Here is a 57,025-nt window from a genome sequence, read left to right on the forward strand (position 1 = left end):
GGCCGACGAGACGATCGTGATGGTCACCGACAGCAGCGAAGCATCGCTGCGGTGGGCGGGCAATTCGATGACCACCAATGGCGTTTCGACTTCGCGCCGATGGACGGTTGTGGCGATCGTGCACGACCGGGACACCAGCCGGGTCGGGACCATGACCTCGACCAGCGTGGACGTCGACGATATCGAGGCGATGGTTCGGGCAGCCGAGACGGCGGCCGCGGACGCCCGCCCTGCCGAGGACGCGATGCCGCTGATTGTCGGTGACGCCGAAGCCAACTGGGGAAACCCTGCAGCGCACACGGACATCGAGGTTTTCGCGGAAGTGGCGCGGGCTTTGGAAGCCGGTTTCGATGGCTCGGACAAACTCTATGGATTCGCTCACCACCAGCTTGACTCGCTGTGGTTGGCCACTTCGACGGGGATTCGCCGCCACCATGTGCAACCAACTGGGTCGGTGGAAGTCAATGGCAAACGTGATTTCGGTAGTCATGTGGGCAGCGCGTGGGTCGGGGCAGCCACGCGCGACTTCCGCGACGTACGTGTCGATGATTTATTGGCCCAGTTGGCTACTCGACTGGACTGGTCGGCTCACACCGTGGACCTGCCCGCGGGCAAGTACGAGACGCTGCTCCCGCCGTCGGCGGTTGCAGACTTGCTGATCTATCTGGCGTGGACCATGGAGGGGCGGGGCGCGCAGGAAGGGCACACGGCACTGTCGCGGCCTGGCGGGACGCGGGTGGGTGAGCGGCTCACCGATGTGCCGTTGACCTTGTGCTCCGACCCGGCGGCGCCGGAGTTGGAATTCACGCCCTTCGTTGCGACGGCGGCGTCGACCGACGCGGTGTCGGTGTTCGACAATGGGATGCCGATCGAGCGGGTGGACTGGATTCGTGACGGCGTGATCAATGCCTTGGCTTATCCGCGTGCCGCCGCAGCGGAATTCGACGCGCCCGTGGCGGTCCCCGGCGACAACTTGGTGTTGACGGGCGGTTCGGATGCGTCACTGGAAGACATGGTCACGCATACCGAGCGCGGGCTGGTTTTGACGACCCTGTGGTACATCCGTGAGGTCGATCCGGCGACGCTGCTGCTGACCGGTCTCACCCGGGACGGTGTTTATCTTGTCGAAGACGGACGAATCAGTGCTGCGGTCAACAACTTCCGCTTCAACGAGAGTCCGCTCGATTTGTTACGACGAGTCACCGAGGCGGGCGTGACCACTCGAACATTACCGCGGGAGTGGAAAGACTGGTTCACGCGCACGGCCATGCCACCGTTGCGAATTCCCGACTTCCACATGTCGTCGGTGAGCCAGGCAACCTAGTTCACGCAGCGACGATCTCGATGCCTACGGTGCCCGATTTGCCGCGCCGAAGAATGCTGCCCTGCACGGTCAGCCAGCCCAGGATGCCGTATTTCTTGCGGAGCAGGTCGCGTACGCGGTCGGTGCCCTGCCCGTCCAAAATCGTCGCCGAGCCGTCGATGGCCTCGCCGGACGGTGTGCCGCGCATATCGCACGCGGCGACCGTCACCTTCGGGTTTCGCTTGATTCGCTTGACCTTCCAGGAATCTGTTGGCGTCCAGACGTACAGGCGTTCACCGTCGCGGGCACCCCACAGCGGTGTGCCGACGGGCGTGCCGTCCTTTTTGAAGGTGGTCAGCAGGACGTACTTGGCGTCACCGGCCGCGCCGAAGGGGTTCGTCATGGACGCCACCCTAGTGGCCCGTCCGGAAGCGCACATGTAGTGCGTGGATGTCCTCGACGAGTTCGGGCACCGGGCCGAACACCGCGGCAGACGGAACGACCTCGTTGATGGCCAGGGCCCGCACCGGTGCGGCGGGCACTCCCAGGGCGGTGAGCCATTCGGTGAGTTGCGTCGCCGAGGCAACGTAGACGATGCGCCCTAGCCGCACCCAGCCGTGTGCGGCCGCGCACATCGGGCAATGCTCGCCGGAGGTGTAGACCGTGCAGTCGAGACGTTCCTCGGGCGTGAGATTCTCCGCGGCCCAGCGGGCCAGGGCGAATTCGGGATGGCGGGTGTGGTCGCCGCCGCCTACCCGATTGCGGTCTTCGGCTAGCACCTCGCCGTCGGCCGAGACGAGCACGGACCCGAAGGGCTCGTCGCCGGCGTTAAGAGCTTCCTCGGCCAGTTCGATGCAGCGGCGCAGGTGTCGGAGGTCGTTGGCGTCAACCATGATCACTGCGGAAGCGCGTCGCCGGGAAAGCTGCGGGTGCCGACCAACTCGTAGGTGAATATCCCCGCCTGCACGCCCGGATCACCGTCCATGATCTGCCGGGCCTCGTCGATATCAGCGTCAAGGATGCCCACCCCTGACCAGATCTCGTGGTCGCGGATCGGGCAGACAATGACCAACTTGCCCTCCTCGCGCAGCGCGAAATTGCGCCGACCATGCTCCCAGATGATCTTTTGTGCCTCCGGATCCATGATTGCGGCCGTTTTCTTCAGCAAGACGACGGTGTACGGCCGCGTCTTGCCCATCATTTCCCGCATGAACTCGTCGGTGATGGTCATCATTCAGGCATAGCACAAAACGGGCACGGTGCTACTCGAGCTCGCCCTCGGTTTCCAGGTACACCTGCCGCAGTGCATTGAGGAGGTCCGGATCCGGTTCCTGCCACATGTCCCGCTCGACCGCCTCGAGCAACCGCTCGGCGATGCCGTGCAGTGCCCACGGATTGGACTGGTTCATGAATGCGCGGTTCTGTTCATCCAGAACATAACTCTCGGTGAGCTTCTCATACATCCAGTCGGCCACCACGTTGGTTGTGGCGTCGTAACCGAACAGGTAGTCGACTGTCGCGGCCATTTCGAACGCGCCCTTGTAGCCGTGTCGGCGCATGGCTTCGAGCCAGCGCGGATTGACCACCCGAGACCGAAACACTCGCGCGGTTTCCTCGGAAAGCGTTCGGGTGCGCACGGATTCGGGCCGGGTGCTGTCGCCGATATAGGCCTCGGGGTCGTTGCCGGTGAGCGCGCGCACGGTCGCGACCATGCCACCGTGGTACTGAAAGTAGTCGTCGGAGTCGGCGATGTCGTGTTCGCGGGTGTCGGTGTTCTTGGCGGCCACCGCAATTCGGCGGTAGGCGGTGCGCATGTCGTCGGCTGCCGGTGCGCCGTCGAGTCCGCGGCCGTACGCGTAACCGCCCCACGTGGTGTAAACCTGCGCGAGATCGTCGTCGCTGCGCCAACTCTTCGAATCGATCAACTGCAGCAACCCGGCGCCGTAGGTGCCCGGCTTGGAGCCGAAGATGCGGGTAGTGGCGCGGCGCTCGTCGCCGTGGGCGTCCAGATCTGCCTGGGCGTGGGCGCGGATGTAGTTGCGCTCGGCAGGCTCGTCCAGCGCCGCCACCAACCGGACCGCGTCGTCCAGCATCGCCAAGACATGTGGAAAGGCATCCCGGAAGAAGCCGCTGATCCGCACCGTCACGTCGATCCGCGGCCTGCCGAGTTCGTCGAGATCGATCACTTCCAGCGACACCACACGGCGACTGGCCTCGTCCCATGCCGGTCGAACCCCAAGCAGGGCAAGCACTTCAGCGATATCGTCACCCGAGGTGCGCATCGCGGAGGTCCCCCACACGGACAACCCGACCGACCGCGGGTACTCGCCGTGATCGGTGCAGTACCGCTGCAGCAGCGAGTCGGCCATTGCTTGGCCGGTTTCCCATGCCAGTCGCGACGGAATGGCCTTGGGGTCGACGGAGTAGAAGTTGCGGCCGGTCGGTAGGACGTTGACCAGCCCGCGCAGCGGCGACCCGCTGGGGCCGGCTGGAATGTAGCCGCCGTCGAGAGCATGCAGCACCCGCTGAATCTCCAGGCTGGTCCGGCGCAGTCTCGGCACGACCTCGGTCGCCGCAAATTTCAGCACTTCCGCGACGTGCGGGTCGCCGACCGGTATGGCTTGCGGATCCCAGTCCGCAGCAGCGAGTTTGGCGACAAGCTCACGCGCGCGAGCTTCGATTTCGTCGACGCGCTCGCGGGCGGCGTCGTCGGCCAGGCCCAGCGCGTCCCGCAGCCCCGGCAATGCTGATGCGCCGCCCCAGATTTGGCGGGCACGAAGCATGGCCAGCACGAGGTCGATCTCGGCCTCGCCCTCCGGTGCTGCCCCGAGGATATGCAGGCCGTCGCGGATCTGCACATCCTTGATTTCGCACAGCCAGCCGTCGACGTGCAGCAGCACGTCGTCGAAGCTGTCCTCGTCGGGCTGCTCGGTGAGGCCGAGGTCGTGGTCCATCTTCGCCGCGCGCAGCAGGGTCCAGATCTGTTGGCGGATGGCGGGTAGCTTGGCTGGGTCGAGCGCGGCGATATTTTGGTGCTCGTCGAGGAGCTGTTCCAATCGGGCGATGTCGCCGTAGCTTTCGGCGCGGGCCATCGGCGGGATCAGGTGGTCGACCAGTGTGGCGTGTGCCCGCCGCTTGGCCTGGCTGCCCTCCCCCGGGTCGTTGACCAGGAACGGGTAGATCAGCGGCAGATCACCCAGCGCCGCATCGGTCGCGCACGCCGCGGACATGCCGACGGTCTTTCCGGGCAGCCATTCCAGGTTGCCGTGCTTGCCCAGGTGAATCATCGCGTCGGCGCCGAACTCGTCGGCCAGCCAGCGGTAGGCGGCCAGGTAGTGGTGACTCGGCGGCAGATCCGGATCGTGGTAGATCGCCACCGGGTTCTCCCCGAAACCGCGCGGCGGCTGCACCATGATCGCGAGGTTGCCGAACTGCAAAGCGGCAATGACGATTTCACCGTCGCGGTCGCGGGAGCGGTCGACGAACAACTCGCCCGGCGGCGGACCCCAATGCTCGACGATTGCGTCTTTGAGCTCGGCGGGCAGCGTGTCGAACCACGCGCGGTACCTGGCGGCGGAGACCCGAATCGGATTGGCTTCCAACTGGTCCGACGTGAGCCAATCGGGGTCCTGGCCGCCCGCGGCGATGAGTGCGTGGATCAGTGCGTCGCCGTCGCCGGCGTCGAGGCCTGGAATCGGTTCCGCACCGAAGTCGTAACCTGCCAAACGCATTTCCTCCAGCAGGCGGATCGCGCTGCGGGGCGTGTCGAGGCCCACCGCATTACCGATCCGGGCATGCTTGGTGGGATAGGCCGACAGCATCAACGCGACCTTCTTGTCTGCGGCCGGGATGTGGCGCAGCCGAGCGTGTTTGACGGCGATGCCTGCCACGCGCGCAGCGCGCTCGGCGTCGGGCTCGTACCGGGACAGGCCGTCCGCGTCGAATTCCTTGAACGAGAACGGGACAGTGATGATGCGCCCGTCGAACTCGGGCACCGCGACTTGGGTGGCGACGTCGAGGGGCGACAACCCGTCGTCGTTGCCGACCCAGGTGGCGCGCCCGCTGGTTAGGCACAGGGCCTGCAGGATCGGCACGTCGAGTTCGGCCAGCGCACCGATGTCCCAGGCGCCGTCATCGCCCCCGGCTGACGCGGTGGCCGGGGTGGTGCCACCGGCCGCCAGCACGGTCACGACCAGCGCATCGGCTGCTCGCAAGGCCTCGAACAGGTCCGGCGGGGCGGCCCGCAGGGATGCACAGAAGATCGGCAGCGCCCGGGCGCCGGCGGCCTCGATGGCCTGACACAACGTCTCGACGTAGGCGGTGTTTCCGGCCAAGTGCTGGGCACGGTAGTAGAGGACGGCCACCGTCGGGCCTGTCGCCGGCGAGGTTCGCGGCAGCGGCCCCCAGATGGGTGTCCGTGCCGGTGGTGCGAACCCGTGGCCGGTCAGCAGGATCGTGTCGGAAAGGAAGTTGTGCAATTCGCGCAGGTTTTCGGGGCCACCCTCGGCCAGGTAGTTGTGCGCGTCGGCCGCGACGCCGACCGGAACTGACGAGCACTCCATCAGCTCGGCGTCGGGAGCAAGTTCACCACCGACGGCCACCAGCGGAACGCCGCTAGCGCGCAGCGCGTCCAGACCTTCTTCCCACGCGCGTCGTCCGCCGAGGATCCGGACGACCACGATGTCGGCGTCGCGAAGCAGGTCCGGCAGTTCATCGGGAATGAGCCGCGACGGGTTGGCCCAGCGGTAGTCCGCGCCGCTGGCGCGCGCGCTGAGCAGGTCGGTGTCCGACGTCGACAGCAACAGAATCACGCCGCAAACCCTATCTTGGGAGTTATGTCCAGAAACCGGCCGGACGCCTGCCCCTCGACGCTGCAGTTGCATGACGCAGCCGACGGGCCGCTGGCGCGCATCCGCCTGCCCGGCGGCCGGCTCAGCCCCGCACAACTGGAAGCCCTCGCCCTGGCCGCCGCCGACGTGGCGAGCGGCTCGCTCGAGTTGACCAGCCGCGGCAACGTGCAGTTGCGCGCGGTGACCGATGCCGACGAGCTGCGAACGCGGCTCAGCGACGTCGGCTTGCTGCCGTCGAGCACCCATGAGCGAGTACGCAACATCGTCGCCTCGCCGCTCTCGGGCCGGGTCGGCGGAGTCGGCGACATCGAGTCGCTCATCGGCGGCCTCGATGCTGCGCTGCAGGCCGAACCCGTCCTCGCAGACCTGCCGGGCCGGGTGCTGTTTTCGCTGGACGACGGGCGCGGTGACGTGAGCGGGCTCGGCGCCGACATCGGGCTGCACGCGGTCGCGCCCGACGATTTCGCCTTGGTGCTCGCGGGCGTGGACTCCGGGGCGCGGGTTTCGCGTGCGGATGCTGTTGACGTGATGGCACATGCGGCAAAGGAATTCGTTGCACTGCGGGACACCGAATGGCGTCTGCGCGAGATCGAAAATGGCGCGCAAAGCGTTTTGGCGGCGTTGTGTCGTGAGCCCACGGATACGCCGATCGAATTCAGTCCGGCTATGCCGCCTGTCGGCTGGATCGATCAGGATGATGGCGGTGTAACTCTCGGTGCCGCAGTCAAATTCGGCTCGCTGGATGCGCGTACCGCCCAGTTTCTGGCGGCAGTCGAGCGACCGGTCGTCTTCACGCCTTGGCGCACTGTCGTGCTGAGCGATCTCGACGAATGGACGGCCGAACAAGTGGTCCGGGTGCTCGCTCCGATGGGTCTGATCTTCGACGCCGACTCACCGTGGCTGACGGTGTCTGCATGTGCCGGCCGGCCGGGGTGCGCCAAGGCGCTCGCCGACGTGCGCGCCGATGCGACCGCCGCCGTGGAGAACGGCGAACTGCCGGTGATCGGGCGTCAGCACTGGGCTGGCTGTGAGCGCCGCTGCGGCAGGCCGGGCGGGGAGGCCGTGGATGTGGTTTCCACCGGGGATGGGTATCGGATCACTTGATACCTGTGCACTGAGCGTCCATTGTTGGCCGTTGCCACGCGTGATCACGCGCGTGCCGCGCCATTCCTGGACACACAGTGCACGCGCCCGAGAAATCTCGGCGAGCACTGAGCCCTTATCGTGAACCCATGCTCGACTACCTGCGCGACGGTGCCGAAATCTATCGGCAGTCGTTCGCGACGATCCGCGCCGAGGCCGATCTGGCCGGATTGCCCGCCGATGTCGAGCGTGTCGCCGTACGGATGATCCACGCCTGCGGTGACGTGGGGATCGCTGCCGACGTCGCCTACACCCCTGGTGCGGTCGCTGCGGCTCGAGCGGCCCTGCATAGCGGCGCGCCGATTCTCTGTGATGCCCAGATGGTGGCCTCCGGGATTACCCGCAAGCGGCTGCCCTGCGACAACGACGTCGTGTGCCTGTTGAGTGATGCGCGCACGCCGGTCATCGCCGAGCAACTCGGCACCACTCGCTCCGCCGCCGCGGTCGAGTTGTGGCGGGACCGCCTCGGCGGCGCTGTCGTCGCGATCGGTAATGCGCCCACAGCGCTGTTTCACCTGCTGGACATGATTGCGCACGGCGCGCCTCGTCCAGCCGCGATTGTCGGTGGACCGGTCGGCTTCATCGGCGCCGCGGAATCGAAGGAAGCAGTCATCGCCACCGACCTCGACTACGTGCTGTTGCGCGGTCGACGGGGCGGCAGCGCGATCACCGCCGCAGCCGTCAATGCTATTGCGAGCGAACAAGAGTGAGCGAGCCGATGAGCACAGCGAGCGATCAAGAGTGAGCAGCCACGGCAAGCTCTGGGGCATCGGGCTGGGTCCCGGTGATCCGGAACTGGTGACGGTGAAGGCCGCGCGGATCATCGGCGAGGCGGACGTGGTGGCCTTTCACAGTGCCCGCCACGGTCGCAGCATTTCCCGGTCCATCGCCGCGCCGTACATGCGGCCGGGCCAGATCGAGGAGCACCTCGTCTATCCGGTGACGACCGAAACCACCGACCACCCTGGCGGATACGACGGCGCGATCGAGGAGTTCTACGTCGAATCCGCGGCGAAGCTCGCGCGACACCTCGAAGCTGGTCACAGCGTCGCCCTGCTGGCCGCCGGGGACCCGCTCTTCTACAGCTCCTACATGCACATGCACAAGCGGCTGGCCGACCGGTTCGACACCGAGGTGATCCCCGGCGTGACCTCCGTCAGCGCGGCCAGCGCGGCGCTGGGTGTGCCGCTGGTCGAAGGTGAGCAGGTACTGACGGTGCTGCCCGCAACGATGGGCGAAGAGGAGTTGGCCCGGCGGTTGGGTAAGACCGACGCTGCGGCCATCATGAAGCTCGGGCGCAGCTACCCCTCGGTCGTCAACGCCTTGAAGCGCGCCGGACGGCTCGACGACGCCCACTACGTCGAACGGGCCAGCACCTCGCGGCAGCGGGTATTGCCAGCCACCGACGCGGCCGCCGAGGACGTGCCGTACTTCTCGATCGTGCTGGTTCCCGGACTCGCGCGCGTTCCTGTGCAGCAGCGAGGCGAGGTGGTGGTCGTCGGTCTCGGACCCGGTGATGAAGCTTGGACCACTCCGGAGGTTCGCACTGCGCTCGCCGCTGCCACCGACCTGGTGGGTTACGGGCCGTACCTCGACCGGGTCGCTGTCCGCCCCGGCCAGCGCCGGCATGCCAGCGACAACCGCGTGGAGGCCGAACGAGCCGCGCACGCATTGAGTTTGGCGCAGAGTGGGGCGCGCGTCGCGGTGGTGTCTTCGGGTGACCCCGGTGTGTTCGCAATGGCCGCCGCCGTGTTGGAGGTTGCGGCACAAGCAGAATGGCGCGACGTGCCGGTGCGGGTACTGCCGGGCATGACCGCCGCCAACGCCGTGGCCAGTCGGGTCGGCGCACCGCTCGGGCACGACTACGCGGTTATCTCGCTGTCGGATCGGTTGAAGCCGTGGGATGTTGTCGCCGAGCGGCTTTCGGCGGCGGCTGCAGCTGATATGGCGATCGCCATTTACAACCCGGCATCGCGGAGCAGAACCTGGCAAGTCGGCGCCATGCGCGACATCCTGCTCGAGCACCGCGCGCCAGACACGCCCGTGGTGCTCGGCCGGGATGTGGGCGGGCCGACCGAGCGGGTCCGGGTCAGCACCCTCGGCGAATTCGATCCAGCCGAGGTGGACATGCGCACGCTGTTGATCATCGGCTCGTCACAAACCCAGGTGATCGAGAACAACGGCAGCCCAGCTGTTTTCACGCCCCGGCGATATCCTGAATAGTCCGTTCCATCATGTGCACCCAAGTGCGCACGAAGGCTTCGTCGGTAACGTCGGTGGCACTGAGCAGGTGCAGGCTTTGCAGTAGCCGGTTCGACAGCAGGGCGCCCAGCCCGACCGTCGACACCTCGAGCGAGCGTTCGGCCGGAACGCCCTGGGTCTCGAGCCAGGTGGCGAAGCCCGCGAAGGTCGAGCGGATGAGCTGGTCCACCGCATCGTTGACGAGCTCCGGGTGGGTGCGCGCCTCGGTCGCGAGGACGCGCAGTAGATCCTGTTCGCGGGTCATCTCCCGCAAGGCGTAGCGCGCGAGCAGCGTCAGCTCGACGCGCAGATCACCGAGCCCCGTGAGCAATTCGCGGATGTCCCGCAGCGCCGCGAGGCGGTCGAGGTGGCGCGCGATGCCGGCCCGTAGTAGGGCGTCCTTGGTGCGGAAATGGTGGTAGATCCCACCGGCGCCCGGCGTCAGCCCAGCGGCGGCCTCGATCTGGGTGATGCTGGTGCCGCGAAAGCCCTTCTCGCTGAACAGCTGCATGGCCGCATCGAGAATGCGATCGCGGGTAGGGCTTGACGTCACCACGTGACTAAGTGAACACTTAGGTCAAGTAAGCGTCAAGGTATGCCGCCCGATTATCTGGGGGTCCGCATGGACGAGCACGTAATGCACAAGGGCCGGGTGCGGCGGGCAGCGCCGTTGGTGGGGCTGGCCGGAAGGACCGCGGGCGAGGCGGTGGTGGCATCGCTGGGCAGGCGCGTCCGTGGCCAGCGCGGTTCGACGGCGGAATTCCATGAACGAACCGCGCAACGCTACGCCGAGCGACTCGGCCGCTCCAAGGGCGTGCTGATGAAGGCCGGTCAGATTCTCTCTTTCACGTCGATCGCGCCCATGCTCGGCGAGGAAAATGCGACGATCTGGCAGAGCGCACTGGCCCGGTTGCAGGATGATGCGCCGCCGATGCCGGCTGAGCTTGCTGTCGAGGTGGTCACCCGGGAGCTGGGTCAGCCGCCGGAGAAGGCGTTCAAGACATTCGACCCGGTTCCGATGGCCGCCGCGTCCATCGGTCAAGTGCACGCGGCCACCACGGCCGACGGCGAAGACGTGGTGGTCAAAGTTCAGTACCCAGGAGTGGACGAGGCCATTCGTGCGGACCTGCGCAATACCGAATTGCTGGTGACCTTCTTCGAATTAATGCGTGGCGTTCTACCCGACATGAACCGAATCGATGCCCGCGCGGCGGCCGCAGAGGTGACCGCGCGCATCGGTGAGGAGATCGACTACGTCGTCGAGGCGCGCAACCAGCAGGCGTTCGCCGACGCTTACCGCGGTCACCCGGCCATCAGGATTCCCGACGTCATGCCGGAGCTGTCCACGTCGCGGGTTCTGACGATGACGCGTGCTGATGGCCTGCGCTACGCCGACGCGGTGCACGCGTCGCAGGAACTGCACGACGCGTGGGGTGAGGTGATCCAGCGGTTCGCGCTGGGCAGCATTCGTCGCTTCGGGATGTTTCACGCCGACCCCCACCCCGGCAACTACCTGTTCCACGACGACGGCACCGTGACCTTCCTCGACTTCGGTTGCGTGAAGTCGTTCACGCGTGCGCAGGTGCTCCGGATCAAGCGCCTGCTCAACGTGGTTGTCGCGGGTGATGCCGATGCGGCCATGGAGGCGTTCTTCGACATCGGCATCTTCGATCCAGCCGCTCCGCCGGACCGGGGTGCGGCGCTGCGCTGGTATCGCAACTCGCTGGAGCCGCTCGTCGCGCCGCAGCCCTACACCTACACCCCGGAGTTCGCGGCGCGCGTGGTGCGCGACGAGATGTCGCCACTCGGACCGTTCGGGGAGGTAGTGCGCAGCGCTGCCATCGATCCGGCGTATGTGATGCTCACCCGCATCAACCTCGGCGTCACCTCTGTGCTCGGCGGCCTGCGCTCGACCGGCCCGTGGGAGGCCATGCGCAAGGAATGGGACGCCGGCGGTCGACCGGCGACTCCGCTCGGCGTGGCGGAGGCCGACTTTCTGGCGTCTCGCGGGATTGCGCAATGACTGCCGCGACGACGGCGCCCGTACGGTGGAACGACGACATTTCCGCCTTCGAAATCACTGGCCACGCCGAGGCGTCGCACATTCTGCGCGGCACCGGCTGGAGCAGCGACCCGCGTCGCAATCCGCTTATCTCGCACGACTTTGCGGCGCTGTCCCCCGCCACGGTGCTGTTCATGGACCCACCCGACCACACCCGGCTGCGTCGGCTGATCAGCCCCGCGTTTACGCCGCGCGCCATCGAGGCGTTGCGTCCGCGGGTGCGGGCCATCGTTGCAGCCGCGCTCGACGGCCTCGATGCCGAGCCGGACTTACTGGCCGAGTTCGCCTATCTGGTTCCCCTTGCGGTGATTGCCGAGTTGCTCGATGTCGGTGCGGACGGCGCGGAACTGTTGCAAGCCGAAACACCAGCGCTGGCCAGGCTTCTCGAGATCGACGTCAGCGCTGCCGAGGTCGCGGCGGCGGCCGAGGCGGGTCTGGAGGTGACGTTGTTTCTGACGCCGCTGATTGCGCAGCGCCGTCAGCATCCGGGTGACGACTTCATCAGCGCGCTGCTGCGTGAGCCCGAGATAACCCTCGATGAGGTGCTGGCCACCACCATGCTGCTGCTCGCAGCCGGACACGAAACAACGGCGAATGTGATCGCCAACGGCGCGCTGGCACTGCTGCAATCCCCCGATCAGGTGCCGCAGCTCATCGCCGACCCGATCCGTGGCATCGAGGAGATCCTGCGCCTCTGCGGCCCTGTGAAATTGGTTGGGCGCACGGCCATCGGAGCGCACGAGGTGGGCGGCCAACTGATAGATGACGGCCAAGCTGCGCTGATACGAATCCCGGACACCAACCGCGACCCGCGGGTATATCAGCGACCCGGAGCCTTCGAACTTGCCCGCAAGCCCGCTCCCAACTTGGCTTTCGGCGCTGGCGCCCATTACTGTCTCGGTGCGGCGCTGGCCAGACTCGAAGCCGCGGAGGCGCTTTCGGCATTATTCACCCGATACCGCCATATGCGCTTGCTGAGCGAGCCTCGTTGGCGTGAATCCACCACATTTGCCGCCCTGCTCGAACTACCCGTGGAGTTGGCATGAAGATATTTGTCACTGGCGCAACCGGTGCGCTTGGCGGTCACGTAGTGCCGGCGTTGATAGCCGCGGGGCATGAAGTCACCGCGGTGGCCCGGTCCGCCGAAAAGGCCGGTCGACTCGCCGCCGCGGGAGCATTCCCGTGCGAGGTGTCGCTGTTCGATGCCGACGCACTCGCCACGGCTTTTGCCGGCCACGACGCGGTACTCAACGTGGCGACCGCGATTCCGTCGACTTGGCGGTTTGCATTCGCTCGCTCGTGGCGGGACAACGCTCGGATCCGCACCGAAGGCTCGACCGCGGTCGTGGGCGCCGCCATCGCGGCGGGCGTGCCTCGGCTCGTGCAGGAGTCGATCGCGATGACGTATCCCGACCGCGGGGATCAATGGATCGACGAATCCGTGCCGCCCGACATCTTTCCGATCGTCACCTCCTCTCCCGTCGCCGAGGGAAATGTGCAGCGCTTCAACGCGTCTGACGGTACTGGCGTGGTGTTGCGGTTCGGGTTGTTTTATGGGCCGGGCTCGGTGCAGTCGCGCCAGATGCTGGCGTTGGCTCGGCTGCACTTCGGCGTGCTGCTCGGCCGAGCCGACGGGTACTTTTCCTCGATCCATCTCGAGGATGCCGCATCGGCCGTGATCGCCGCGCTCGACGCCCCGGCCGGTGTCTACAACGTGGTCGACGATGAGCCACTGACCAAGCGCGACTATGCGGATGCCATTTCGGCTGCGGTGGGCAAGCGGGCGTGGGTGCGGGCACCGGGTCGACTGTCGCTGCTCGCTGGCGCGAACATGTCGTCGGTCAATCGCTCACTGCGCGTGTCGAATCGCCGCTTCCGCGATGCGACAGGGTGGGCGCCGCGGTACCGAAGTGTCCGGGAGGGCTGGGCTGCCACTAGGTCGTCTCAACAAGCCCGCTGAGCGCCCGTGGCAACGGCCCTGTGTGCAGGACGCCGAGGCGTTGGGTGGCGCGGGTGAGCGCAACGTAGAGTTCGGCCGCGCCGCGTGGACCCTCGGCGAGAATCCGTTCGGGCTCGACCACCAGCACCGCGTCGAATTCCAGGCCCTTGGTGTGCGAGGCAGGCACCGCACCCGGCACTTCGGGCGGCCCAATTACCACGCTGGTGCCTTCCCGCGCTGATTCGACTTTCATGAATTTCTCTACGGCAGTGGGCATTTCCGTATCGGTGACGTGCTTGGACCATGGTTGCACGCCGCAGGAACGCACGGACTCGGGTGGTTCGACACCCGGCGCGAACTCCGCTAGCAGTGCGGCGGCGACACTCATGATTTCGGCCGGAGTCCGGTAGTTCATCGACAACGATCGGTAGATCCAGCGGCCGGGAACGTAGGGTTCCAAGATCGCGTCCCACGCTGTCGCGCCCGCTGCTGATCGGCGCTGCGCGAGATCGCCCACCACTGTGAAGGATCGGCTTGGGCAGCGCCGCATCAGCACCCGCCAGTCCATTTCGGAAAGTTCCTGCGCCTCGTCGACCACGACGTGCCGGTAGGTCCAGTCGCGGTCCGCGGCGGCGCGTTCGGCGAGTTCACGGGTGTCGCGTTCGACGAAGCGTTCCGCCAGGTCCTCGGCATCCAACAGCTCGTCGGCGAAAAGTCGCAGGCCGTCGTCTTCCATGTGGTCCTTGCGACTGACCAGGCTGTCCAGGACGGCCGACGCGTACTCGGTCGCGGCCTGACGTTCGCGCGCAGCGGCATCGTCGACGCGCTTGTCTGTGCCGAGCAGGTCAACAAGTTCGTCGAGTAGCGGCACGTCCGAAATCGTCCACGCCGCACTGTTCTCGCGGAACAGTGCCCCATCGGCGCCGGCTAAGCGTAACCGCCCGGGCGACGAAAAAGGTTCGGCCAACACCGTTTCGGGCGTCAAGATCGGCCACAGTGTGTCCAGCGCGGCGGTGAACGCGTCATCGCCAGCAAGCTCTTCAAGCAGACTTGCCCGCATTTCCTCCCATGCCTCGCGGTCCTGCCGGTTCAGCCAGCCACGGCCGATCCGGCCGATCGCGCGATCGGTGAGGACGTAGGTGACGATCTCGCGAAACACCGACCGAGCCTCGTTGTGCGGCAGTCCACTGGCGCGTGCCTCATCCCTTGCCCACTCCGCAATGTCGGCGTCGATTCGTAATGCCACACCTGCGAGCGTGATTGGAATCGGCTGGTCGGGAAGACGTTGGTAGTCAGCCACGGCAGCGGCCAATACGTCCAAGATCTGCAGTGAACCCTTGAGCCCAGCGACTTCGGGGGCGTCCTCGGCCGTCACATGGAGCCCCGGCAGAAAGTCGCCCGGAGTCATGAACACGACATTGGTCTCGCCGAGTGACGGCAACACATGACTGATGTGGTTGATGAACGCCGGATTCGGCCCGACGACGAGCACTCCGTGCCGCTCCATTTGCTCGCGGTGGGTGTAGAGCAGGTACGCAACACGATGCAGCGCCACCACGGTCTTGCCGGTCCCGGGCCCACCCTCGATCACGAGTACCCCGGAATGATCGAGCCGGATGATTTCGTCCTGTTCGGCCTGAATTGTCGCGACGATGTCGCGCATCCCCTCCCCGCGCGGCGCGTTGATCGCGGCGAGCAGCGCTGAATCACCGCGCTCGTCGCTCTCGAAACCGTCCGGACGACCGAGGATCTCGTCGGTGAAGTCGACCACTTCACGCCCGCGGGTGTGAAACTGACGGCGCCGATGCATATTCTCCGGCCTGACGGCGGTGGCGACATAGAACGGCCGCGCGGCCGGCGCCCGCCAGTCGAGCAGCAACGGTTCGAACTCGCGCTCCTCGTCGAACAGGCCGATCCGGCCGATGTACAGCCGCTCCCCCGACACAGCGTCCAAACGTCCGAAACACAGGCAATTGTCAGCGACGTCGAGTCGCCTCGCCTCTTTGGTCAGCGTGCGCACCTCGACGTCGCGGGCCACAAGCGTCTCGCCATCTCGCACGCCGTCGGTCCGTCGCAACGCCTCGCCGTACCGACTCTTCACTCGCGCACGCTCCGCGTCGAGTTGCTCGTAAAGCTTGGCGACGTAACTCTGCTCGGACCGCAATTCGGTTCGGTACACCTGAGTCGACACACACCCTCATTTCCGCAGGATCTCGGACTAGAGCAGCGATTGTGCGCCATGACCCGGGTCTTGCGGCAAGCCCCCGGTCGCGATATATGTTGAAGTGGGAGGAAAGAAGTGCGCTAGCGTTCGAGCGCCAGGCCCCGCAACCATGACGCCGCGTCGGCGGCACTTTCTGCGACCGGAACATGCTCTGGTACCGGCGGTCGACGAATCATCACGACCGGCAGTCGAAGTTCGCGGGCGGCAACGAGTTTCGCTTCCGTCAGAGCTCCCCCACTGTTCTTGCTCACCACTGCATCGACGCGATGCGCCTGCATCAACTCGAGTTCGCCGTCAACCGTGAAAGGGCCACGACTCGAAAGCAATTCGTGCTGAGGGGGCAGCGGGCCATCGGGGGCGTCGATCGACCGGATCAGGAACCAGACGTTGTCCACAGCGGCGAAATTGCCGACGCCCTGTCTGCCGATTGTCAGCAGCACCCGCCGAAATCGACGAACAGCCGCCGCGGCCTCCGCAAGCGAGTCGACCTCGATCCAGTCGTCGCCTTCACCTGGTCGCCATTGTGGACGGCGTAGCAACAGCAGTGGTCGATCACCGGCCGCGGCAATGATATTCGCCGTAATCCGCTCTGCAAACGGATGTGTGGCATCGACAACCGCGTCGATTGAGTTGACGCGCAACCAGTCTCGCAAGCCTTCGGTCCCACCGAAGCCGCCGACCCGAACTGCGCCGAGCGGCAGGACCGGATCACGGACACGACCGGCGAGCGAGGACACGATGTCGAATCCTCGCTCGCCGGAGAGGATCTCGGCTAGCTCACGGCCTTCGCGGGTGCCGCCGAGAATGAGAACCTTCAGGGCTGACCGGTGAAGAAGGCGGTGCCTGCGTCGATCAGTGGCTGCCCACCGGCCACCAACAAGCCGATCACGGCACCGACGGCGGCACCCTCCGGAACAGCCAAGAACAGCGGGATACCGATCAGGGCACCAATGATCGCACCGATGCCGGCACCGGGTGCGGCCCGCTGCAGTTCGTTGATGAAGCGCTGCTGCGAACTCAGCGGTTGGTCGACGTTTTTGATCACCCCGCTCGGGATAAGGGTCAGGGTGTGTCCGTCGGTGGAAATGGACGACATCGTTGCCACCGACTTACCGTCGACACCCTTGGCCACGTTGTGAAACTCGAAAGTCGTCGGAAAGCTCTCGATAACCCGGCCGGAGCCATCAGAAACGGTGATCGCTTTGCCATCGGGCGTCAGCGCGAATGCACCGTTGGTGAGAGTTGTCGCGACGGCCCCCGTCTTCGTGAGCGCGGCACGGTAGTCGACGGCGTGATCGGCTCCGCGCACTGCAGGATCGGCCACCGCTGGCGCCGCATTTGCCGTCCCAGCGGTAACCGCGACAGCTGCGATTGCCATGACAGCTGTAGCGGTCAGTCGTTTCACGTTCACCCAAGCGTCCTTCCGGATATTTAGCGCTGCGAGCAAGATCACAGCAAGGTCTCGAAGACGATAGCGGATGATTACGACGATCCCGCCGTCAACGCGGCTTATCCGCAACCCACTGCGTCACCGGCAACTGCGGGCGCCACGCGGTGAAACCCCCGAGCGCCTCCACCCGCGAAACTTGCAGCTTCCGCAGCGTCCCGCCGTACTCATTCGCCCACGCGATGACCTGCGACTCCGTCTCGATGGTCACCGCGTTGATCACCAACCGGCCGCCTGGGCGGAGTCTGGTCCAGCACGCGTCGAACAGGCCCGGTTGTGTCACTCCGCCGCCGAGGAAGATCACGTCGGGAACTGGTAGGTCATCGAAAGCCGCTGGCGCCGAGCCGTGGATTTCAACTCCGGGCACGCCAAGGGCGAGGGCGTTGCGCCGGATCCGGTCAGCCCGCTCGGCAGTCCGCTCGAAGATGATCGCGCGACAGCGTGGATGCGTTCGGCACCATTCGATTCCGATGCTTCCGGTCCCCCCGCCTACGTCCCAGAGCAGTTCACCCGGTGCCGGAGCCAGCGCTGTCAGTGTCAGCGCGCGGACCTCCTGTTTGGTCAATTGGCCGTCGGTTTCGAAGGCGGCGTCGACAAGACCTGGGATTCGCGTGCGGCGCGGCCTGGTGTCGCCACGACAGATCACCGCAACGATGTTGAGCGGATCACCCGGCGCGTGCGGCCAAGCCGCTGCCTCGCCGTCGAAACGGCGTTCCAACGGGCCGCCGAGCTGCTCGAGCACATGCAGCGTCGAGCCACCGAAGCCGTTGTCTGCCAGTAGTTTCGCGACCGCGGTCGGCGTGCTGGCGTCATTGCTGAGCACCAGTAACCGGGCGCCGTCAACCACGTCGGGTAGCAACGTCTGCGCCGGCCGATTGACCAGAGATACGACAGGGGTATCCGCGAGCGGCCAGCCAAGTCTCGCGCAGGCGAGCGAGGCCGACGACGGTTGCGGCAGCACGCGTAACCGATCGATGCCGAGCAGACGAGCCAGCGTCACACCAATGCCGTGAAACATCGGGTCGCCGCTCGCGAGCACGCACACCCGCTTGTCGGCGAGATCGTCGAACAACCCCGGCAACGCGGGTAGCAGCGGCGAGGGCCACCGCACCCGTTCGGCGCTGCAAGCAGGGATCAAATCCAGCTGACGGCCGGAACCGATCAGCACGTCGGCGTCTGCGATCGCCGCCCGGGTTGCGTCGGTGAGACCGGACCAGCCATCCGCCCCGATGCCGACGACGTGGATGGGTATCACCGCGGCAGCCTCCGCCAAATCGGCTGGGGCAGTAGACGCATACCGAAAAACACGGGCCGAAGCAGATTCGGCACCCACACCGGACCAGACCGGCGCCGCAGCCCGTTTACTACGGCGTCGGCAACTTGGTTGGGAGTGCTCGAAAACGGCGCCGGCTTCATGCCGTCGGTCATGGTGCCGATGACGAACCCGGGCCGGACGAGTAGCAGATGAACGCCGGTGCCATGCAACGAATCTGCAAGCCCACACGCGAAGCCGTCGAGACCGGCCTTGGCGGAGCCATAGACATAGTTCGCGCGTCGAACCCGCACTCCAGCAACGGAACTGAACACGACGATGTGGCCGTCACCCTGAGTGCGCATGAGGGTCGCCAAATCCGTAAGCACGGAGACCTGTGCGACATAGTCGGTCTGGATCACCTGCAGCGCATGCGCCGACTCCCGCTCCGCCCGCTGCTGGTCGCCCAGTATCCCGAACACCAACACCGCGATTCCGATCGGTCCGTGGTCACGCACCACCGATGCCAGTACGGTGGCGTGCGAATGGACGTCGTCGGCGTCGAATTCGATCGCGTGGACTGCGGCAGCGCCCGCGGCGTGGAGTCTGTCGCGCTGTGGTTGCAGGTCGGAACTGTTGCGGGCGGCCAGCACGACCGTTCGTCCTGCAGCGACGCGCTCGGCCACGGCTTGGCCGATCTCACTGCGGCCGCCGAGGATCAGGACGGTTCCGGGCGCCAACTGCTTGGTTCGCGTTGCCACGGTGATCAGTGTGCTGGACTACCTTCGACGTATGTCGAGTGACCCCCAACCAATCGTTCTCAGCCAGGCTGCACTCGAGTTCGTCACCGACCGGCATTTGGCCACGCTGACCACCCTGCGACAGGACGGCACGCCGCATGTGGTGGCGGTCGGTTTTACCTGGGACGCCGAGAGATGCCGGGTGCGCATCATCACCGACGGTGCCTCGCACAAGGCGCGCAATGTAGAGCGGCACGGTTACGCCGCGGTCAGTCAAGTGGATGGCGTCCGGTGGATCACGCTGGAAGGACCGGCGCGCGTACTTCGCGACCGCGACTCGGTGCATGACGCCGTGCAGCGCTACGCCGCGCGGTATCGGCAGCCACGTCACAATCCGACGCGTGTAGTCATCGAGATCGACGTGCAGCGGGTGATGTGTTCGAGTGTGTTGCGTTAGGTCCGCTTTCCGCTTGGACGACTAAGAGCCATTACCAAAGGTTATGTAAAGTCATACCCATGGTTCATCAATCTCCACCGCCCTACGGTGGTCAATTCCCGCCGCCGCCTGGATTTTCGCAACCGCCTCCGGCGAACTGGACTCCTCCCCCGAACTATCGAAACGGGTTCGGCATTACCGCGCTCGTCCTTGCAATTATTGGTCTCGTCTTTGGGCTCGTTCCGTTGACAGGATTCATTGCGCTAATTCTGGGCCTACTCGCAATTCTCTTCGGGGTGCTTGGGTTTGGCAGAGTGAGGCGGGGGATCGCGAGTAATCGCGTAATGAGCGGCTTCGGTATCGGAATTGGCGCGGTCGCAACCGCACTCGGTGTATGGGGCATGACAATCTTCTTCAACGCGGTAGATGACATCAGTCACGCGTTTGACGATGTGGGGTCGCCCGCAGCGTCGTTAGCACCATCGGTGGAGGCGGAAGAACATGGACCCGGCAGCCGCGAACGGCCACTTCACATAGGAGATGCTGCGACACTGCCTGACTGGACCGTAGTCGTAAACAGCGTCAACCGCGACGCCCAGCGCGAGGTTCTAAGCGAGAACCAGTTCAATGATCCACCGAGCTCCGGCTCCGCCTATGTCATGGCGAATGTGACAACGACGTACAAGGGGCCCAAGACTGGAAACGTTCAATGGGATCTAGATTTCAAGGTTCTCGGATCGGCTGGCAACACGTTCGACAGTTCCAATCACGGGTGCGGGGTCGTACCAGACGCGCTCGGCAGCAATGGAGAGCTATACCCGGGTGCTAGTGCGACGGGAAACATTTGCGTCGAAGTGCCACAAGCGCAACTCGACCGCGCACTTTGGGTGATCTCGAAGTCGCTCTCCTTGCACAAGACCGCGGTTTTCGTCACAGTTGGTTAGCGCGGCTAGATCCGCTTTCCAGCCACGCCTTCTGCCGCGTCGGTGAGGCGCGGGACAGCCAGGCATCTTCGATGATCTCGGCGAGCTCTTGCCGGGACAGTTCACCGATGCGACTGGCGCGCAGCAGGACTGATGGATGCCCGTTGAAATGCGGCGTCGTGAAAAACGGCGACGAGGGGTCCTGCACCAGCGCCTGCTTGTCCGACTCCGACGGCACCCAGAAGATGATCACGTCTGTGTAGCGCTCCCCTGTCTCCGGGTCGAATGCGTCCGGGCGCGGAGTGCGGAAGAAGACGAACGACTTTCGACCGACCTGGTAGATAGGATTGCCGCTCGGACCCGTCTCTACGGTCACGTGTGGCATCGCCAGGGCTAGCTCGTGGACGTCTTCGACGCGCGCCTTCCTGCGACCCATCTCTACAGCACCGTCAATCCGTGCGGCTGGTTGTTGAGCACCTCGCAACCGCCTTCGGTGACAACGACGATGTCCTCGATGCGGGCGCCCCACTCGTCGCGAAAGTAGATGCCCGGCTCGATTGAGAACGCCATCCCCGGCAAGAGCGAAAGACCGTTGCCGGCAACGATGTACGGCTCTTCGTGTACGGAGATTCCGATGCCATGACCGGTGCGGTGCACGAACGCCGGCCCCATCCCGGCGGCGGCGATGACATCGCGGGCGGCGGCGTCGATCTGCTCGGCGGTCACTCCCGGCGCCACCGCGGCGACGGCCGCCGCTTGGGCCTGCTCGAGCACCGCGAACTTCTCGGCGACTTCGGGAGCAGGATCGCCCATGCTGTAGGTCCGGGTGCTGTCCGAGTTGTATCCCGGCGGCACCGGCCCCCCAATGTCGATGACCACAATGTCGCCGGATTCGATGACCCGGTCGGACACTTCGTGATGCGGATCTGCTCCGTGCGGGCCCGAGCCGACGATGACGAAGGCGGCCTCGCTATGGCCCTCGTCGATGATCGCGCGGGCGATGTCGGCACCCACCTCCCGCTCGGTGCGGCCCGGGCGGAGCCACTCCCCCATTCGGGCGTGCACGCGGTCGATTGCCGCTCCGGCCCGACGCAATGCCTCGATTTCGCTGGCGTCCTTGATCATCCGGAGCTCGCGCAGGATGGGCGTGGCCAGCGCCGGCAGAGCGCCGAAGACGGCGGCGAGCGGAAGCAAGTGCAGTGCGGGCATCGCATCGGCAACCGCCGTGCGCGGCGACGGCTTGAGTACCGAGGCGGCGAGTTGATAGGGATCGGCCCCGTCGACCCAATCGAGAACCGGTAAGCCGAGTTCGGCGATCGCCGAGTCGTTGTGCGAGGCCAATTCCAGCTTCGGAATCACCATGCTGGCCCGGCTGCCGTCGCTCGGTACCACCAGGCAGGTCAGCCGTTCGAAGGAACTTGCGGCCGAACCGACCAGATACTGCAGGTCCGGTCCGGGCGTGACCACGAGCCCATCGAATCCGGCATCGGCGGTCAGTTGCGCGGCCCGATCCAAGCGCTGCCGGTACACCTGCGCGGGGAAGCGTGTCGCCGTCGTCATACGCCCTAGGCTATCGGCTATGACTGGACCTCTTCTGCTGCTCGACGGTGCCAGCCTGTGGTTCCGCGCCTTCCACGCGATTCCTGCCTCGATCACCGCCGAGGACGGGCGCTCGGTGAATGCGTTGCGCGGGTTCACCGACATGGTGGCCGCGCTGATCAACCGGCACTCGCCGGCGCGGCTGGTCGTCTGCCTGGACCTCGACTGGCGTCCGCAATTCCGGGTCGACGCGGTGCCGTCGTACAAGACGCACCGACTGGCACCCGATGGCGCCGATGAGAATGTCGAAGAGGTGCCGGACCTGTTGACGCCGCAGGTCGACATGATCCTCGAGGTACTCGAGGCGGCCGGTATTGCGACTGCAGGTGCGGAAGGCTTGGAGGCCGACGACGTGCTCGGCACGCTAGCGACCCGCGAGCGGACCGACGACGTCGTGGTGGTCTCGGGTGACCGGGATCTGTTGCAACTGGTGGAGGATCGTGAGGTGGCGGTTCGGGTGTACTACGTCGGCCGCGGTCTGGCGAAGGCCGAATTGTTCGGACCTGCCGAAGTAGCCGCCAAATACGGTGTGCCCGAAGCGAATGCCGGTGCCGCCTACGCCGACCTGGCCACCTTGCGTGGCGATGCCTCCGACGGGCTGCCCGGTGTGAAAGGCATCGGGGAAAAATCGGCGTCGTCGTTGATCATGCAGTTCGGCTCCATCGAGGCTCTGCGTGCGGCGGTGCGCGATCCCGAATCCGATATGGCGCAGGGGGTTCGAGCGAAACTCGCGGCGGCCGAGGACTATTTGGAGGTTGCCACGACAGTCGTTCGAGTGGTGCGCGACGCCGATGTGCACTTCTCGCGACCGGACGTGCTGCCTACCGAGCCGGCTGACCCGCAGCGGTTGCAGGAATTGGCCGTCGAGTTGAATGCCGAGAGTCCGGTCAAGCGGTTGGTGGAGGCGATGAAGGGCCGCTGAACGGTACGTCCAGTCGAGGAATATGGTCCCCGACTGGGCGTTGAGTTTCAGCGAGGACAGGTGTTCCACGTTGCAGCCGGACTACGCGAAGCTACGGCTTTCGATGTAGAGAGGAAAGAACATCTCCGCGAGCAAGAGACACGCAAAGAACCATTGGACTGGTGTTTCGAGTCGAAATGTGCCCACCGAATATACAACGGGTCGTCCGCTGCTGGCACACGCTCGCGCGTCACGGTATACCCATAGAGCCACGGAGAACACGACAGCTGACAGCACCGCCGCGATCGATAGAGCGCCTTGGGTATTTGCGGCTGGAACCGAGAATGGCATTGAATCGTCCTGCGGGTGTGTAGCAGTGTAGTAGTGCTAAAGCCGACGTCACAGTTCGTCCTACGATGCAGTTAGGAACGCAAGAATGACGAATAGGATGAACAGAACGGAGATATACCCGAGTATCAGACCTGTCAGGGCCATACCTCGGCCTTGTTCACCTGTGCGGCGGATCTGCGAGCAAGCAATATGCCCGATCGGTATCGCTATGACTGGAAATACGAAGCCGAGCACCAGAGCTGCAATCGCCAGTGAATTCGTGCGCGGATTTATTGGCTGGTATCCGACGGCGCGATCAGCGGTGATGGCCAGTCCGTCTGGCGTGTAACCGACAACAGGATAAATAGGGCGGCCGTCGGCCGTGTAGGCGATTGGCGCTGCGGGAGGATTCGAAGTACTCGACCGAGTGGCGGCGCGGATGATTACCACGACTGTACCGAGAACGAAAACAAGGATTCCCAGGGACCACAACGCGGTGATCTTAAAAGCAAAGCCAGCAACAAGGAGGAGGAATCCGAATATAGGCCCTGCGAAGAAAGGCCAAAGCGCAGCCTGCGCCGGACCATCGCTTTCTGAATATGGTGATGTCGAGCCGCGTGGTTGCGCAAATTGTGGACGTCGCCCATCATCGAAATGCCGCTCGGTTCCACTGGGATGAATCATTCGTAGCTGCTCAACTTTCGCCCTTTTGTCCGCCGCGTAGATTCGCCACGCGAGCGAGCTAGGCGGATCACTAGTCGGATGCTAGACGAATTCTGAAGCCAGCAGTGTCGGTCAATTGAATGAATCGCGACGCTGTTTGGAAATACGGTGTGGAAATTGGATCAGCGACCGCTGGCTACTCTGACTTCGTGCTATCAAGACAATCCCGCTTCGACGGAATTGTTGAATGCTGACTAACCTGGGCGGCCGACCTCATAGGTCCCATTGTCGTCGGTGAACGTGACCGTCACGTCCTTGTGCTCGCCGTCGATGGTGACGGTGCAGGTGAATTGCGCGTCCTTCTTCACCTCGACGCCGCTCGGGCAGCTCACGCCCGAAAGATTCTGCACGCCATAGGATTCAGTGAGCACCTTCTTCACGCCGTCCTGTGCGGCGTTCTGGTCCAGCAGCGTCTTGTGGGTAAAGAACAGGACCAAGGCCACAACGACCGCGGCGACAACCACCAGCGCGACGGCTCCACCAATGAGCGGCAGCTTCGACTTCTTCTTCGGCGCGCCGATAGGCTGCTCACCCGGCGGCTGACCCCAGGGCTGTTCCGGTTGACCCCACTGTTGACCGGGCTGGTTCCACTGGCCAGGCTCGGCCGGCCACTGCTGGCCCGGTTGTTGGGCGTACTGCTGTCCGGGCTGGCCGTATTGCGGAGCCGGCTGACCGTATGGCGACGACCACTGCTGCTGTTGGCCTTGCTGTGGGTGCTCGGGTTGCGGTTGCCACTGTTGCTGCGGTTGCGGCGACCACTGCGGCTGCTGCCAGCCCTGTTCCTGTGGGCGTGCCCACTGGTCCTTCGGCTCGTTGGGGCCGTTAGGGCTGCTCATTGCTCGCCTCCTCTGTGATTTCCGCTAACACGTTAGCCCGCCGTGCCGCGCTCACGCCGCGTCCACGGCGACGACACCCCGGCGGACCGCCCGGACCGCCTTGGCGGCCGCCTCGCGGACCTGCGGATCATCGGCCGTGGTGCGCAACTGGTCGAGCAGGTCGATCACCTGCCGGCACCAGCGCACGAAGTCGCCCGCGGGCAGCGGCTTGCCCGCGTCACCTGCGGCAAGCAGGGCCTCGACGAGCGCCTCGCCCTTCGCCCACTTGTAAACCGCCGATACGAAACCGAGATCGGGCTCACGCATCGGCGGCAACTTGTGTCGGGCCTCGTCCGCACGCAACTCAGCGAACAACCGCATCGTCTCGGTGATGGCGTGCCGTATCGGCCCGGTCGGGCCCGTGACGCCGACGTAGCCGTCCGACTCACGCCGCGATTCGTAGACGACTGTGGAGGCCACCGCGGCGAGTTCGGCGGGGCTCAGGCCGCTCCATGCCCGGTGTCGCAGGCACTCGGCGATCAGCAGGTCGCTTTCGGCGTAGATCCGGCTCAGGGCGGCGCCATCCTCGGTGACTGCGCCGTTGACGATGTATCCGCGCTCGGACAGCAACGCCGATATCCGGTCGAATGTGCGGGCCAGCGAATTCGTTGTGGTGGAAACCTTTTGCCGCATCGACTCGGTTTCGCGGACGAGTCGCGCATAGCGCTCGCCCACCCGGGCGAGTTCCTCGCGGTTCGGCCAACTGTGGCAGGGGTGGCTCCGCAACGCGCGTCGCAACTTGGCCAGCTCGGCATCCTCGCCTGCGTGTGATTTGCCGCGTTTGGTGCGACGCGGCGCAGAGATGCCGGTGCTGCGCAACGCCGACGCCAGGTCACGACGCCCGCGGGCGGTGCGGTGATCGATGTGCTTGGCCAGCCGCATTCGACCTAGCGCCTCGGCGGGTGCGGAAAAATCGGCCGCGGACAGTCGACCGGCCCATTTGTCCTCTGTCACCACGAGTGGCCGTGGGTCCGCGCCACCGTCGGACTCCAGCACGACGGCCAATCCGGCTCGCCGGCCGCTCGGCACCGCGATGACATCTCCGCGGCGCAGCGCAGCCAGCGATTGCAAGGCGGCGGCGCGCCTGTCGTCACGTCCGCGGCGTTCCAATTGCCTCTCCCGGGCTTTGATTCGCTCACGCAACTGCGCGTATTCGAGGTACTCGCCGCCCTCGCCACCGAGGCTCTCGCGTAACTGCACTAACGCCGTCTCGTTGCGCTCGATCCCGCGAACCAGCCCAACCACCGACCGGTCGGCCTGGAACTGCGCGAACGAGCGCTCCAGCAGGTTGCGCGCTTCGGTCGTACCCATCCGGTCGATGAGGTTGATCGTCATGTTGTAACCCGGCCGGAACGAGCTACGCAGCGGATACGTGCGCGTGGACGCGAGCCCGGCGACCTCGGTCGCGTCGAGGTCCGGATGCCACAGCACCACCGCATGACCCTCGACATCGATGCCGCGTCGCCCGGCCCGCCCGGTCAGCTGGGTGTACTCCCCCGGCGTCAAATCGGCGTGCGCCTCGCCGTTGAACTTCACCAACCGCTCGAGCACCACCGTGCGGGCGGGCATATTGATGCCCAAGGCGAGTGTCTCGGTAGCGAATACGGCGCGGACGAGCCCACGGACGAACAACTCCTCGACGGTGTGCCGAAACGCCGGCAGCATCCCTGCGTGGTGGGCGGCCAGTCCTCGTTCGAGCGCTTCACGCCACTCCCAGTACCCGAGCACCTCGAGGTCGGCCCGCGGTAGCTCGCCGGTGTGTCTGTCGATGATCGCGTCGATCTCGCCGACTTCGTCGTCGGTGGTAAGCCGCAGCGTCGAACGCAGGCACTGCGCCAGCGCCGAATCACATCCGGCGCGGCTGAAGATGAAGGTAATCGCCGGCAGCAGGCCTTCATCGTCCAGCCGCCTGATCACCTCCGGCCTGGGCAGCGGCCGAAAGTCCGGGCGACCGCGCTGGCCCCTGCCCCGCGGTTGCCACTGCCGGTCCAGTGCCAACGCCTCCCGCTGGCGCAGGTGGCGCAGCAAGTCCTGATCGACGATCACGTTCTTGCTGCCTGGCTTGTGCGCCCTGGTGTCGAAGAGGTCGAACAACCTGCGGCCCACCATGATGTGCTGCCACAGCGGCACGGGACGGTTTTCGTCAACCACCACCGTCGTGTCGCCGCGCACGGTTCGCATCCAGGCACCGAACTCCTCGGCGTTGCTGACCGTCGCGGACAGGCTTACCAGCCGGACCGCTTCGGGCAGGTGCAGAATCACTTCCTCCCAAACGGCGCCGCGGAACCGGTCGGCCAGAAAATGCACCTCATCCATCACCACGTGCGAGAGTCCGCGCAGCGCATCGGAATCGGCGTAGAGCATGTTGCGCAGCACCTCGGTGGTCATGACGACCACCGGCGCGTCGGGGTTGATGCTCTGGTCGCCGGTGAGCAACCCGACGGAATCGCGGCCATACCGTTGCACAAGGTCGGCGAACTTCTGGTTGCTCAGCGCCTTGATCGGCGTCGTGTAGAAGCATTTGCCCTCCGACGCGAGCGCTAGATGCACCGCGAACTCGCCGACCACCGTCTTACCGGCACCCGTTGGGGCGCAGACCAGCACGCTGTGTCCGGATTCGAGCGCAACACACGCCTCTGCCTGGAAAGGGTCGAGAGCGAACGCCAACCCGGCGCTGAAGGCGCTGAGTTGGGTGCCGAAATGGGCCTGGGCTGTCACGTCACAGCGTGTCGGAGAAGTCGGTGGCACGCGTGAGCGGTTCCGGCGTGGGGATGGTCGATGCCGTAGGAATGACCGATGGACGGTCGTCGGGCAGCGCCTGCTTGGCGGCGGCAAGCCGGCGCGCCTTGCGCTTGTCGTTGATTCGGGCGATCTGGATGGCGACCTCGAGCAGCACGGTCAACGCCAACGCCAACGCGAGCATGGAGAACGGATCTTGGCCGGGCGTCGCGATGGCCGCGAAGACGAACAGCGTGAAGATGAGGCCGCGCCGCCACGACTTGAGCCTGCGGTAGGGCACGACACCGACCAGGTTCAGCGCGACGATCAGCAGCGGTATCTCGAAGCTGACCCCGAAGATCACCAGCAGGTTGATGATGAAGCCGAAGTATTGGGCGCCGCTCAGCGCGGTGATTTGGACGTTGTCACCGACGGTCAGCAGGAAGTGCAGCGCCTTGGAGACGACCATGTAGGCGAGGACGGCCCCGGCCACGAAGAGGCCCGCGCCGCACGTGACGAACGAGACGGCGTAGCGGCGCTCCTTGGCATACAGGCCCGGCGTGATGAACGCCCAGGTCTGGTACAGCCACACCGGGCAGGCGAGCACGATGCCAGCGGTCAGGCCGACCTTGAATCGCAGCATGAACTGCTCGAACGGACCCGTGGCCAGCAGCCGGCACTCGCCCGTGCTGCTCAGATTTGCCCGCGCCTGCGCCGGTAGCGAGCAGTACGGCCCGCGAAGCAGGTCGCCGAGGCTTTCGATTCCGAAGATCTGGTGCGAGTACCAGAAGAAGCCGACGGCCGTCGTGACGCAGACGGCGGCGAGCGAGATGAGCAACCGCTTGCGCAGCTCGTAGAGGTGCTCGACCAGCGACATGGTGCCGTCCGGGTTGGTCCGGCGACGGCTGTGCCGCGGGTCGAAGGGGATGCGCACTGGGTCTCCTACAGCCGGATCAGCATTCTCACGCGTCAAGCCGGGATGCCGTACGCATCCCGTGCGTGAAATTTCACCGCCCGCGGTGAAATTTCACGCACGGGGGGTTGCAGCGGACCGTCAGGCCGACTTCTGCTGCTCGGTGTTTACGGTGGGGGCCGGCTGCGGACTTGACTCCGGTAGCTGCGCTTGCGCCGCTGGTTCGGCGGGCTTCTGCGACTTGCCGTCGTTCTGCATCTCCTTGATTTCACTCTTGAAGATGCGCAGCGACTGACCGAGGCCACGAGCCGCGTCGGGCAGCCGCTTGGAGCCGAAAAGAACCACCAGCACCACCAAGACGATCGCCCAGTGCCACCAGCTCATCGCGCCCATAGTTTCCTCCCGAATCGAGATACGTTCGATGCTACCGAACGAATTGGCGATCGCGGTTCCGACCGCAATTCGGCCAGCAGTTCTCGTCCCGTCCAAGTGCGCCGTTCGCCCGATTCCGCCTGCCGAATCAGCTCGATCAACCGCGCGTTGACCGGCGTGGGTACCCCGACGCGCTCGCCGAGCCGGACGATTTCGCCGCTGAGCCAATCGATTTCCGTGCGCCGACCGGCGTCGAGATCGTCGGCCATCGAGGAGCGGGCGAGCGGATCGATGGCGATGACCTGGCCGAATACCCGGGTGAACACGAAATCGGGGACAGTAAGCAGCCGCGGCATGAGCGCGGGCGGCACCGGAGTAAGCCGCGCCGGTTGGATGCCCGCGCGGTCGAGCACGGCGAATGCCTCGCGCTGGGCCAACGACACACAACACCGATAGTCGCGCTGACTCAACTCCTCACGCAGCGGCAATCCGGAAAGCGCGTTCACCGCATTGTTGAGATTGAGGATCAGCTTGGCCCACTGCACCGGCAACAATTCCGTTTGCCGGACCAACTGCAGACCCGCAGCGTCGAAAACCGGGGCCAGAGCGTCGAGTCGCGGGTGGTCGGAAATTTCGATGTCCCCGTCGCTGCCCTGGTGGAACCGTCCGTCGCCGTGGTGAACGACGTTGTACATCACCATTCCGGCCAACACCGTCGCGGTGGGTAAGTGTGTGCGCAGCACGTCGGCGTTGCCTATCCCGTTCTGCAGGCTGATCACCACCGTGCCGGGTTGCACGAGTTCGGCCAGCGTTTTTCCGGCGGCTTCGGTGGCCGCGGACTTGACCGTCACGAACACGAAGTCGGCGGTCGCGGCCGCGGTGGGTGCGGTATCGACATCGAAACGCTCGGGTGGCACGTCGACGCGGGTGCCGTGCAGATCGGACAGATGCAGACCGTGGGCGCGCAGTTCGGTCGCGATCCGCTCCCTCGCGATGAAGCTCACCTCGGCGGCGTCGGTCGCGGCGAGCCGCCCGCCGACGTAGCAGCCGATGCTGCCTGCTCCGAAGATGCAGATGCGTATTTTGTCGGTCATTGCGCCTGGTCGATTTCCTGGTAGGCGGCGAGCGCGGCGTCGGCGCGTTCGCGGACGGCGGCGACGAGTTCCGGCGGGTCCAAGGCCGTCACCGCCGACCCGAATCCGAGAATCATCCGGGCCATCCAGTCCAGCGTGGCGAACCGCATGGTCGCTTCCACCGCGCCCGAATCGTCGATGCCGATCTGCTCCATCGGGTATTGATCGAGCACCCAGGTGCTCGATGAATCGATCCGCAGGCGGGCGATCGGTAGCGTGGAATCCTCGCTGAACAATTCGGAGGCAGGATCGTCGGCGGCGACAGTGCTCGGGGGCCGCGCCGGTTCGTCGAGCGCCGTGGCGGCCTCGATTCGATCGAACCGAAACAGCCGCACCGCCTCGGCCTGCCGGCACCACGCCTGAAGGTAGCTGTGGTTGTCCAACAACACGATTCGGATGGGATCAACAATTCGCTCGGTGACCGCATCGCGGCTCGCTGAGTAGTAGACGAGACGCACCGCGCGTGATTGAGTTACTGCCGAACGCACCTGCGCTGCAGCGGGATCCTCGATCGTCGCGGCGGGTGCGGGCACCGGCATGGTGCCGTTCTGCTTCTCGGCTGCCGCCCCCGCGGCCGCTTCGATCTTGGCGATGGCCCGCTGCGCGGCACTCGGATCGACCATGCCGGGCATCTCGACTATCGAACGCAGCGCTACCAACAACGCCGTCGCTTCCGTCGAGGTGAGCCGGACCGGCCGGTCGATGCCCGCGGAGAATGTGACTTCGATGCTCTCTTCGGAAAACGACAGGTCGATAAGGTCACCCGGCCCATAGCCGGGCAGTCCGCACATCCACAGCTGATTCAGGTCGCTCATCAACTGCTTGGTGGTGACGCCGAGGTCCGCGGCCGCCTCCGCCGCGCTGATTCCGGGGTGCGCCAGGAAGTACGGCACCATGTTGAGCAGCCGGCTCAACCGGCTCGACAGCCGCGCGCTCACTGTGGTCCCCCGCCGATCATCACCGCGGCTCCGCTGCCAATTGTCACCGCAGCTCCGTCGCCAATTGTCGCCGCGGTTCCGTCGCCGATCATCACTGCCGAACCTCGCTGGTCAATGCCGCGCGCAAGCGTCCGAGGACGGCCGCACGCAGATCGGCGGGCTCGAGCACGAGCGCATCCGGGCTGTGGCTCGCTATCAGCCGCGTGATCCAGTCGCGGGACCGAACGGGAACCTCGACGACGGCGCCATCGCGGCCCGCGATCCTTCGGGCGCCGGTCGATGTACCGAGGCGGCGGATCTCGTGGGCCTTACCCTCGGCAATCCACAGCGTCGCCGTGCCGGTCACTGCCGAGGAGCCGACCACCCGGTCGACGGTCTCGCGCAGATCCAGGCCTTCCGGCCTGCGCACCGCGTTGACCGGCCCGAATGCGGTGACGTCGGGCGCGATCCTGGATAGGCGGAAGGTCCGCACGGCGTCGCGATCGCGGTCATGCCCGACCAGGTACCAGCGGCCTCGATAGGTCACCACACCCCACGGCTCGACCGTGCGCCGACGGTACGGCTCGGTCGGGGTGCCGCGGTGGTCGAAATGCACCGCCTGACCGGCGTCGATGGCCGCGAGCAGTTTGCCCAGCGCCGGCTCGGAACCACGGGTGCGCGCGCCGACAGCGGTCACTGCGGCACCGGGCTCGACTTGGACCCCGGCCGCACGCAGTTTCAGCAGCGCGTTGTGCGACGCCGTGGTCAGCTCGGGCGACTCCCACAGTTGCACCGCGACCGCTACCGCGGCCGCCTCAGCGCTGCTGAGTTCGATGTCCGGCAACTCGTAGGCGTCGCGGTTGATCCGGTAACCCTCGATGGTCGAATAGCGCGACGGCGGGCCCGTTTCCAGCGGAATGCCGAGATCGCGCAGCTCGTTCTTGTCCCGCTCGAACATCCGGCTGAAAGCCTCGTCGCTCGCGCAATCCTCGTAACCGGCGACGCTGCGCCGGATGCGGTCCGCGGTGAGGAACTGCCGCGTCGACAGCAATGCGATGACCAGATTCATCAATCGCTCGACCTTCGCAACAGCCACGCGACCAGCCTAGTTCGCCGGATGGCGAACACTCGCGCGACGCTCGCGCGGGTCTCACATCGATGAGATCAACCGCTCCACGCGCTCGTCGACCGACCGGAACGGGTCCTTGCACAAAACCGTGCGCTGGGCTTGGTCGTTGAGCTTGAGGTGCACCCAGTCGACGGTGAAGTCGCGGCCCGCCTCCTGAGCGGCCGCGATGAAGTCACCGCGCAACTTCGCGCGGGTGGTCTGCGGCGGCGTACGCACCGCCTCGTCCACCATCTCGTCCTCGGTGACGCGCTTGGCCAGCCCCTTGCGCTGCAACAGATCGAAGACTCCGCGGCCGCGTTTGATGTCGTGGTAGGCCAGATCGAGCTGGGAAATCTTGGGATCCGACAGATCCATGTTGTAGCGATCCTGATAGCGCTGGAACAGCTTGCGCTTGATGACCCAGTCGATTTCAGTGTCGACCTTGGCGAAGTCCTGCCCCTCGACCGCGTCGAGCATGCGGCCCCAGAGATCAACGACCTGCAGTACCTGCGGATCCGGTTCGCGGTTGCGTAGGTGCTCGACCGCGCGGCTGTAGTACTCGCGCTGGATGTCGAGCGCACTGGCCTGGCGGCCACCGGCCAGCCGTACCGGCCGGCGGCCGGTGAAGTCGTGACTGACCTCGCGGATCGCCCGAATGGGGTTGTCCAACGCGAAATCGCGGAACGACATGCCCGCTTCGATCATCTCCAGCACCAGCGACGCGGTACCCACCTTCAGCATGGTGGTGGTCTCGGACATGTTCGAGTCGCCGACGATGACGTGGAGGCGGCGGTACTTTTCGGCGTCCGCGTGTGGTTCGTCGCGGGTGTTGATGATCGGCCGGGAGCGGGTGGTCGCCGAGGACACGCCTTCCCAAATATGTTCGGCGCGTTGGGACAGGCAGAACGTGGCCGCCTTCGGAGTTTGCAGAACCTTGCCGGCGCCGCAGATCAACTGGCGGGTGACCAGGAACGGCAGCAGCACGTCGGAGATGCGGGAGAACTCGCCGGCACGCACCACGAGGAAGTTCTCGTGGCAGCCATACGAATTGCCGGCCGAGTCGGTGTTGTTCTTGAACAGGTAGATGTCCCCGCCGATGCCCTCCTCGGCGAGGCGTTGCTCGGCGTCGACGAGCAGTTCTTCGAGGACCCGCTCGCCCGCGCGGTCATGGGCCACCAATTGCAGCAGGCTGTCACATTCGGCCGTTGCATACTCCGGGTGCGAACCGACGTCGAGGTAGAGCCGAGCACCGTTGCGGAGGAAGACGTTCGAGGACCGGCCCCACGACACGACACGACGAAACAGGTACCGCGCGACCTCGTCCGGGCTCAGTCGCCGATGCCCGTGAAAGGTGCACGTGACCCCGAACTCGGTCTCGATGCCCATGATTCGTCGCTGCACACCATCGACAGTACAACCAGCGCACGGCCCAGCGGTGGAACTGCATACGCTGTCGCATATGACCTTTTTCCGTGGTGTCCAAAACACCGGTTCCGCAGTGCGTTCGTTCGACGAACGCCTCGTCGCCGCCAGCGCCGGGCTGCGCCCCACCGGGCTCGACGGCACAATGCTCGCGCTCAGCAAGGCGGCCAATCACAGCCTGCTCTGGACGGCTGTCACAGGCGGGCTGGTGGTCGCCGGGGGCCGTGCGCGTCGGGCCGGGATCCGCGGGATCTTCGCGGTGGCGGGCGCCAGTGCAGTGGCCAACGGACTGGCCAAGCCGCTGTTTCCGCGGCGCCGGCCGCCGGCGGAGGCCGTGCCGCAGCTTCGCCGGCTCTTCCGTCCGCCGGTGTCGTCGTCGTTCCCCTCGGGTCATGCGGCGTCCGCCGCGGCATTCGCCACCGGGGTCGCCGTCGAATCACCCGCGCTGGGACTGGCGGTGGCGCCGTTGGCCCTCGCGGTCGGCTATTCGCGCGTTCACGTCGGCGTGCACTGGCCCAGCGACGTGGTGGCGGGCTTCGCGCTCGGCTCGCTGGTGGCGGTGTCGACCCGTCGCTGGTGGGCGGTGCGGGCCGAGGAGCCGGCGTCTGTGGGACCTGCAGTCGAGGCGCCCGCGTTGATCAACGGTGACGGGCTGCTCCTCGTCCGCAATCCGGGCTCGGGCAGCGCCGACGGCATCGATGCCGTGCGCAAGCGATTGCCGCAGGCGCGAGAACTAGAACTCGACATGGACAAAGACCTGCGCGAACAGATCAATGCCGCCGTGGACGAGCATCGGCCCGCAGCGCTCGGTGTGTATGGCGGAGACGGCACTGTCCTGGTCGTCGCCGATGTCGCCGTCGACCGGCATCTGCCGTTGGCGGCCTTCCCCGGCGGCACCCTCAATCACTTCGCCCGCGATGTCGGTGCAGCCGAGATCGAAGCGACCTGCGCCGCGGTCGAGTCGGGATCGGCCGTGTTCGTCGACTTGGCCGAAGTGACTGTCGACGGCGATAAGCCGCGCACTTTCGTCAACACGGCAAGTCTCGGCGGATACCCGGACTCGGTTCGGTTGCGGGAGAAGTGGGAACCGAGATTCGGCAAGTGGCCGGCGGCCGCGTTGGCGATGCTGCGTGTTCTCGCCGCCGCCGAGCCGTTGCATGTGCATCTCGACGGCCGCAAGTCACTGATCTGGATGCTGTTCGTCGGCAACGGCCGCTACACCCCCACCGATCAGGTGCCGATGTCACGTCCAGACCTCAACCGCGGCACCATCGACGTGCGTTATCTGCGCGCCGACATGCGGTTCTCACGGTTGCGACTCACCACCGCCGGATTGACCGGAATGCTCGGCAGCTCACCCACCTACGTGCATCGATCGGTGTCGAGTTTCGACGCACAGGTCGACGGCCAGAAGGTGCGGATCGCGACCGACGGTGAGGTGACGGGCAACGGCCGGTCCTTCCGGTTCGCCAGCCGGCCGCACGCCGTGCGCCTGTATCGCGGGTAGTGGTCAGGACTTCGACTGCGGCAGCAGCGTTTCCAGGGTGGCGCCGGTGAGCCGGCGAAACGCCCGCCGCGGCCGGGTTTCGTCCAGTACCGCCACCTCGAGCGCCGACACCCCGATTACGCGCTTTTCCTTGTCGCCGTTACCCGCTGCCTCGGCTGCGCCGTCCTGCAGCGCCTGCACCGCAACACCGACCGCGGCCGAGAGTTCTAGCCCGGGGCTGTAGGAGCGGCGCAGTGCTGTGGTGATGGGCTCGGTGGTACCACCCATGACGACGAACTCGCGTTCGTCCCCGATCGAGCCGTCATAGGTAATCCGGTACAGCTGGCTGGGTTTTGGCTGATCCGGGTAACCGACCTCCGCCACGCAGATCTCCACCTCGTAGGGCTTGAGCTGGTCGGTGAAGATAGTTCCCAGGGTCTGTGCATAGGCATTGGCCAGCGTGCGGCCGGTGACATCGCGGCGGTCATAGGAGAACCCGCGGGTGTCGGCGTGCACGATGCCGGCCCGGCGCAGATTTTCGAACTCGTTGTACTTACCCACCGCCGCAAAGCCGACCCGGTCGTAGAGCTCGCTGACCTTGTGCAACGCCGTCGACGGGTTCTCCGCGACGAACAGCACGCCCTTCTCGTAGGTCAGCACGACGACGCTGCGGCCGCGGGCGATACCTTTTCGCGCGAACTCCGAACGGTCGCGCATGAGCTGCTCGGGAGCAGCGTAAAACGGCATCGTCATTGCAGCGCTTCCCCTTCTTCCGAACGCTCGGCAACCACGGCACGACCGATTTCCGCAAGCACCTCTGCGGCAACCATTTCCGCCCCGTCGGCCGTGATCACCGCCGCGGTCGGGTACACCCGGCGAACGGGGTCGGGCCCGCCGGTGGCCGAGTCGTCATCGGAAGCGTCATACAGCGCTTGGACGGCGACCCGCAAGGCCTCCTGCGAGTCCATGTCGCGGCGATACAGCTTCTTCATCGACGACTTGGCGAACATCGAGCCCGAACCCACGGCGTGGTACCCGGACCGTTCCTCAGTGCGTCCGCCGACCAAGTCGTAGGACATGATGCGTCCGGCCCGCTGCGGATCGGTGATCGAGGTGTCATAACCCACGAGCAACGGCACCGCGGCCAGTCCCTGCATAGCCGCCGGCAGGTTGCCGCGGACCATCGAGGACAACCGACTCGCCTTGCCGTCGAAGGTCAACGGCACACCCTCGATTTTTTCGTAGTGCTCGAGTTCCACCGCAAACAGGCGAACCAGCTCGATGGCGATGCCCGCCGTGCCCGCGATACCAGCGGCCGAATACTCGTCGGTGACGTAGACCTTCTCCACGTCCCGGCTGGCGATCAGGTTGCCCTGTGTCGCGCGCCGGTCACCGGCGAGCAGCACGCCACCGTCGAACGAGACCGCGACGATGGTAGTACCGTGCGGTGCGAGATCGGTTGCAGCAGAGGAGTTCTGCCAATCGATACGGTTGATGGGAAGCAACTCCGGGGCGTTGCGACGTAGGTGATCGCTGAATGAGGACAGGCTGGAGGCGAACGGTAAGCGTGCATCAGCAGCGGCTGACCCGAACACCGAGCGATCTGACGTCACTGGCCGCCCTTCTGTACGTACGCGCGCACGAAGTCCTCGGCGTTTTCCTCCAGCACGTCGTCGATCTCGTCGAGCAAGTCGTCGGTGTCTTCAGCGAGCTTTTCGCGACGCTCCTGTCCAGCGGAGCCATCACCAATGGGGCCCTCGTCCTCGTCCCCGCCACCAGTCCGTTTGGTCTGCTCTTGCGCCATGGCCGCCGACCTCCTTCTGCCGCTGTGTGTACTGAACTCCAACACTACCGAGCAGCGGTGACAAGTGTGTGCAGGCCGCGCGACAAACGCGGCGTCACGTTGTCAGCTGGTCCACCAGATCGGCCGCCGACGAAGCCGAGTCGAGCAGTTTGCCGACATGCGCCTTGCTGCCCCTAAGGGGCTCCAGCGTCGGAATGCGCACCAGCGAATCGCCGCCCAGATCGAAGATCACCGAATCCCAGCTGGCCGCGGCGATGTCGGCACCGAACCGGCGCAGGCACTCCCCGCGGAAGTACGCACGCGTGTTGATCGGCGGTGTTGTCATGGCGTCGAGCACCTGTTGCTCGCTGACCAGGCGCTTCATCGAGCCGCGGGCGACCAGCCGGTTATAGATGCCCTTGTCGAGGCGGACATCGGAATACTGCAGGTCCAGCATGTGCAGCTTCGGCGCGGCCCAACCCAGGCCCTCGCGTGTGCGGTAGCCCTCCAGCAACCGCAACTTGGCGGGCCAGTCCAACAGGTTCGCGCACTCCATCGGGTCGCGCTCGAGCAGGTCCAGAACCATCGCCCAGTTGTCGAGGATGTCGCGGGCGCGCTCGTCCTCACTACCCTGCCGATCGAGGAAGTTCGCCACCCGCTCGTGGTACTCGCGCTGAATCGCCAGGCCGGTCAGTTCCCGGCCGTCGGCGAGCGCGACGGTGGCCCGCAGCGTCGGGTCGTGGCTGATGGTGTGCACCGCCGTCACCGGCCGGGCCAATTGCAGGTCGGACAGGTCAACGCCGGCCTCGATCAGATCCAGCACCAGCGCGGTCGCACCCACCTTGAGGTAGGTGGCCATCTCGGCCAGGTTCGCGTCGCCGATGATTACGTGCAGGCGCCGATACTTGTCGGCGTCGGCGTGCGGTTCGTCGCGGGTGTTGATGATGCCGCGCTTGAGGGTGGTTTCAAGGCCGACCTCGACCTCGATGTAGTCGGCGCGCTGCGACAACTGGAACCCGGGCTCGTCACCGGACTGCCCGATCCCTACGCGGCCCGACCCGCAGAACACCTGACGGGACACGAAGAACGGGGTAAGCCCCACGATGATCGACGTGAACGGCGTGTCCCGGCGCATGAGGTAGTTCTCGTGCGTGCCGTAGGAGGCGCCCTTGCCGTCGACGTTGTTCTTGTACAGCTGCAGCCGCGGCGCTCCCGGCACACTCGAGGCGTGCCGGGCGGCCGCCTCCATCACGCGCTCCCCCGCCTTGTCCCAGATCACGGCGTCCAGCGGATCGGTGACCTCCGGGGCCGAATACTCCGGGTGCGCGTGGTCGACGTACAGCCGGGCGCCGTTGGTGAGGATCATGTTGGCCGCGCCCACCTCGTCGGCGTCGATCACGGGTGCCGGGCCGGTCAGCCGGCCCAGATCGAACCCGCGGGCGTCGCGCAGCGGCGACTCCACCTCGTAGTCCCAGCGCGTCCGCTTCGCGCGCGGCACTCCCTCGGCGGCCGCATAGGCGAGCACCGCCTGGGTGGAGGTCAAGATCGGGTTGGCAGACGCCTCGGTGGGCGACGAAATGCCGTACTCGACCTCGATGCCGATGATTCGCTGCATGACACGAGCGTATGCGACCGTGTGCGAGCCGCTCGGGTAGGCCGTCTAGCTGGTCGTATCGGACTCCGGCGCGACCTCGCAGTGCAGGTAGTGCGGTGCGGCGATGGTCGTTAGTACCTGCCGCACGCCGAAGGGCGCCCAGGCTGCGCTGGCGTCTTCGCCCAGGCGCGGTGCGGTCAGCCGGATGGTGCGGCCACGGGTCTCAATCAGACAGCCCCCCTCGGCGAGGACGTTTTTGACCCAGTCGCTGTCGACGCCGTAGGTCAGCGCGAACCGGTAACCGTCGTCGTAGGAGAAAACGCTGACCGGTGTGCGGTACTCGCGGCCCGATTTGCGGCCCTTGTGCACGACGATCGCGTAGCCGGGCAGGTGGCCGGCGACGGTTCCGGTGAGCCGGTTGGTGACTTTGCGGTTCATGGCTGCGATTGCACGTGGCAACGGCACGGCAGGTCCTCTCCGCCGGGTGGTGACGCCGCGGGGTGACTCCGCACGGCGCACCCAACATACCCACGGCGCCCGGGTCGGCATCGACCACCGGGCACTTCGCGGTCGCGGCCGGTCTCGGTGATACTTCTCGGGTGAGCGACCGCGCGACCCTGTCCCGGATTCGGGCTTTTCTGGACACTGCGAATCCGCCGACCCCGTGCCTGGTGGTCGACATCGACGCCGTTTCGGACCGGGCCGCGCTGTTGCAGGCGACCTTCCCCGGCGCGCGAGTGCTCTACGCGGTCAAGGCCAACCCGGCGCCGGCTGTGGTGCACGCGCTCGCCGAGGCGGGTCTCGGGTTCGATGTTGCCAGTGTCGGAGAAATCGACCTGTGCCTGGCCAACGGCGCCGACCCGGCGGCGATTTCGTTCGGTAATCCGATCAAGAAGGCCGCCGACGTCGCCCGCGCTTATGCCCTCGGGGTCCGTGAGTTCGTCACCGACGCGAGCGCTGATCTGGCCAATATCGCGATGCACGCACCCGGCAGCCGCGTCACAGCGCGCATAGCGATCGACGCACCGGATTCGGTGACGCCTTTCGGTCGCAAGTTCGGTTGCGCGCCCGAGATGGCTGTGGAGTTGCTCATCGACGCTGCGGCGGCTGGGCTGCGGCCGGCGGGGGTGGCCTTCCACGTTGGTTCTCAGCAGCTCGACCTCGCTGCGTGGGACATTGCCATGGCGGCGGTCGCGAAGGTGTTTGCGGCGGTCGCCGATCACGGCGTCACACTCGACACCGTCAACATCGGCGGTGGCATGGGTGTCGCCTACACGGGGCCGGCACCGAGGCTGGACGACTATGCGGACGCCGTTCGCGGCGCGCTGCGCCGGCATTTCCCCCGAGCGGGTCCCCGACTGGCGCTGGAACCGGGCCGGATCATGGTGGCCGAGGCGGGTTTGCTGCGGACCGAGGTGATCTTGGTATCGAAGAAGTCGAGTGCCGATGACCACCGCTGGGTATATCTCGATATTGGCCGCTACAACGGGTTGGCGGAGACCGAAAACGAGGCGATAACATACCAACTTGCCCTTGTACGCGAGCATGCCGACGCGGTGGGACCGGTGATCGTGGCCGGGCCGACTTGCGACGGCGACGACGTGCTCTACCAGCGCACGTCGTATCGGCTTCCGCTGGACCTGAGCAGCGGCGACCGGCTCGACGTGCTCGACGCCGGCGCCTACACGGCGAGCTATTCCTCGGTGGCGTTCAATGGCATCGACCCCCTTCGTACGTACTGCTTATCCGGCGGGAGACTGATAGATGAATGCTGAGTTCGGAGCGTTTGCCGGCAGCCACGTGCTCGCCGAATTCGATGGGATCGACTCCGAACTGCTCGACAGTCCCGAAGCGCTCGAGACGTTGCTGCACACGACGCTGACCGACGCCGGGGCCACCGTGTGCGGCGTCGTTTCGCACCGGTTCGAGCCACAGGGCGTCACTGTGCTGGCCATGCTCGCCGAGTCGCACGCATCGATCCACACCTACCCGGAACGCGGGTCGGCCTTCGCCGACGTGTTCACCTGCGGGCACCGAGCCGATCCGCGGCGGGCCGTCGAGCTGATGTCCGCTGCGCTCGGCGCGGCAACGACGCGCACCACCATCGTTCCGCGCGGACTTGAGCAGCCGCGGCTGCTGCGTGAGCCCGTCGGCGACGGACTGGTCCGCAGCTGGCAACTCGACGAGGTTCTGTTCGAAACCGACACCGACTTCCAGAACGTGGTGATCGGCAAGACCGCGCAGGGCATCTCACTGTTCTGTGACGCCGAGCGCCAGAGCACCGAGGCGACCCAGCTGATCTACCACGAAGCGCTGATGATGCCCGGCTTCCTGCTGGCCGACCAGCTCGATCGCGTGTTGATCATCGGTTCCAGCGAGGGCGTCGCAAGCCAGTTGTCGGTAGCCGCCGGGGCAACCATCGTCGACCACGTGGACATCGACACGGCCGCTGTACGGGCCTGCGCCGAGTACCTGCCATATGGGTACACCCGCACCGAACTTGCGGCCGCAGAGGCCGGCGAGGGCCCGATCCGCGTGCACTACCGCGACGGCTGGGAATTCTTGGCGGAGGCGGCCGCCGGTAACACCCGCTACGACCTGGTCGTCATCGACCTGCCCGACGAGAACGACGACCCCGACGCCCAGCACAACCGCCTTTACGGCACCGAGTTCCTCGAGCGCTGCGCCGCCGTGACCCGCACGGGCGGCGTCGTGGCCACCCAGGCCGGGTGTCCGACGGTCTGGCGCAATCAGACGCTGCTGCAGGCCTGGCAGCGTTGGACCGACATGTTCGGCACCGTCGCCTACTTCGGCTCCGACGAACACGAGTGGGCGTTCTTCGCCGCGCGCGTCGATCCGATCACGGACCACACCGAGAAAATGGTTCGCCGGCTGGAGACCCTGCCATATCAGCCGAAGACGATGGACGCCGAGACAGTTCGTGCCAGTGCGGTTCCGCCGTATTCGTTGCGGTCCCGACCCCGTGCCCGTGCGTGATTTTTCACCGCGGGCGGTGAAAAATCACGCACGGGGCCAGGGTGGTGCCTACAGGTACTGGCCGGTGTTCGACTCCGTGTCGATGGCCCGGCTGGCGCTGGCGTTCTTGCCGGTGACCAGGGTGCGAATGTAGACGATCCGCTCGCCCTTCTTGCCGGAGATGCGGGCCCAGTCGTCCGGGTTCGTGGTGTTCGGCAGGTCCTCGTTCTCGGAGAACTCGTCGACGATGGAATCGAACAGGTGCTGGATCCGCAGACCGGGCGCACCGGTGTCGAGGACCGACTTGATCGCGTACTTCTTGGACCGGTCGACGATGTTCTGGATCATCGCGCCGGAGTTGAAGTCCTTGAAGTACAGGACCTCCTTGTCGCCGTTGGCGTAGGTGACTTCGAGGAAGCGGTTGTCTTCGCTCTCGGCGTACATCCGGTCGACAACCCGCTCGATCATGGCGGCCACGCACGCGTGGCGGTCGCCGCCGAACTCGGCGAGGTCGTCGGCGTGCAGTGGCAGGTGCTCGGTGAGGTACTTCGAGAAGATGTCCTGCGCGGACTCCGCGTCGGGCCGCTCGATCTTGATCTTCACGTCCAGGCGGCCTGGCCGCAGGATCGCGGGATCGATCATGTCCTCCCGGTTGGACGCGCCGATGACGATGACGTTTTCGAGACCCTCGACGCCGTCGATCTCGCTGAGCAACTGCGGAACGACAGTGGTCTCCACGTCCGACGACACGCCGGATCCACGGGTCCGGAAAATCGAGTCCATCTCATCGAAGAACACGATCACCGGGGTGCCCTCGGACGCCTTTTCGCGCGCCCGCTGGAAGATGATGCGGATGTGCCGCTCGGTTTCGCCGACGAACTTGTTCAGCAGTTCCGGGCCCTTGATGTTGAGGAAGTAGGACTTGGCTTCCTTGGCATCCTCGCCGCGGGCCTCGGCAATCTTCTTGGCCAGCGAGTTGGCGACCGCCTTGGCGATGAGTGTTTTGCCGCATCCGGGCGGACCGTAGAGCAGCACACCCTTCGGCGGGCGCAGCGCGTACTCGCGGAACAGTTCCTTGTGCAGGAAGGGCAGCTCCACCGCGTCGCGGATCTGTTCGATCTGCCGGCCCAGGCCACCGATGTCGCTGTAATCGACATCGGGCACCTCTTCGAGGACCAGATCCTCGACCTCCGCCTTGGGGATCCGCTCGAACGCATAGCCGGCCTTGGTGTCGACCAGGAGCGAGTCGCCGGGGCGCAGCTTGCGGATCGGCGACGTCGGATCTTCGATGTCATCGATTTCGGCGACACGAGCCAGTGGCTCGGCGAGCAGAACCACCCGTTCTTCGTCCGCGTGCCCGACGACCAGCGCACGGTTTCCTTCGAGGATCTCCCGCAGCGTGGTGATCTCCCCCACGCGCTCGTAATTGCCGACCTCGACGATGGTGAGCGCCTCGTTCAACCGGACGGTTTGGCCCTGCTTCATGGTGCTGACGTCGATGTTGGGTGAGCAGTTCAGCCGCATCTTGCGACCCGAGGTGAACACGTCCACCGTCTGGTCGTCGTGGGTGGCCAGCAGCACGCCATACCCACTCGGCGGCTGGCCGAGCCGGTCGACCTCTTCACGCAACGCGACCAGTTGCTGACGCGCGTCGCGCAGTGTGTCCATCAACTTGGTGTTGCGGATGGTCAGCGAATCGATGCGGGCTTCCAGCTCGCGCGCGCGGTCCGGCGAGTCCATGAGCTGACGGCGCAGGGCGGCCGCCTCGGCACGCAGGGCTTCGAGCTCGCGCCGGGCCGAGGAATCCGAGCTTTCAATGGGGCTCATGGTGCGCTCCTCCCAGTTCCGGTCTTACCACGCTACCGGCAGAACGACGGGTATGCGCAGCGACACCGTTGCAACGTGGTTACAGAAGATATGAAAGGTTTTACCCGCACCGGCGTCCGCGAACCGGTTTGTCGATCACGACATTTCAACCTTTTGACGGTCGCCGCTGCGGTTTCGGCGCCACGGTCCCCTCCGCCAGTCGGCGGGCACTGACCAAAAAGGCCGTGTGACCTTGCATGCGATGCTCGGGACGCACCGCGAGCCCAACGACGTGCCAACCACGCACCATCGATTCCCACGACCGGGGCTCGGTCCAGCACTGCTGCTCGCGCAGCGCCTCCACGACCTTAGACAGTTGCGTCACGGTAGCCACGTAAACGACCAGCACACCGCCGGGCACCAGCGCGCGTGCGACGGTCGGCAGCGCCTCCCACGGCGCGAGCATGTCCAGCACCACGCGATCCACCTGGCCGCCGGCGTAGTCCACGACGTCGGCGACGGTCAGTTCCCAATTCGCCGGTCGCTCGCCGAAGAACGTCTCCACGTTGCGCTGAGCATGCTCGGCGTGATCGGCGCGTACCTCGTAAGAGACGACGCTGCCCGTCGGTCCGACGGCGCGCAGCAGCGAACAGCTCAGGGCGCCCGAACCCGCGCCGGCCTCCAGCACCCGGGCGCCAGGAAAGACGTCGCCCTCGTGCACGATCTGGGCCGCGTCCTTCGGATAGATCACCGCGGCGCCGCGTGGCATCGACAACACGTAGTCGATCAGCAGCGGCCGCAACGCCAGATACGGCGTGCCGTTGGTGGACTTGACGACGCTGCCCTCGTCGGCGCCGATCAGGTCGTTGTGCAGAACGCCGCCGCGATGGGTGTGAAACTCCTTGTCCGGCTCGAGGACCACCGTGTAGTGGCGGCCCTTGGCGTCGGTCAGTTGCACGCGGTCGCCGATCCGAAACGGCCCGGTTCGTTTCGGCGTGGTCTCGCTCATTGGGGTTGCTGCTCTTCTCTGTCGTGTCCGGCGTGGGTGAGTAAACCTGTCGGTGCGCCGACCTACGCTGCCAAGTGTGACCCTGACCGCGCAGACGCTCGCGCCACCGGATGCCTCGAGGACGTGTGATGGCCCTGCTGAGTCCGTGTCCCGGCGGTTGGCGTTGTCACCGTCGCGGGCAGCGGATTTCAAGCAATGTCCGTTGAAGTATCGCCTGCGTGCCTTGGACCGGATCGCGGAGGTGCCGTCGCGGGTTGCCGCCCGAGGCACGGTCGTACATGCGGCACTCGAATCGCTGTACGCGCTCGAGAAATGCGAGCGGACGCTGGACCGCGCGCTCGACTTGGTCGAACCGGCCTGGACCGCGCTGCTCGCGGCCGATCCACAGTTGGCGGACGTCGTCGCCGACGTCGAGCGATTCGTCGCAGAAGCCCAAGAACTGGTACGGGCGTATTACAAGCTGGAGGATCCCACCCGGTTCGAGCCGGAGGCATGCGAACTGTTGGTGGAAACCGAACTCGACGACGGCACGCTACTGCGCGGCTTTCTCGACCGGATCGACGTTGCACCTGATGGTCGGGTCCGCATCGTCGACTACAAGACAGGCCGCTCGCCCGCGCTTGTCCGCGAAGCTCGGGCGCTGTTTCAGATGAAGTTCTACGCACTGATGATCTTGCGGATTCGCGGTGTCGTGCCCACCCAACTCAAGCTGCTGTATCTGTCCGACGGCGAGTCGCTGGTCTACGAACCCGACCGCGCGGAGTTGGCGCGATTCGAGCGCACATTGAGCGCCATCTGGAACGCCATCAGCGCCGCGGGCGCCACCGGTGACTTCCGGCCCAATCCCGGAAACCTTTGCGGCTGGTGCGACTTCAAGCAGTACTGCCCGGAGTTCGGCGGCGCGTTGCCGGACTACCCCGGTTGGCCGGATGCCGTTGACCACCCTGTGGGCACTTCGACCGCCTAGCCTCAGAAGGCGCGGCAGGAACGAATGTCCGATGCCAAGATGGCCTTGGCGCCGATCTCGGCGAGTTGGTCCATGACGACGTTGCTCTGCAACCGTGGGACCATCGCGCGAACCGCCACCCAGCTCTCTTCGGCCAGCGGCGACAGCGTCGGCGATTCCAGCCCGGGTGTAATGCGCACGGCCTGCTCGAGCAGCGCGCGCGGGCAGTCGTAATCGAGCATCACGTATTGCTGGGCGAAGACCACACCCTGGATCCGGGCGATCAACTGGTTGCGCGCACGATCCCGCGGATCCGAGCCAGTGCGCTCGATCAGCACACCCTCCGAATCGCACAACGTCTCCCCGAAGGCCACCAAGTTGTGCTGGCGCAGCGTGCGACCAGAACCCACCACGTCGGCGATCGCGTCGGCAACACCGAGCTGGATCGAGATCTCCACGGCACCGTCTAGCCGGATCACCTCCGCCTGCACGCCGTTTTTTTGCAGGTGCGCCAGCACCAGGTTCGGGTACGAGGTGGCGATGCGCTGGTCGTTCAGATCGGCGACGGTCCACTCGCGCCCGGCGGGCGCGGCATAGCGGAACGACGAGCGGCCGAACCCGAGCGCGAGCCGTTCGGTGACCGGCGCGCCGCTGTCGAGGGCCAGGTCGCGGCCGGTGATGCCGAGGTCCAGGTCACCGGACCCGACGTAGATGGCGATGTCCTTCGGGCGCAGGAAAAAGAACTCGACCTGGTTGGCCGGGTCGAGAACGGTGAGGTCACGCGAGTCGGTCCGGCGGCGGTAACCGGCTTCGTTGAGAATCTCGGCGGCCGACTCCGACAGCGCACCCTTGTTCGGCACTGCAACGCGCAGCATGGTGTGGACTTCCTTCCAGATGGCAGGCGCTTTGATGACAGGTCAGGGCGGTTCGGCTCAGAGATTCTTGTAGACGTCCTCGAGCGCCAATCCCCTGCCCACCATCAAGACCTGCACCCAGTAGAGGAGCTGCGAAATCTCCTCGGCGAGGCTCTCGTCGCTCTCATGCTCGGCCGCGAGCCAGACTTCACCCGCCTCCTCGAGCACCTTCTTGCCCTGGGCATGCACGCCGGCGTCGAGGGCAACCACGGTGCCCGAGCCCGCGGGCCGGGTAATGGCCCGTTCTTGCAGCTCTGCAAACAGGGATTCGAAGGTCTTCACGATCCACCATTGTTGCAGGTGGGGTCTCGGCGACCTATTCGGTGCTGGAGATGGTCAACTGGAACGTCGAACTCGACGCGCTCGCCGGGTTGGCGCCACAGACGATCGTGACCGTGAGCTGATGGCGCGAATAGATGTGTGCACACCCGCTCGAGGTGTCCGTGTGCAACTTCCAACCCAGCTTGGGCAGACGCTCGTCATAGAACCGTTCGAAGTCCTCCGACGACCCTTGCACGGTCCCCGAAACCACGGCGGTGACGCCGGTACCGGTGGATTCCTGCACCTTCAGACCGGGTGGCAACGGGAAGTCGCTCGGAAACAGCGCCGGGAGGCCGTCCGGCCGCGGTGGCAACAGCGTTGCAGTGGTGCTGGTGGTGGTGGACACCGCGCTGCTCGACGGCGCCACCGCGTGGTCGTTGCCATTCGAGCACGCCGACAGCAAACCGGCCCCGGCGATCAATGCCAGGATTCCCACGCGAGCGATACCCATCTTCACGCCTGGCCCTTCGTTGTGAGGTGCGATTCCAGCGACCCTATCGCCCATGGGCGTCGGCGGTGGAGAATCGTCGCCATGCCGCATGCGCTCACGTCGATTGCTAAACGAATCCCGCTGCGCTGGTCGGTGTTGCGCTTCCTGGCGTCTTCCGTGTCCCGCACCGGACAGGTCGGCGACGGCCGCGAGCGCGCGTTGCTCGACTACGTGACCGCCAACACAGGTCCCGGCGACTTGGATGGCGTGATCGAGGCGATCGACAGGTTCGCCAGGGAGAAGACGTTTCTCATGAATGTCGGCGACGAGAAGGGACTCATTCTCGACGCCGCCGTTCGCCAGGCGCAGCCGTCGACGCTGCTCGAGCTCGGTACCTATTGCGGATACAGCTCGCTGCGCACCGCCAGAGCGATGCCGGCGGATGCCAGACTGATCTGCATCGAGGCCAGTCCCGCCAACGCCGAGATCGCGCGGGCGGTGCAGCGTCACGCGGGTGTCGCGGATCGGGTGAGCGTCGTGGCCGGCATGATCGGCGACAACGGGGTAACCGTCCGGCGATTGACCGACGAATACGGCATCACCGCGGGGTCACTGGATTTCGTTTTCATCGACCATGCCAAACAGGCTTACCTGCCGGATCTGCGGACCATTCTCGAGAAGGCCTGGCTGCACAGGGGCTCGGTGGTGGTGGCCGACAACGTCAAGACCCCGGGCGCCCCCGACTACCTCGCCTACATGCGCGAACACGAGGGCGGCGAGTGGCGAACGGTCGAGCACGACACACACGTCGAATACCAGCCGATGGTCAAGGACCTGGTGCTCGTTTCGACCTACGCCGGTCCACCGCAGTAAGCCGCGGCCAGGTCAGCGCGAATCAGCCCGGTCAGGTTGCCCCGAAACACCCGCTTGGGCCCGGGTTCGACGGGAACCTCGCAGGGAACGACCAACAGTGCACAACCCGCCCTTTCGGCAGCAAGAACCCCGGTGGGCGAATCCTCGATTGCCAGGCACTCTTCCGGTCGGACGCCGAGTAGCTGTGCCGCGCGCACGTACACGTCGGGCGCGGGCTTGCCGTGCTCGACTTCGTCCCCGCACACCGTGGCGTCGAAGAATTCGCGGCCGAGCGTGTCGAGACTGAGTTCGGTCAGCGCGCGCTTGGTGTTGGTGACCAACGCCGTCGGGAGGCCTGATTCGCGCACCAGCGCCAGCGCGTCCTTGGCGCCTGGTCGCCACGGAATCCCCGCGGCGAACAATTCAGTGATGCGCCGGTCGAGCCAGGCGCCGGCGTCGGCCAGCGCGGGTGGACTGGCGTCGAGTTCGAGCGCCGCGAACATCGTGCGCAGCGCGCTGACGCCCGACGAGCCGATCAACGAGTGCCGCAGATCCCGGGTCATCTGCCCGCCGAGATGCTCGGCAAGCTCGTAAACCGCGATGTCCCAAAGCTTTTCCGAATCCAGCAGCGTGCCGTCCATGTCCCACAGGATCGCGGCGGGTTCCTCGGCCACTAGACGTTGAAGTACTTCGCCTCGGGATGCAGCAGCACGAACGCATCGGTGGACTGCTCAGGATGCAACTGCATCTCCTCCGACAGGCTCACGCCGATGCGCTCCGGCTCGAGCAATGCAACCAACTTGGTGCGATCCTCGAGGTCCGGGCACGCGCCGTAGCCGAACGCGTAGCGCGCGCCGCGGTAGCCGAGCCGGAAGAACTCCCGAACGTCCTGTGGGTCCTCATCGGCGACAGCATGCCCGTTGAGCGTGAGCTCCTCGCGGATCCGGCGGTGCCAGTACTCCGCAAGCGCCTCGGTCAACTGAACGCCGAGGCCGTGCACCTCGAGGTAGTCACGGTAGGAATTCGACGCGAACAACTCGTTGGCGAAGTCGGCGATCGGCTTGCCCATGGTGACCAGCTGGAACGGCAGCACATCGACCTCGCCGGTTTCCTTGGCGTGCGCCCGGGAGCGGATGAAGTCGGCGATGCACAGGAACCGGTCGCGCTGCTGGCGCGGGAAGGTAAACCGGAAACGTTCGGCGGCTTCGGGTTTCGGCTCGTCGAGCACAATCACGTCGTCGCCCTCGGAAACCGCCGGGAAGTAGCCGTACACCACCGCCGCGTGGGCGAGGATGCCGTCGGTGCTCAACCGGTCCAGCCAGTAGCGCAGGCGCGGTCGGCCGTCGGATTCGACGAGCTCCTCATACGTCGGCCCATCTCCGCTGAACCGATTCGCTCGGGGCGGGTTCGCTCCCGTCCTCGCTCCTTCGTCGCTGCGATCCTCACTCACCCGCCGCTTCGCGGGTTGACCGCGCAGTCCCCACTGACCCAAAAACAGCGCCCGCTCATCCAGCAAGGCCGCAAAGTCGTTGACGGCGATGCCCTTGACCACCCGCGTGCCCCAAAACGGCGGGGTGGCGACCGGCACGTCCACGGCGACATCGGAGCGTTCGGGGACGACGACGGGCGTCTCCTTGGCCTTGCGCTGCTCGGCGATTCTGCGGCTGCGCTCGTGGCGGGCCTTGCGCTCGGCGGCCTTCTCGCGTTCCGCGATGGCCTCGGGGCTGTCCGGGTCCGGTCCGCCGCCGCGTTTGCGGGTCATGATCTTGTCCATCAGCCGTAGGCCCTCGAAGGCGTCGCGGGCATAGCTGACGTCGCCGAGATACACGTCGGCGAGATCGTTCTCGACGTAGGAACGGGTGAGCGCCGCGCCGCCGAGCAATACCGGAAACTGTTCGGCCACGCCCTTGCTGTTGAGCTCCTCGAGGTTCTCCTTCATCACCACGGTGGACTTCACCAGCAGGCCGGACATGCCGATCACGTCGGCCTTCTTGTCGTGCGCGGCATCGAGAATTGCCGAAATCGGTTGCTTGATACCGAGATTGACTACCTCGTAGCCGTTATTGGACAAAATGATGTCCACCAGGTTCTTGCCGATGTCGTGCACGTCGCCCTTGACCGTGGCGAGCACGATCCGGCCCTTGCCGCTGTCGTCGGTGACGTCCATGTGCGGTTCGAGGTAGGCGACGGCGGCCTTCATGACCTCGGCGGATTGCAGCACGAACGGCAGCTGCATCTGACCTGAACCGAACAGTTCGCCGACGGTCTTCATGCCCGAGAGCAGCGTCTCGTTGATGATCTCCAGCGGCTTTTTCTCCTGCATGGCCGCATCGAGGTCCGGCTCGAGGCCGTTGCGGTCACCGTCGACGATGCGGCGCTCCAGGCGTTCGAACAGCGGTAACGCCGCCAATTCATCGGCCCGCGAGGCTTTCGCGTCGGCCGCGGACACGCCTTCGAACAGCGACATCAACTCTTGCAGTGGGTCATAACCCGCGCTACGCCGGTCGTAGATGAGGTCGAGCGCGACCTTCTGTTGCTCTTCGGGAATGCGGGACATCGGCAGGATCTTCGACGCGTGCACGATCGCCGTGTTGAGGCCGGCCTCCACGCATTCGTGCATGAACACCGAATTGAGCACCTGCCGTGCCGCGGGGTTCAGGCCGAAGGAAATGTTCGACAGGCCCAGCGTCGTCTGCACGTCGGGGTGACGGCGCTTGAGTTCCCGGATGCCCTCGATGGTTTCGAGCCCGTCCCGTCGCGACTCCTCCTGGCCGGTGCCGAGAGTGAAGGTGAGCGCGTCGATGATGATGTCGCTCTCCGACAGCCCCCAGTTGGTGGTGATGTCGGCGATCAACCGCTCGGCGATGCGGACCTTGTGCTCGGCCGTGCGGGCCTGACCCTCCTCGTCGATGGTCAGCGCGACCACCGCCGCGCCGTGCTCGGCGACCAGCTTCATCGTCTTGGCGAACCGCGAATCCGGGCCGTCGCCGTCTTCGTAGTTGACGGAGTTCACGGCGCAGCGGCCACCGAGATGTTCCAGGCCGGCCTGCAGGACGGCGGACTCGGTGGAGTCCAGCATGATCGGCAGCGTCGACGCGGTGGCCAGCCGGGACGCCAGTTCGGTCATGTCCTTGGCGCCGTCGCGGCCGACGTAGTCGACGCAGAGATCGAGCATGTGCGCGCCGTCGCGGGTCTGGTCCTTGGCGATCTCCAGGCAGCGCTGCCAGTCCTCGGCCAGCATTGCCTCGCGAAATGCCTTGGAACCGTTGGCGTTTGTGCGCTCACCGATCATCAGGATGCTGGCATCCTGTTCGAACGGGACGGCCGTGTAGAGGCTGGACACCGACGGCTCGTGCACCGGATTGCGGCGGCCGCGTTCCAGACCCTGGACCGCCTCGGCCACCTGGCGAATATGTTCCGGGGTGGTGCCGCAGCACCCGCCCACCATGGCCAGGCCGAACTCGGTGACGAAACCGCTCAGCGCCTCCGCTAACTCCTCGGGTTGCAGGGGGTACTCCGCGCCGTTGGGACCGAGCACCGGCAGGCCGGCGTTCGGCATCACCGAGACAGGCAGTCGGGCGTGTTTGGACAGGTGGCGCAGGTGCTCGCTCATCTCGGCCGGCCCGGTGGCGCAGTTCAGGCCGATCATGTCCACGCCGAGTGGCTCGATGGCCGTCAGCGCAGCACCGATCTCGCTACCGACGAGCATGGTGCCCGTGGTTTCAACGGTGACGTGGGTGATGATCGGCAGTCGGCGACCGAGCTGTTCCATCGCGCGCTTACTGCCCACGACCGCAGCCTTGACCTGCAGTAAGTCCTGGCAGGTTTCGATCAGGATGGCATCGGCGCCGCCCTCGATCATGCCTAGCGCGGCTTCGACGTAGGCATCGCGCAGCGTCGCATACGGCGCGTGCCCAAGCGTGGGCAGCTTGGTGCCCGGTCCCATGGACCCGAGCACGAAGCGCGCCATCCCGTCGCGGCCGGGCCCCATTTCATCGGCCACCTCACGCGCGATGCGGGTGCCCTTTTCGGCCAGCTCGCGGATCCGGCCGGAGATGTCGTAGTCGGCAAGGTTCGGCAGGTTACACCCGAAGGTGTTGGTCTCCACCGCATCGGCACCGGCCTCGAAATACGCGCGGTGAATCCCGCGCAACACATCGGGCCGGGTGTCGTTGAGGATCTCGTTGCACCCCTCGAGGCCCTGAAAGTCGTCGAGAGTGAGGTCGGCGGCCTGCAACATCGTGCCCATGGCGCCGTCGCCAATCACAACACGCTGTTTCAGCGCGTCGAGCAGGGCCGAATGTAAGGGTGCAGGCATGTACTCAAGGGTAACGGTCCGCACAGACAGCATTTGGCAGCCGTAGCCTGCCGAGCCTTGCCGAAAGACGCGCACGCGATCGGGCTGGAGTGCACAATTTCCCAACAGCACGTGAATGGCTGGTTAACAACCGGTGCGGCGGAGAGTGCAACGCATGACGCGGTGGGAGCAATGGCGACACCGGCTCGGCGGCGCGCTGTGGTTGCTGCCAGCCGCATTCGTGGTGGTCGCGGTGATTCTCGGCTCGGTGCTCTCGCGCATCGAGCCAGCGCGTGACTCCTGGCTCCGGCCGCTGCTGTTCGTCGGCACCCAGGACGAGGCGCGCAAGCTGTTGCTGACGTGCGCGACCTCGATCGTGGGCGTGCTTGCATTGGTGATCGGCCTCACCATGGTCGCCCTGCAGATGGCCGCCAACCGCTACTCGCCGCGGCTCCTGCGCAACTTCGTGCGCGACCGCACCACCCAGTTGATCCTCGGCGTCTTCGTCGGCGGGTTCACCTATAACGCCGCCGGGCTCTACACGGTAGGCGTTCGGCCCGGGGAGTATCCGAGGTTGGCGGTGACCGTCGGGCTGTCCGCCCTGTTTGTCTGCATCGGTGCGCTGATCTTCTACATCGACCGGATGGTGCATTCCATCCAGATCGATCGGGTACTGGCCACCATCGGAACGCGGACCGTGCACACCATCGCGGCCAGCCCGCCGGGTGTCGGACGCAACGCCGGCAGCGACCGTGTCATCACCGACACCACACCACCGACGGGCGCGATCGCATTATTGGCACCGAAATCCGGCTACGTGCAAACCGTGCAGCCCGACCGGCTGGTCGCAGCCGCCAGCCGGTTGGGCATCACCATCCAACTCGTCGCCGGCGTCGGATCCCACGTCGTCGCCGGCACCCCGATGGGCTGGTACTGGCCGACAGCATCGGCAACCGCCTGCGACCCCGTTGCGCTGCGCAAGGTGCTGGCAACAGCGGTGCACACCGACTGGGAACGCACCCGTCAGCAGGATGTCGAGGTCGGCTTCCTGCAGATTGTCGATATCGCGGTGCTGTCCATACACAACTTCGACTTCAACACCGCGGTGCAGTCCGTGAACGAACTGTCGATCCTGTTGTGCAAGCTCGCGCCGCTGCCACTTGGTCCAGAGGCCTTCGCCGATGGCTCCGGAACGACCCGGCTGATCGTGCCGGCACCGGTCATGGCCGACTACCTTGACGTCGCGTGCGGGCAGATTCTGCGTCGAGGCGCATCCGAGCCGGTCGCGTTGCACGCTCTGCTGCAACTGCTCCGTGACGTCGGCACGCTGAGCACCACGCCGGAGCGCCGGACGTTGGTCGCCGACAAGGTCAGCGAACTGCTGGAAATCGCGCGCCGCTCGCTGCAGAGCGCCGACGATCTCGCGTCACTCACCGCAGCGGCCGAGGTAGCTCTACGCCGGATCGGTGCTGCGCGGCACACTGAACCGCCGCCCGAAACCGCCGGGCCACAACCGGCGGGCCGTAGGCTGGCAGGGTGAGCACCGGCGACTTGTCCTCCGACGCTGACGCGGAATTCCCGCAGCTACGAAGTCCCGTGCTGGTCGCCGCCTTCGAGGGCTGGAACGATGCCGGTGATGCCGCGAGCGGCGCAATCGAGCATTTGCAGCTGATCTGGGACGCCGAGCCGTTGGCCGAACTCGACTCCGAGGATTACTACGACTACCAGGTCAACCGACCCATGGTCCGGCAGGTCGACGGGGTGACCAGGGAAATCCAGTGGCCCTCGACCATGCTGTCGGTGTGCTCGCCGCCCGGCAGCGATCGCGACGTCGTCCTGCTGCACGGCATCGAGCCGAACATGCGCTGGCGCAGCTTTTGCGACGATCTGCTCGAGTTCGTCGAACAACTCGGCGTCACGACGGTGGTGATTCTCGGGGCATTGTTGGCCGACACGCCGCATACCCGGCCCGTGCCCGTCACCGGATCCGCTTACAGTCCTGAGTCCGCGCAGCGATTCAATCTGGAGCAGTCTCGGTATGAAGGCCCCACCGGCATCACGGGTGTGCTGCAGGACCAGTGCGTGAAAGCCGGGGTTCCGGCGATCTCGTTCTGGGCCGCTATCCCCCATTACGTTTCACAGCCGCCGAATCCGAAGGCGACCATCGCGCTGCTACGCAGGGTCGAAGACGTCCTCGACATCGAGGTTCCGCTGGGCGAGTTGCCGAGTCAGGCGGAGAACTGGGAGTCCTCGGTTACCGAGCTCACCAAGGACGACGAGGAGATCAGCGAGTACGTTCGCTCCCTCGAGGAACGCGGTGACGCCGAGATCAACCTCTCCGAAGAGGCGCTGTCCAAGATCGACGGCGACGCGCTGGCCGCCGAGTTCGAACGGTATCTGCGTCGGCGCCGCCCGGGCTTCGGGCCGTAACGTCGCCCCGCCGCGCGCCACTTTGCGCTGCTGCATAAGGACACCGGTACCTCACCACCGCAAAAACCCGCGCGGCAGCACTCAGCGCACGCCTACCAGCGCGTCCACCGCGTCTGCCACCAGACCCGGCGCGTCCGCATCAGACCCGCCATAGCGCAGCGCGTTCTCGGACCAACCGTCGATGGCGTCGAATGCCTTGGGGGTATCCAGGTCGTCGGCCAGGTGTTGGCGAATCCGCGCGACGGTGTCCTCGGCGGCCGGGCCGGTCGGCAACGCGAATGCCGCACGCCAGCGCGCCAGTCGCGCCTGCGCCTGCTCGAGCGCATCGGCCGTCCAGGACCGGTCCTGCCGATAGTGCTCGGCCAGCAGCCCGACCCGCACCGCAGCCGGATCCACTTGCTGAGCACGTAATTTCGACACGAATACCAGGTTGCCGCGGCTCTTGGACATCTTCTCGCCGTCCAGCCCGATCATCCCGGTGTGCACGTAGTGACGCGCGAAACGCCTTCCGGGAACGATCGATTCGGCATGAGCGGCAGAGAATTCGTGGTGCGGGAAGATCAAGTCGCTGCCGCCGCCTTGCACATCGAAGCCGGAGCCGATTCTGTTCAAAGCGATTGCGGCACATTCGATGTGCCAGCCGGGTCGGCCCATCCCGAACGGCGACGGCCAGCCGGGCTCGCCGGGACGCTGCGCGCGCCACACGATTGCATCGATTTTGTCCCGCTTGCCGGGCCGGTCCGGGTCGCCGCCGCGCTCGGCAAAGAACCGCTCCATCGTCGGCCGGTCGTAGCCGGATTCGTAGCCGAACTGTTCGGTCGCATCGGCGCGGAAGTACACGTCGGGATACTGCGAGTCGTCCACCACATACGCCGCGCCCGAGGCGAGCATCTTCTCGACGAACTCGACAACTTCGTTGACCGACTCCACTGCGCCGATGTAGTCGCGCGGCGGTAACACTCGCAGCGCCTCCATGTCCTCGCGGAACAGCGCGGTCTCGCGCATACCGAGCACCATCCAGTCCTCGCCGTCGCGCGCAGCCCGCTCGAACAGCGGATCGTCCACGTCGGTGACGTTCTGCACGTAGTGCACGTCGTGGCCGGCGTCGCGCCACAGCCGGTTGACCAGATCAAAGGTCAGGTAGGTGGCCGCGTGGCCGAGGTGGGTGGCGTCGTAGGGCGTGATTCCGCAGACATACATTGTCGCCGTTTTGCCTGGTGTGACCGGGCGCACCTGCCGGTCGGAGGTGTCGTAGAGCCGCAGTGGCGGCCCCGTACCCGCGACCGTAGGAATCGGTGTCTCGGACCAGGACTGCATGACATGAGGGTAATCAGTCTCAAAACGCGGGCCACGGAATGGGCCGTGCGGTGCGGGGGCGAGGCATCACCGGATGGTCGACCAGCCGGTTGGCGCGCCGGGTCAGTGCGTCGATCTCGGCGTCGGTGATGTAGCGCGAGAGCCGTTCGCCGAGCCGGCCGGCGATTTTGGCCGGTAGCGCCGCGATGTCGCTCATCAGGCCGTCGGGTACCGGGTCACCGGCCCATCCCCACAGCACCGTGCGCAGTTTGTGTTCGCTGTGCAGGCAGATGCCGTGGTCGACGCCATAGACCTGGCCGTCGAGGCCCTCGAGCGCGTGCCCACCTTTGCGGTCGGCGTTGTTGAGCAACACATCGAGCACGGCCATCCGCTGCAACCGCGGGTCGTCGGCGTGCACCAGCGCGACCTCGTCGCCGGCGCCGTCATAGGCGCGCAGCACCGCGATGAAACCCTCCGGTACGGCGGCGGGCGGGCACAGATCCACCAGATCCATCCGGTTCCCCGCCTCGGTGTGGTTGTCCACCGTGTCGATCCAGCGCTGCACCATCCCCGCACCGTAAGGGCCATCGCGCAGGATGGTTTCCGGGATCACATCCCAGCCGAGCGCGTCCGAGATGGCATACGATGCCACCTCCCGGCCGGCCAGGGTGCCGTCGGGAAAGTCCCACAGCGGACGTTCGCCGCGGATCGGCTTGTAGACGCAGCGCAGGCAATCACCGTCGGACACGGACTCGCAGACGAGCGTGACGTTGCTGGCCGAGCTGATCCGGCCGATCACCTCGAGCCTTCCGGTACGCAGCAGTCGGGACTGCGCCGCGCCGGTCAGTGTCAAAGGTCTTCGCCGAGTTCTGTTGTGCCGCCTAGTAGGTCGCCGCGCTTGTAGCCGTTTGTGCGCACGCACATGTGCCCCTGCGGGGACAGCGGCTCGCCACAGAGCGGGCACGGCGGCCGGCCGGCAGCGATCACCATTTCCGAGCGCAGCGCAAACTGCCGCGCCTGAATCGGCGTGAGGAACACCCGAACCGCGTCGGGGCCTTCCTCGGAGTCGTCGAGCACCACGGACTCGTCGAACTCCGTCTCCGTGACGGCGAGCAGTTCGACGACGACGGCCTTCGCATCGGCGTCCCAGCCCAGCCCCATGGTCCCGACCCGGAATTCGGCGTCCACGGGGGTGATCAACGGATTGGTGTCATTGAGTTCGGACGACTGCGGCGGGATGTCGGTGCCGAAGCGGCGCTGCACCTCGTCGAGCAGCATGCCCATGCGGTCGGCCAGAACCTGCACCTGCTGCTT

Annotated in this window: 53 protein-coding genes (2 of these 53 only partly in view); 17 read left to right on the forward strand and 36 right to left on the reverse strand. The window is 65.9% G+C overall.

The features are described from left to right. A protein-coding gene (locus FOS14_RS03605) for a metallopeptidase TldD-related protein (RefSeq protein ID WP_143768877.1) crosses the window boundary here: on the forward strand, positions 1-1,324 show its 3' portion. 47 nt of this gene lie to the left of the window's left edge; only the last 1,324 of its 1,371 coding nucleotides appear in the window; its start codon lies beyond the left edge, outside the window; its stop codon occupies positions 1,322-1,324. Position 1,325: 1 nt separating this feature from the next. Here FOS14_RS03605 and FOS14_RS03610 read toward each other — a convergent pair whose 3' ends face one another. From FOS14_RS03610 to FOS14_RS03625, 4 genes are read right to left on the reverse strand one after another with little or no spacing between them, the layout of a single operon-like run. Next, entirely contained in the window at positions 1,326-1,706 is a 381-nt protein-coding gene (locus tag FOS14_RS03610; RefSeq protein ID WP_143768878.1) for a PPOX class F420-dependent oxidoreductase, read from the reverse strand. A gap of 10 nt (positions 1,707-1,716) precedes the next feature. Next, the gene (locus FOS14_RS03615) at positions 1,717-2,196 is read right to left on the reverse strand and encodes a nucleoside deaminase (RefSeq protein ID WP_143768976.1); all 480 of its coding nucleotides are present in this window, start codon (positions 2,194-2,196) and stop codon (positions 1,717-1,719) included. Between the two features lie 2 nt (positions 2,197-2,198). Beyond that, complete coding sequence (locus FOS14_RS03620; RefSeq protein ID WP_143768879.1) at positions 2,199-2,537, reverse strand: YciI family protein; 339 nt, start codon at positions 2,535-2,537, stop codon at positions 2,199-2,201. Between the two features lie 28 nt (positions 2,538-2,565). Further along, positions 2,566-6,114 carry a cobaltochelatase subunit CobN gene (locus FOS14_RS03625; protein ID WP_143768880.1) on the reverse strand — a complete coding sequence of 1,183 codons (3,549 nt, stop codon included), beginning with the start codon at positions 6,112-6,114 and terminating at the stop codon, positions 2,566-2,568. A gap of 24 nt (positions 6,115-6,138) precedes the next feature. Here FOS14_RS03625 and cobG point away from each other — a divergent pair, with 24 nt between their 5' ends. From cobG to cobJ, 3 genes are all read left to right on the forward strand, one after another. Next, a complete protein-coding gene (gene cobG, locus FOS14_RS03630) occupies positions 6,139-7,257 on the forward strand; it encodes a precorrin-3B synthase (protein WP_143768881.1) in 1,119 nt (372 codons plus the stop codon). A 128-nt stretch (positions 7,258-7,385) separates the two neighbouring features. Beyond that, the gene (locus FOS14_RS03635; protein WP_143768882.1) at positions 7,386-8,006 is read left to right on the forward strand and encodes a precorrin-8X methylmutase; all 621 of its coding nucleotides are present in this window, start codon (positions 7,386-7,388) and stop codon (positions 8,004-8,006) included. A 31-nt stretch (positions 8,007-8,037) separates the two neighbouring features. Continuing rightward, positions 8,038-9,519, forward strand: coding sequence for a precorrin-3B C(17)-methyltransferase (gene cobJ, locus FOS14_RS03640; protein ID WP_370512157.1), 1,482 nt, complete (start codon positions 8,038-8,040; stop codon positions 9,517-9,519). On the opposite strand, the gene FOS14_RS03645 is transcribed toward cobJ, so the two are convergent. Then, entirely contained in the window at positions 9,494-10,048 is a 555-nt protein-coding gene (locus FOS14_RS03645) for a TetR/AcrR family transcriptional regulator (RefSeq protein WP_143768884.1), read from the reverse strand. The genes cobJ and FOS14_RS03645 overlap by 26 nt on opposite strands. Positions 10,049-10,132: 84 nt before the next feature. Here FOS14_RS03645 and FOS14_RS03650 point away from each other — a divergent pair, with 84 nt between their 5' ends. Genes FOS14_RS03650 through FOS14_RS03660 form a run of 3 tightly spaced genes read left to right on the forward strand, consistent with a single transcriptional unit; the run spans position 10,133 to position 13,559 of the window. Next, positions 10,133-11,560: an AarF/ABC1/UbiB kinase family protein gene (locus tag FOS14_RS03650; protein ID WP_143768885.1), complete on the forward strand. Its 1,428-nt coding sequence runs from the start codon at positions 10,133-10,135 to the stop codon at positions 11,558-11,560. Beyond that, positions 11,557-12,645: a cytochrome P450 gene (locus FOS14_RS03655; RefSeq protein ID WP_185981592.1), complete on the forward strand. Its 1,089-nt coding sequence runs from the start codon at positions 11,557-11,559 to the stop codon at positions 12,643-12,645. Before FOS14_RS03650 ends, FOS14_RS03655 begins: the two co-directional genes overlap by 4 nt. Then, positions 12,642-13,559 carry an NAD(P)-dependent oxidoreductase gene (locus FOS14_RS03660; protein WP_143768887.1) on the forward strand — a complete coding sequence of 306 codons (918 nt, stop codon included), beginning with the start codon at positions 12,642-12,644 and terminating at the stop codon, positions 13,557-13,559. Before FOS14_RS03655 ends, FOS14_RS03660 begins: the two co-directional genes overlap by 4 nt. Here FOS14_RS03660 and helR read toward each other — a convergent pair. The 5 genes from helR to FOS14_RS03685 form a co-directional block, all read right to left on the reverse strand. Next, positions 13,534-15,729: an RNA polymerase recycling motor ATPase HelR gene (gene helR / locus FOS14_RS03665; RefSeq protein WP_185981593.1), complete on the reverse strand. Its 2,196-nt coding sequence runs from the start codon at positions 15,727-15,729 to the stop codon at positions 13,534-13,536. The two genes, FOS14_RS03660 and helR, sit on opposite strands and share 26 nt — an antisense overlap. Before the next feature lie 113 nt (positions 15,730-15,842). Further along, a complete protein-coding gene (locus FOS14_RS03670) occupies positions 15,843-16,580 on the reverse strand; it encodes a cobalt-precorrin-6A reductase (RefSeq protein ID WP_143768888.1) in 738 nt (245 codons plus the stop codon). Further along, the gene (locus tag FOS14_RS03675) at positions 16,577-17,140 is read right to left on the reverse strand and encodes a hypothetical protein (RefSeq protein WP_143768889.1); all 564 of its coding nucleotides are present in this window, start codon (positions 17,138-17,140) and stop codon (positions 16,577-16,579) included. The genes FOS14_RS03670 and FOS14_RS03675 overlap by 4 nt, the downstream gene beginning before the upstream one ends. Before the next feature lie 121 nt (positions 17,141-17,261). Next, a complete protein-coding gene (gene cbiE, locus FOS14_RS03680) occupies positions 17,262-18,464 on the reverse strand; it encodes a precorrin-6y C5,15-methyltransferase (decarboxylating) subunit CbiE (RefSeq protein WP_143768890.1) in 1,203 nt (400 codons plus the stop codon). Next, positions 18,461-19,222: an SDR family NAD(P)-dependent oxidoreductase gene (locus FOS14_RS03685; RefSeq protein WP_143768891.1), complete on the reverse strand. Its 762-nt coding sequence runs from the start codon at positions 19,220-19,222 to the stop codon at positions 18,461-18,463. The genes cbiE and FOS14_RS03685 overlap by 4 nt, the downstream gene beginning before the upstream one ends. Positions 19,223-19,253: 31 nt before the next feature. On the opposite strand from FOS14_RS03685, the gene FOS14_RS03690 reads away from it, so the two are divergent. Both FOS14_RS03690 and FOS14_RS24600 read left to right on the forward strand, forming a co-directional pair. Beyond that, on the forward strand, positions 19,254-19,658 hold the full coding sequence (locus FOS14_RS03690) for a pyridoxamine 5'-phosphate oxidase family protein (RefSeq protein WP_143768892.1): 405 nt from the start codon (positions 19,254-19,256) through the stop codon (positions 19,656-19,658). Positions 19,659-19,717: 59 nt separating this feature from the next. Next, positions 19,718-20,581 (forward strand): DUF4352 domain-containing protein, encoded by an 864-nt coding sequence (locus FOS14_RS24600; protein ID WP_185981596.1) that lies wholly within the window; start codon positions 19,718-19,720, stop codon positions 20,579-20,581. Here FOS14_RS24600 and FOS14_RS03700 read toward each other — a convergent pair. Both FOS14_RS03700 and FOS14_RS03705 read right to left on the reverse strand, forming a co-directional pair. Beyond that, the gene (locus tag FOS14_RS03700; RefSeq protein WP_185981597.1) at positions 20,568-20,996 is read right to left on the reverse strand and encodes an MmcQ/YjbR family DNA-binding protein; all 429 of its coding nucleotides are present in this window, start codon (positions 20,994-20,996) and stop codon (positions 20,568-20,570) included. The two genes, FOS14_RS24600 and FOS14_RS03700, sit on opposite strands and share 14 nt — an antisense overlap. A gap of 2 nt (positions 20,997-20,998) precedes the next feature. Beyond that, a complete protein-coding gene (locus tag FOS14_RS03705) occupies positions 20,999-22,120 on the reverse strand; it encodes a Xaa-Pro peptidase family protein (protein WP_143768893.1) in 1,122 nt (373 codons plus the stop codon). Positions 22,121-22,139: 19 nt separating this feature from the next. Here FOS14_RS03705 and FOS14_RS03710 point away from each other — a divergent pair, with 19 nt between their 5' ends. Next, positions 22,140-23,081 carry a 5'-3' exonuclease gene (locus FOS14_RS03710; RefSeq protein WP_143768894.1) on the forward strand — a complete coding sequence of 314 codons (942 nt, stop codon included), beginning with the start codon at positions 22,140-22,142 and terminating at the stop codon, positions 23,079-23,081. A 390-nt stretch (positions 23,082-23,471) separates the two neighbouring features. Here FOS14_RS03710 and FOS14_RS03715 read toward each other — a convergent pair whose 3' ends face one another. From FOS14_RS03715 to pafA, 9 genes are all read right to left on the reverse strand, one after another. After that, positions 23,472-24,074, reverse strand: coding sequence for a DUF4190 domain-containing protein (locus FOS14_RS03715; protein WP_143768895.1), 603 nt, complete (start codon positions 24,072-24,074; stop codon positions 23,472-23,474). A 233-nt stretch (positions 24,075-24,307) separates the two neighbouring features. Then, positions 24,308-24,949, reverse strand: coding sequence for a DUF4333 domain-containing protein (locus tag FOS14_RS03720; protein WP_143768896.1), 642 nt, complete (start codon positions 24,947-24,949; stop codon positions 24,308-24,310). A 51-nt stretch (positions 24,950-25,000) separates the two neighbouring features. Next, on the reverse strand, positions 25,001-27,706 hold the full coding sequence (locus FOS14_RS03725; RefSeq protein WP_143768897.1) for an RNA helicase: 2,706 nt from the start codon (positions 27,704-27,706) through the stop codon (positions 25,001-25,003). Between the two features lies 1 nt (position 27,707). Further along, the gene (gene tatC / locus FOS14_RS03730; protein WP_143768898.1) at positions 27,708-28,640 is read right to left on the reverse strand and encodes a twin-arginine translocase subunit TatC; all 933 of its coding nucleotides are present in this window, start codon (positions 28,638-28,640) and stop codon (positions 27,708-27,710) included. A 120-nt stretch (positions 28,641-28,760) separates the two neighbouring features. Continuing rightward, a complete protein-coding gene (gene tatA, locus FOS14_RS03735) occupies positions 28,761-29,012 on the reverse strand; it encodes a Sec-independent protein translocase subunit TatA (RefSeq protein WP_143768899.1) in 252 nt (83 codons plus the stop codon). Continuing rightward, the gene (locus tag FOS14_RS03740) at positions 29,000-30,085 is read right to left on the reverse strand and encodes a 2-dehydropantoate 2-reductase (RefSeq protein WP_143768900.1); all 1,086 of its coding nucleotides are present in this window, start codon (positions 30,083-30,085) and stop codon (positions 29,000-29,002) included. Before FOS14_RS03740 ends, tatA begins: the two co-directional genes overlap by 13 nt. After that, positions 30,082-31,062, reverse strand: a complete 981-nt coding sequence (locus FOS14_RS03745) for a YafY family protein (RefSeq protein ID WP_143768901.1) — start codon at positions 31,060-31,062, stop codon at positions 30,082-30,084. Before FOS14_RS03745 ends, FOS14_RS03740 begins: the two co-directional genes overlap by 4 nt. A gap of 91 nt (positions 31,063-31,153) precedes the next feature. Continuing rightward, positions 31,154-32,137 (reverse strand): YafY family protein, encoded by a 984-nt coding sequence (locus FOS14_RS03750; RefSeq protein WP_185981598.1) that lies wholly within the window; start codon positions 32,135-32,137, stop codon positions 31,154-31,156. A gap of 54 nt (positions 32,138-32,191) precedes the next feature. After that, on the reverse strand, positions 32,192-33,550 hold the full coding sequence (gene pafA, locus FOS14_RS03755) for a Pup--protein ligase (protein WP_185981599.1): 1,359 nt from the start codon (positions 33,548-33,550) through the stop codon (positions 32,192-32,194). A 58-nt stretch (positions 33,551-33,608) separates the two neighbouring features. On the opposite strand from pafA, the gene FOS14_RS03760 reads away from it, so the two are divergent. Then, positions 33,609-35,078 (forward strand): bifunctional phosphatase PAP2/diacylglycerol kinase family protein, encoded by a 1,470-nt coding sequence (locus FOS14_RS03760; protein WP_143768902.1) that lies wholly within the window; start codon positions 33,609-33,611, stop codon positions 35,076-35,078. 3 nt (positions 35,079-35,081) lie between these two features. On the opposite strand, the gene prcA is transcribed toward FOS14_RS03760, so the two are convergent. The 5 genes from prcA to FOS14_RS03785 all read right to left on the reverse strand — a co-directional run bounded on the left by prcA (position 35,082) and on the right by FOS14_RS03785 (position 38,872). Then, positions 35,082-35,810 carry a proteasome subunit alpha gene (gene prcA, locus FOS14_RS03765; RefSeq protein WP_143768903.1) on the reverse strand — a complete coding sequence of 243 codons (729 nt, stop codon included), beginning with the start codon at positions 35,808-35,810 and terminating at the stop codon, positions 35,082-35,084. Next, positions 35,807-36,670, reverse strand: a complete 864-nt coding sequence (prcB, locus tag FOS14_RS03770; RefSeq protein ID WP_255450040.1) for a proteasome subunit beta — start codon at positions 36,668-36,670, stop codon at positions 35,807-35,809. The genes prcA and prcB overlap by 4 nt, the downstream gene beginning before the upstream one ends. Next, positions 36,667-36,861 carry a ubiquitin-like protein Pup gene (locus FOS14_RS03775; RefSeq protein ID WP_143768904.1) on the reverse strand — a complete coding sequence of 65 codons (195 nt, stop codon included), beginning with the start codon at positions 36,859-36,861 and terminating at the stop codon, positions 36,667-36,669. Before FOS14_RS03775 ends, prcB begins: the two co-directional genes overlap by 4 nt. 94 nt (positions 36,862-36,955) lie before the next feature. After that, positions 36,956-38,455 (reverse strand): depupylase/deamidase Dop, encoded by a 1,500-nt coding sequence (dop, locus tag FOS14_RS03780; protein WP_143768905.1) that lies wholly within the window; start codon positions 38,453-38,455, stop codon positions 36,956-36,958. 45 nt (positions 38,456-38,500) lie between these two features. Further along, on the reverse strand, positions 38,501-38,872 hold the full coding sequence (locus FOS14_RS03785) for a nitroreductase family deazaflavin-dependent oxidoreductase (protein ID WP_370512159.1): 372 nt from the start codon (positions 38,870-38,872) through the stop codon (positions 38,501-38,503). Positions 38,873-39,033: 161 nt separating this feature from the next. Here FOS14_RS03785 and FOS14_RS03790 point away from each other — a divergent pair, with 161 nt between their 5' ends. After that, positions 39,034-40,209: a type III PLP-dependent enzyme gene (locus tag FOS14_RS03790; RefSeq protein WP_143768907.1), complete on the forward strand. Its 1,176-nt coding sequence runs from the start codon at positions 39,034-39,036 to the stop codon at positions 40,207-40,209. Then, positions 40,199-41,431, forward strand: a complete 1,233-nt coding sequence (gene speD / locus FOS14_RS03795; RefSeq protein WP_143768908.1) for an adenosylmethionine decarboxylase — start codon at positions 40,199-40,201, stop codon at positions 41,429-41,431. Before FOS14_RS03790 ends, speD begins: the two co-directional genes overlap by 11 nt. Positions 41,432-41,479: 48 nt before the next feature. Here the strand turns inward: speD and arc are convergent, their stop codons facing one another. Continuing rightward, on the reverse strand, positions 41,480-43,237 hold the full coding sequence (gene arc, locus FOS14_RS03800; protein ID WP_143768909.1) for a proteasome ATPase: 1,758 nt from the start codon (positions 43,235-43,237) through the stop codon (positions 41,480-41,482). Positions 43,238-43,382: 145 nt separating this feature from the next. Then, the gene (locus FOS14_RS03805; RefSeq protein ID WP_143768910.1) at positions 43,383-44,225 is read right to left on the reverse strand and encodes a tRNA (adenine-N1)-methyltransferase; all 843 of its coding nucleotides are present in this window, start codon (positions 44,223-44,225) and stop codon (positions 43,383-43,385) included. A gap of 76 nt (positions 44,226-44,301) precedes the next feature. On the opposite strand from FOS14_RS03805, the gene FOS14_RS03810 reads away from it, so the two are divergent. Next, positions 44,302-45,192 (forward strand): RecB family exonuclease, encoded by an 891-nt coding sequence (locus FOS14_RS03810; protein WP_143768911.1) that lies wholly within the window; start codon positions 44,302-44,304, stop codon positions 45,190-45,192. A 2-nt stretch (positions 45,193-45,194) separates the two neighbouring features. On the opposite strand, the gene hisG is transcribed toward FOS14_RS03810, so the two are convergent. From hisG to FOS14_RS03825, 3 genes are read right to left on the reverse strand one after another with little or no spacing between them, the layout of a single operon-like run. Then, positions 45,195-46,046: an ATP phosphoribosyltransferase gene (gene hisG, locus FOS14_RS03815; protein ID WP_143768912.1), complete on the reverse strand. Its 852-nt coding sequence runs from the start codon at positions 46,044-46,046 to the stop codon at positions 45,195-45,197. A 57-nt stretch (positions 46,047-46,103) separates the two neighbouring features. Next, entirely contained in the window at positions 46,104-46,385 is a 282-nt protein-coding gene (locus tag FOS14_RS03820) for a phosphoribosyl-ATP diphosphatase (protein WP_185981609.1), read from the reverse strand. Positions 46,386-46,401: 16 nt separating this feature from the next. Continuing rightward, a complete protein-coding gene (locus FOS14_RS03825; RefSeq protein WP_143768914.1) occupies positions 46,402-46,857 on the reverse strand; it encodes a hypothetical protein in 456 nt (151 codons plus the stop codon). A gap of 81 nt (positions 46,858-46,938) precedes the next feature. On the opposite strand from FOS14_RS03825, the gene FOS14_RS03830 reads away from it, so the two are divergent. Next, positions 46,939-47,709 (forward strand): O-methyltransferase, encoded by a 771-nt coding sequence (locus tag FOS14_RS03830; RefSeq protein WP_143768915.1) that lies wholly within the window; start codon positions 46,939-46,941, stop codon positions 47,707-47,709. Here the strand turns inward: FOS14_RS03830 and FOS14_RS03835 are convergent. Together FOS14_RS03835 and metH are read right to left on the reverse strand one after the other, a co-directional pair. Further along, positions 47,688-48,329, reverse strand: coding sequence for an HAD family phosphatase (locus FOS14_RS03835; protein WP_143768982.1), 642 nt, complete (start codon positions 48,327-48,329; stop codon positions 47,688-47,690). The genes FOS14_RS03830 and FOS14_RS03835 overlap by 22 nt on opposite strands. A gap of 32 nt (positions 48,330-48,361) precedes the next feature. Beyond that, positions 48,362-52,006, reverse strand: coding sequence for a methionine synthase (metH, locus tag FOS14_RS03840; RefSeq protein ID WP_143768916.1), 3,645 nt, complete (start codon positions 52,004-52,006; stop codon positions 48,362-48,364). 154 nt (positions 52,007-52,160) lie between these two features. Between metH and FOS14_RS03845 the strand changes: the two genes are divergently transcribed. Both FOS14_RS03845 and FOS14_RS03850 read left to right on the forward strand, forming a co-directional pair. Then, positions 52,161-53,525 carry a DUF2254 domain-containing protein gene (locus tag FOS14_RS03845; protein WP_143768917.1) on the forward strand — a complete coding sequence of 455 codons (1,365 nt, stop codon included), beginning with the start codon at positions 52,161-52,163 and terminating at the stop codon, positions 53,523-53,525. Beyond that, positions 53,522-54,415 (forward strand): PAC2 family protein, encoded by an 894-nt coding sequence (locus FOS14_RS03850; protein ID WP_143768918.1) that lies wholly within the window; start codon positions 53,522-53,524, stop codon positions 54,413-54,415. Before FOS14_RS03845 ends, FOS14_RS03850 begins: the two co-directional genes overlap by 4 nt. 81 nt (positions 54,416-54,496) lie before the next feature. Here FOS14_RS03850 and mshC read toward each other — a convergent pair whose 3' ends face one another. The 3 genes in view from mshC to FOS14_RS03865 are tightly spaced (at most 19 nt apart) and all read right to left on the reverse strand, a layout consistent with a single transcriptional unit that may run on beyond the window. Next, a complete protein-coding gene (mshC, locus tag FOS14_RS03855; protein WP_143768919.1) occupies positions 54,497-55,732 on the reverse strand; it encodes a cysteine--1-D-myo-inosityl 2-amino-2-deoxy-alpha-D-glucopyranoside ligase in 1,236 nt (411 codons plus the stop codon). Positions 55,733-55,751: 19 nt separating this feature from the next. Continuing rightward, the gene (locus FOS14_RS03860) at positions 55,752-56,564 is read right to left on the reverse strand and encodes an SCO1664 family protein (RefSeq protein WP_143768920.1); all 813 of its coding nucleotides are present in this window, start codon (positions 56,562-56,564) and stop codon (positions 55,752-55,754) included. After that, positions 56,561-57,025, reverse strand: partial view of a DUF3090 domain-containing protein gene (locus FOS14_RS03865; protein ID WP_143768921.1) — the 3' portion only. 129 nt of this gene lie beyond the right edge of the window; 465 of the gene's 594 nt are visible here — the last part of the coding sequence; its start codon lies beyond the right edge, outside the window; it ends in the stop codon at positions 56,561-56,563. The genes FOS14_RS03860 and FOS14_RS03865 overlap by 4 nt, the downstream gene beginning before the upstream one ends.

Source organism: Skermania sp. ID1734 (assembly GCF_007489285.1).
Taxonomy (GTDB): domain Bacteria; phylum Actinomycetota; class Actinomycetes; order Mycobacteriales; family Mycobacteriaceae; genus ID1734.

What these genes read in the sequence shown, in the direction of transcription:
- FOS14_RS03610 (WP_143768878.1), bottom strand. Translation starts at nt 1,706, where the DNA reads ATGACGAACCCCTTCGGCGCGGCCGGTGACGCCAAGTACGTCCTGCTG.
- FOS14_RS03615 (WP_143768976.1), bottom strand. Translation starts at nt 2,196, where the DNA reads ATGGTTGACGCCAACGACCTCCGACACCTGCGCCGCTGCATCGAACTG.
- FOS14_RS03620 (WP_143768879.1), bottom strand. Translation starts at nt 2,537, where the DNA reads ATGATGACCATCACCGACGAGTTCATGCGGGAAATGATGGGCAAGACG.
- cobG (WP_143768881.1), top strand. Translation starts at nt 6,139, where the DNA reads ATGTCCAGAAACCGGCCGGACGCCTGCCCCTCGACGCTGCAGTTGCAT.
- FOS14_RS03635 (WP_143768882.1), top strand. Translation starts at nt 7,386, where the DNA reads ATGCTCGACTACCTGCGCGACGGTGCCGAAATCTATCGGCAGTCGTTC.
- FOS14_RS03645 (WP_143768884.1), bottom strand. Translation starts at nt 10,048, where the DNA reads ATGCAGCTGTTCAGCGAGAAGGGCTTTCGCGGCACCAGCATCACCCAG.
- FOS14_RS03650 (WP_143768885.1), top strand. Translation starts at nt 10,133, where the DNA reads ATGCCGCCCGATTATCTGGGGGTCCGCATGGACGAGCACGTAATGCAC.
- FOS14_RS03655 (WP_185981592.1), top strand. Translation starts at nt 11,557, where the DNA reads ATGACTGCCGCGACGACGGCGCCCGTACGGTGGAACGACGACATTTCC.
- FOS14_RS03660 (WP_143768887.1), top strand. Translation starts at nt 12,642, where the DNA reads ATGAAGATATTTGTCACTGGCGCAACCGGTGCGCTTGGCGGTCACGTA.
- FOS14_RS03675 (WP_143768889.1), bottom strand. Translation starts at nt 17,140, where the DNA reads ATGGCAATCGCAGCTGTCGCGGTTACCGCTGGGACGGCAAATGCGGCG.
- FOS14_RS03690 (WP_143768892.1), top strand. Translation starts at nt 19,254, where the DNA reads ATGTCGAGTGACCCCCAACCAATCGTTCTCAGCCAGGCTGCACTCGAG.
- FOS14_RS24600 (WP_185981596.1), top strand. Translation starts at nt 19,718, where the DNA reads ATGGTTCATCAATCTCCACCGCCCTACGGTGGTCAATTCCCGCCGCCG.
- FOS14_RS03700 (WP_185981597.1), bottom strand. Translation starts at nt 20,996, where the DNA reads ATGGGTCGCAGGAAGGCGCGCGTCGAAGACGTCCACGAGCTAGCCCTG.
- FOS14_RS03705 (WP_143768893.1), bottom strand. Translation starts at nt 22,120, where the DNA reads ATGACGACGGCGACACGCTTCCCCGCGCAGGTGTACCGGCAGCGCTTG.
- FOS14_RS03710 (WP_143768894.1), top strand. Translation starts at nt 22,140, where the DNA reads ATGACTGGACCTCTTCTGCTGCTCGACGGTGCCAGCCTGTGGTTCCGC.
- FOS14_RS03715 (WP_143768895.1), bottom strand. Translation starts at nt 24,074, where the DNA reads ATGATTCATCCCAGTGGAACCGAGCGGCATTTCGATGATGGGCGACGT.
- FOS14_RS03720 (WP_143768896.1), bottom strand. Translation starts at nt 24,949, where the DNA reads ATGAGCAGCCCTAACGGCCCCAACGAGCCGAAGGACCAGTGGGCACGC.
- tatA (WP_143768899.1), bottom strand. Translation starts at nt 29,012, where the DNA reads ATGGGCGCGATGAGCTGGTGGCACTGGGCGATCGTCTTGGTGGTGCTG.
- FOS14_RS03740 (WP_143768900.1), bottom strand. Translation starts at nt 30,085, where the DNA reads ATGACCGACAAAATACGCATCTGCATCTTCGGAGCAGGCAGCATCGGC.
- FOS14_RS03760 (WP_143768902.1), top strand. Translation starts at nt 33,609, where the DNA reads ATGACCTTTTTCCGTGGTGTCCAAAACACCGGTTCCGCAGTGCGTTCG.
- prcA (WP_143768903.1), bottom strand. Translation starts at nt 35,810, where the DNA reads ATGACGATGCCGTTTTACGCTGCTCCCGAGCAGCTCATGCGCGACCGT.
- FOS14_RS03775 (WP_143768904.1), bottom strand. Translation starts at nt 36,861, where the DNA reads ATGGCGCAAGAGCAGACCAAACGGACTGGTGGCGGGGACGAGGACGAG.
- dop (WP_143768905.1), bottom strand. Translation starts at nt 38,455, where the DNA reads ATGCAGCGAATCATCGGCATCGAGGTCGAGTACGGCATTTCGTCGCCC.
- FOS14_RS03785 (WP_370512159.1), bottom strand. Translation starts at nt 38,872, where the DNA reads ATGAACCGCAAAGTCACCAACCGGCTCACCGGAACCGTCGCCGGCCAC.
- speD (WP_143768908.1), top strand. Translation starts at nt 40,199, where the DNA reads ATGAATGCTGAGTTCGGAGCGTTTGCCGGCAGCCACGTGCTCGCCGAA.
- arc (WP_143768909.1), bottom strand. Translation starts at nt 43,237, where the DNA reads ATGAGCCCCATTGAAAGCTCGGATTCCTCGGCCCGGCGCGAGCTCGAA.
- FOS14_RS03805 (WP_143768910.1), bottom strand. Translation starts at nt 44,225, where the DNA reads ATGAGCGAGACCACGCCGAAACGAACCGGGCCGTTTCGGATCGGCGAC.
- hisG (WP_143768912.1), bottom strand. Translation starts at nt 46,046, where the DNA reads ATGCTGCGCGTTGCAGTGCCGAACAAGGGTGCGCTGTCGGAGTCGGCC.
- FOS14_RS03825 (WP_143768914.1), bottom strand. Translation starts at nt 46,857, where the DNA reads ATGGGTATCGCTCGCGTGGGAATCCTGGCATTGATCGCCGGGGCCGGT.
- FOS14_RS03830 (WP_143768915.1), top strand. Translation starts at nt 46,939, where the DNA reads ATGCCGCATGCGCTCACGTCGATTGCTAAACGAATCCCGCTGCGCTGG.
- FOS14_RS03835 (WP_143768982.1), bottom strand. Translation starts at nt 48,329, where the DNA reads ATGGACGGCACGCTGCTGGATTCGGAAAAGCTTTGGGACATCGCGGTT.
- metH (WP_143768916.1), bottom strand. Translation starts at nt 52,006, where the DNA reads ATGCCTGCACCCTTACATTCGGCCCTGCTCGACGCGCTGAAACAGCGT.
- FOS14_RS03845 (WP_143768917.1), top strand. Translation starts at nt 52,161, where the DNA reads ATGACGCGGTGGGAGCAATGGCGACACCGGCTCGGCGGCGCGCTGTGG.
- mshC (WP_143768919.1), bottom strand. Translation starts at nt 55,732, where the DNA reads ATGCAGTCCTGGTCCGAGACACCGATTCCTACGGTCGCGGGTACGGGG.